Origin of the sequence: Deinococcus carri, assembly GCF_039545055.1 — a bacterium.
In the GTDB taxonomy this organism is placed as follows: Bacteria; Deinococcota; Deinococci; order Deinococcales; family Deinococcaceae; genus Deinococcus; species Deinococcus carri.
In genome coordinates, this window is the sequence record NZ_BAABRP010000006.1 from 55,713 (window position 1) to 108,519 (window position 52,807).

Annotated in this window: 62 protein-coding genes, 1 tRNA gene, 1 other RNA gene and 1 pseudogene (2 of these 65 only partly in view); 32 read left to right on the plus strand and 33 right to left on the minus strand. The window is 68.2% G+C overall.

Features of this window, described 5'->3' with window-relative positions:
* Positions 1-37 carry the 3' portion of a GNAT family N-acetyltransferase gene (locus tag ABEA67_RS09590; RefSeq protein WP_345464443.1) on the plus strand. The gene continues 434 nt to the left of window position 1, outside the view, so only the last 37 of its 471 coding nucleotides appear in the window; its start codon lies off the left edge, out of view; the stop codon is at positions 35-37.
* A gap of 85 nt (positions 38-122) precedes the next feature.
* A complete protein-coding gene (locus ABEA67_RS09595; protein ID WP_345464444.1) occupies positions 123-653 on the plus strand; it encodes an N-acetyltransferase in 531 nt (176 codons plus the stop codon).
* 158 nt (positions 654-811) lie between these two features.
* On the opposite strand, the pseudogene ABEA67_RS09600 reads toward ABEA67_RS09595, so the two are convergent.
* A pseudogene (locus ABEA67_RS09600) lies at positions 812-1,123 on the minus strand (four helix bundle protein); the annotation flags it as partial.
* 140 nt (positions 1,124-1,263) lie between these two features.
* Here ABEA67_RS09600 and carA point away from each other — a divergent pair.
* The 3 genes from carA (at position 1,264) to ABEA67_RS09615 (ending at position 4,414) form a co-directional block, all read left to right on the plus strand.
* Positions 1,264-2,448, plus strand: coding sequence for a glutamine-hydrolyzing carbamoyl-phosphate synthase small subunit (gene carA, locus ABEA67_RS09605; protein ID WP_345464445.1), 1,185 nt, complete (start codon positions 1,264-1,266; stop codon positions 2,446-2,448).
* Between the two features lie 176 nt (positions 2,449-2,624).
* Positions 2,625-3,362: a uracil-DNA glycosylase gene (locus tag ABEA67_RS09610; protein ID WP_345464447.1), complete on the plus strand. Its 738-nt coding sequence runs from the start codon at positions 2,625-2,627 to the stop codon at positions 3,360-3,362.
* Complete coding sequence (locus ABEA67_RS09615; RefSeq protein WP_345464450.1) at positions 3,362-4,414, plus strand: DNA topoisomerase IB; 1,053 nt, start codon at positions 3,362-3,364, stop codon at positions 4,412-4,414. The genes ABEA67_RS09610 and ABEA67_RS09615 overlap by 1 nt, the downstream gene beginning before the upstream one ends.
* Positions 4,415-4,436: 22 nt before the next feature.
* On the opposite strand, the gene ABEA67_RS09620 is transcribed toward ABEA67_RS09615, so the two are convergent.
* The 4 genes from ABEA67_RS09620 to ABEA67_RS09635 form a co-directional block, all read right to left on the minus strand.
* Complete coding sequence (locus ABEA67_RS09620) at positions 4,437-4,850, minus strand: VOC family protein (protein ID WP_345464453.1); 414 nt, start codon at positions 4,848-4,850, stop codon at positions 4,437-4,439.
* Positions 4,851-4,870: 20 nt separating this feature from the next.
* Positions 4,871-5,329 carry a MarR family winged helix-turn-helix transcriptional regulator gene (locus ABEA67_RS09625; protein WP_345464455.1) on the minus strand — a complete coding sequence of 153 codons (459 nt, stop codon included), beginning with the start codon at positions 5,327-5,329 and terminating at the stop codon, positions 4,871-4,873.
* Between the two features lie 78 nt (positions 5,330-5,407).
* On the minus strand, positions 5,408-6,520 hold the full coding sequence (locus ABEA67_RS09630) for an alpha-hydroxy acid oxidase (RefSeq protein ID WP_345464458.1): 1,113 nt from the start codon (positions 6,518-6,520) through the stop codon (positions 5,408-5,410).
* A gap of 68 nt (positions 6,521-6,588) precedes the next feature.
* Entirely contained in the window at positions 6,589-7,005 is a 417-nt protein-coding gene (locus ABEA67_RS09635) for a VOC family protein (RefSeq protein WP_345464461.1), read from the minus strand.
* A gap of 56 nt (positions 7,006-7,061) precedes the next feature.
* On the opposite strand from ABEA67_RS09635, the gene ABEA67_RS09640 reads away from it, so the two are divergent.
* From ABEA67_RS09640 to ABEA67_RS09715, 16 genes are all read left to right on the plus strand, one after another.
* Positions 7,062-7,658 carry a TetR/AcrR family transcriptional regulator gene (locus ABEA67_RS09640; protein ID WP_345464464.1) on the plus strand — a complete coding sequence of 199 codons (597 nt, stop codon included), beginning with the start codon at positions 7,062-7,064 and terminating at the stop codon, positions 7,656-7,658.
* Positions 7,659-7,723: 65 nt separating this feature from the next.
* Positions 7,724-8,134 carry a hypothetical protein gene (locus ABEA67_RS09645; RefSeq protein WP_345464467.1) on the plus strand — a complete coding sequence of 137 codons (411 nt, stop codon included), beginning with the start codon at positions 7,724-7,726 and terminating at the stop codon, positions 8,132-8,134.
* 1 nt (position 8,135) lies between these two features.
* On the plus strand, positions 8,136-8,819 hold the full coding sequence (pth, locus tag ABEA67_RS09650; RefSeq protein ID WP_345464470.1) for an aminoacyl-tRNA hydrolase: 684 nt from the start codon (positions 8,136-8,138) through the stop codon (positions 8,817-8,819).
* The gene (locus tag ABEA67_RS09655) at positions 8,806-9,864 is read left to right on the plus strand and encodes a M42 family metallopeptidase (protein ID WP_345464473.1); all 1,059 of its coding nucleotides are present in this window, start codon (positions 8,806-8,808) and stop codon (positions 9,862-9,864) included. The genes pth and ABEA67_RS09655 overlap by 14 nt, the downstream gene beginning before the upstream one ends.
* Before the next feature lie 46 nt (positions 9,865-9,910).
* On the plus strand, positions 9,911-10,468 hold the full coding sequence (locus tag ABEA67_RS09660) for a DUF4126 domain-containing protein (RefSeq protein ID WP_345464476.1): 558 nt from the start codon (positions 9,911-9,913) through the stop codon (positions 10,466-10,468).
* A 252-nt stretch (positions 10,469-10,720) separates the two neighbouring features.
* The gene (locus ABEA67_RS09665) at positions 10,721-11,113 is read left to right on the plus strand and encodes a P-II family nitrogen regulator (RefSeq protein WP_345464479.1); all 393 of its coding nucleotides are present in this window, start codon (positions 10,721-10,723) and stop codon (positions 11,111-11,113) included.
* Positions 11,110-12,405 (plus strand): ammonium transporter, encoded by a 1,296-nt coding sequence (locus tag ABEA67_RS09670; protein ID WP_345464482.1) that lies wholly within the window; start codon positions 11,110-11,112, stop codon positions 12,403-12,405. The genes ABEA67_RS09665 and ABEA67_RS09670 overlap by 4 nt, the downstream gene beginning before the upstream one ends.
* A 247-nt stretch (positions 12,406-12,652) precedes the next feature.
* A complete protein-coding gene (locus ABEA67_RS09675) occupies positions 12,653-12,949 on the plus strand; it encodes a V-type ATPase subunit subunit G family protein (RefSeq protein WP_345464485.1) in 297 nt (98 codons plus the stop codon).
* A complete protein-coding gene (locus tag ABEA67_RS09680; RefSeq protein ID WP_345464488.1) occupies positions 12,946-15,039 on the plus strand; it encodes a V-type ATP synthase subunit I in 2,094 nt (697 codons plus the stop codon). Before ABEA67_RS09675 ends, ABEA67_RS09680 begins: the two co-directional genes overlap by 4 nt.
* A gap of 20 nt (positions 15,040-15,059) precedes the next feature.
* Positions 15,060-15,365: a V-type ATP synthase subunit K gene (locus ABEA67_RS09685; RefSeq protein ID WP_345464491.1), complete on the plus strand. Its 306-nt coding sequence runs from the start codon at positions 15,060-15,062 to the stop codon at positions 15,363-15,365.
* Position 15,366: 1 nt separating this feature from the next.
* On the plus strand, positions 15,367-15,924 hold the full coding sequence (locus ABEA67_RS09690) for a V-type ATP synthase subunit E (protein WP_345464494.1): 558 nt from the start codon (positions 15,367-15,369) through the stop codon (positions 15,922-15,924).
* 24 nt (positions 15,925-15,948) lie between these two features.
* Positions 15,949-16,926 (plus strand): V0D/AC39 family V-type ATPase subunit, encoded by a 978-nt coding sequence (locus ABEA67_RS09695; protein ID WP_345464497.1) that lies wholly within the window; start codon positions 15,949-15,951, stop codon positions 16,924-16,926.
* Positions 16,923-17,282, plus strand: coding sequence for a V-type ATP synthase subunit F (locus ABEA67_RS09700; RefSeq protein ID WP_345464500.1), 360 nt, complete (start codon positions 16,923-16,925; stop codon positions 17,280-17,282). The genes ABEA67_RS09695 and ABEA67_RS09700 overlap by 4 nt, the downstream gene beginning before the upstream one ends.
* Before the next feature lie 115 nt (positions 17,283-17,397).
* Positions 17,398-19,158: a V-type ATP synthase subunit A gene (locus ABEA67_RS09705; RefSeq protein ID WP_345464503.1), complete on the plus strand. Its 1,761-nt coding sequence runs from the start codon at positions 17,398-17,400 to the stop codon at positions 19,156-19,158.
* Positions 19,155-20,564: a V-type ATP synthase subunit B gene (locus ABEA67_RS09710; protein ID WP_345464506.1), complete on the plus strand. Its 1,410-nt coding sequence runs from the start codon at positions 19,155-19,157 to the stop codon at positions 20,562-20,564. Before ABEA67_RS09705 ends, ABEA67_RS09710 begins: the two co-directional genes overlap by 4 nt.
* Positions 20,565-20,659: 95 nt before the next feature.
* Complete coding sequence (locus ABEA67_RS09715; protein ID WP_345464509.1) at positions 20,660-21,328, plus strand: V-type ATP synthase subunit D; 669 nt, start codon at positions 20,660-20,662, stop codon at positions 21,326-21,328.
* Between the two features lie 69 nt (positions 21,329-21,397).
* Here ABEA67_RS09715 and ABEA67_RS09720 read toward each other — a convergent pair whose 3' ends face one another.
* Genes ABEA67_RS09720 through ABEA67_RS09735 form a run of 4 tightly spaced genes read right to left on the minus strand, consistent with a single transcriptional unit; the run spans position 21,398 to position 24,020 of the window.
* Positions 21,398-21,985: an HD domain-containing protein gene (locus tag ABEA67_RS09720; RefSeq protein WP_345464512.1), complete on the minus strand. Its 588-nt coding sequence runs from the start codon at positions 21,983-21,985 to the stop codon at positions 21,398-21,400.
* Positions 21,986-22,008: 23 nt separating this feature from the next.
* A complete protein-coding gene (locus ABEA67_RS09725) occupies positions 22,009-22,227 on the minus strand; it encodes a hypothetical protein (protein WP_345464515.1) in 219 nt (72 codons plus the stop codon).
* A gap of 57 nt (positions 22,228-22,284) precedes the next feature.
* The gene (locus ABEA67_RS09730) at positions 22,285-23,274 is read right to left on the minus strand and encodes an NAD(P)H-dependent glycerol-3-phosphate dehydrogenase (protein WP_345464517.1); all 990 of its coding nucleotides are present in this window, start codon (positions 23,272-23,274) and stop codon (positions 22,285-22,287) included.
* Complete coding sequence (locus ABEA67_RS09735; RefSeq protein WP_345464520.1) at positions 23,265-24,020, minus strand: class I SAM-dependent DNA methyltransferase; 756 nt, start codon at positions 24,018-24,020, stop codon at positions 23,265-23,267. The genes ABEA67_RS09730 and ABEA67_RS09735 overlap by 10 nt, the downstream gene beginning before the upstream one ends.
* 179 nt (positions 24,021-24,199) lie before the next feature.
* On the opposite strand from ABEA67_RS09735, the gene ABEA67_RS09740 reads away from it, so the two are divergent.
* On the plus strand, positions 24,200-24,667 hold the full coding sequence (locus ABEA67_RS09740; RefSeq protein WP_345464522.1) for a hypothetical protein: 468 nt from the start codon (positions 24,200-24,202) through the stop codon (positions 24,665-24,667).
* 92 nt (positions 24,668-24,759) lie between these two features.
* Here the strand turns inward: ABEA67_RS09740 and ABEA67_RS09745 are convergent, their stop codons facing one another.
* Positions 24,760-25,329 carry a DUF1802 family protein gene (locus ABEA67_RS09745; RefSeq protein WP_345464525.1) on the minus strand — a complete coding sequence of 190 codons (570 nt, stop codon included), beginning with the start codon at positions 25,327-25,329 and terminating at the stop codon, positions 24,760-24,762.
* A gap of 60 nt (positions 25,330-25,389) precedes the next feature.
* Positions 25,390-25,746, minus strand: coding sequence for a prepilin-type N-terminal cleavage/methylation domain-containing protein (locus ABEA67_RS09750; RefSeq protein ID WP_345464528.1), 357 nt, complete (start codon positions 25,744-25,746; stop codon positions 25,390-25,392).
* Positions 25,747-26,101: 355 nt separating this feature from the next.
* On the opposite strand from ABEA67_RS09750, the gene dnaB reads away from it, so the two are divergent.
* From dnaB to nrdR, 4 genes are all read left to right on the plus strand, one after another.
* Positions 26,102-28,693, plus strand: a complete 2,592-nt coding sequence (gene dnaB, locus ABEA67_RS09755; RefSeq protein ID WP_345464531.1) for a replicative DNA helicase — start codon at positions 26,102-26,104, stop codon at positions 28,691-28,693.
* A complete protein-coding gene (locus ABEA67_RS09760) occupies positions 28,693-29,385 on the plus strand; it encodes an NUDIX domain-containing protein (RefSeq protein WP_345464533.1) in 693 nt (230 codons plus the stop codon). Before dnaB ends, ABEA67_RS09760 begins: the two co-directional genes overlap by 1 nt.
* 681 nt (positions 29,386-30,066) lie before the next feature.
* Positions 30,067-30,795, plus strand: a complete 729-nt coding sequence (locus ABEA67_RS09765) for an SDR family NAD(P)-dependent oxidoreductase (protein WP_345464536.1) — start codon at positions 30,067-30,069, stop codon at positions 30,793-30,795.
* Entirely contained in the window at positions 30,792-31,244 is a 453-nt protein-coding gene (gene nrdR / locus ABEA67_RS09770; protein ID WP_345464539.1) for a transcriptional regulator NrdR, read from the plus strand. The genes ABEA67_RS09765 and nrdR overlap by 4 nt, the downstream gene beginning before the upstream one ends.
* Positions 31,245-31,363: 119 nt before the next feature.
* Here the strand turns inward: nrdR and ABEA67_RS09775 are convergent, their stop codons facing one another.
* The 15 genes from ABEA67_RS09775 to ABEA67_RS09840 all read right to left on the minus strand — a co-directional run bounded on the left by ABEA67_RS09775 (position 31,364) and on the right by ABEA67_RS09840 (position 43,654).
* Complete coding sequence (locus tag ABEA67_RS09775) at positions 31,364-31,801, minus strand: GNAT family N-acetyltransferase (RefSeq protein WP_345464542.1); 438 nt, start codon at positions 31,799-31,801, stop codon at positions 31,364-31,366.
* A 338-nt stretch (positions 31,802-32,139) separates the two neighbouring features.
* Entirely contained in the window at positions 32,140-33,267 is a 1,128-nt protein-coding gene (zapE, locus tag ABEA67_RS09780) for a cell division protein ZapE (RefSeq protein WP_345464545.1), read from the minus strand.
* A gap of 140 nt (positions 33,268-33,407) precedes the next feature.
* Positions 33,408-34,169, minus strand: coding sequence for a 3-hydroxyacyl-CoA dehydrogenase (locus tag ABEA67_RS09785; RefSeq protein ID WP_345464548.1), 762 nt, complete (start codon positions 34,167-34,169; stop codon positions 33,408-33,410).
* A gap of 127 nt (positions 34,170-34,296) precedes the next feature.
* A complete protein-coding gene (locus tag ABEA67_RS09790; protein ID WP_345464551.1) occupies positions 34,297-35,253 on the minus strand; it encodes a branched-chain amino acid ABC transporter permease in 957 nt (318 codons plus the stop codon).
* Positions 35,250-36,140 (minus strand): branched-chain amino acid ABC transporter permease, encoded by an 891-nt coding sequence (locus ABEA67_RS09795; protein ID WP_345464554.1) that lies wholly within the window; start codon positions 36,138-36,140, stop codon positions 35,250-35,252. The genes ABEA67_RS09790 and ABEA67_RS09795 overlap by 4 nt, the downstream gene beginning before the upstream one ends.
* A gap of 90 nt (positions 36,141-36,230) precedes the next feature.
* On the minus strand, positions 36,231-37,454 hold the full coding sequence (locus ABEA67_RS09800) for an ABC transporter substrate-binding protein (protein ID WP_345464556.1): 1,224 nt from the start codon (positions 37,452-37,454) through the stop codon (positions 36,231-36,233).
* A 149-nt stretch (positions 37,455-37,603) separates the two neighbouring features.
* Positions 37,604-38,341, minus strand: coding sequence for an ABC transporter ATP-binding protein (locus tag ABEA67_RS09805; RefSeq protein ID WP_345464558.1), 738 nt, complete (start codon positions 38,339-38,341; stop codon positions 37,604-37,606).
* Complete coding sequence (locus ABEA67_RS09810) at positions 38,338-39,096, minus strand: ABC transporter ATP-binding protein (protein ID WP_345464561.1); 759 nt, start codon at positions 39,094-39,096, stop codon at positions 38,338-38,340. The genes ABEA67_RS09805 and ABEA67_RS09810 overlap by 4 nt, the downstream gene beginning before the upstream one ends.
* Positions 39,097-39,236: 140 nt before the next feature.
* Positions 39,237-39,704, minus strand: coding sequence for an endonuclease VII domain-containing protein (locus ABEA67_RS19455; protein ID WP_425557175.1), 468 nt, complete (start codon positions 39,702-39,704; stop codon positions 39,237-39,239).
* Positions 39,705-39,794: 90 nt separating this feature from the next.
* On the minus strand, positions 39,795-40,499 hold the full coding sequence (gene thyX / locus ABEA67_RS09815; RefSeq protein ID WP_345464564.1) for an FAD-dependent thymidylate synthase: 705 nt from the start codon (positions 40,497-40,499) through the stop codon (positions 39,795-39,797).
* Positions 40,500-40,871: 372 nt separating this feature from the next.
* Positions 40,872-41,378 (minus strand): GNAT family N-acetyltransferase, encoded by a 507-nt coding sequence (locus tag ABEA67_RS09820; RefSeq protein WP_345464567.1) that lies wholly within the window; start codon positions 41,376-41,378, stop codon positions 40,872-40,874.
* Positions 41,362-41,877 (minus strand): EVE domain-containing protein, encoded by a 516-nt coding sequence (locus ABEA67_RS09825; RefSeq protein ID WP_345464569.1) that lies wholly within the window; start codon positions 41,875-41,877, stop codon positions 41,362-41,364. The genes ABEA67_RS09820 and ABEA67_RS09825 overlap by 17 nt, the downstream gene beginning before the upstream one ends.
* 16 nt (positions 41,878-41,893) lie before the next feature.
* Positions 41,894-42,931 (minus strand): permease prefix domain 1-containing protein, encoded by a 1,038-nt coding sequence (locus tag ABEA67_RS09830; protein WP_345464572.1) that lies wholly within the window; start codon positions 42,929-42,931, stop codon positions 41,894-41,896.
* A gap of 1 nt (position 42,932) precedes the next feature.
* Positions 42,933-43,313 carry a hypothetical protein gene (locus tag ABEA67_RS09835; RefSeq protein WP_345464575.1) on the minus strand — a complete coding sequence of 127 codons (381 nt, stop codon included), beginning with the start codon at positions 43,311-43,313 and terminating at the stop codon, positions 42,933-42,935.
* Positions 43,310-43,654 (minus strand): PadR family transcriptional regulator, encoded by a 345-nt coding sequence (locus tag ABEA67_RS09840; RefSeq protein WP_345464578.1) that lies wholly within the window; start codon positions 43,652-43,654, stop codon positions 43,310-43,312. The genes ABEA67_RS09835 and ABEA67_RS09840 overlap by 4 nt, the downstream gene beginning before the upstream one ends.
* 187 nt (positions 43,655-43,841) lie before the next feature.
* On the opposite strand from ABEA67_RS09840, the gene ABEA67_RS09845 reads away from it, so the two are divergent.
* Positions 43,842-44,918, plus strand: coding sequence for a S1C family serine protease (locus ABEA67_RS09845; RefSeq protein WP_345464581.1), 1,077 nt, complete (start codon positions 43,842-43,844; stop codon positions 44,916-44,918).
* A 48-nt stretch (positions 44,919-44,966) separates the two neighbouring features.
* A complete protein-coding gene (locus ABEA67_RS09850) occupies positions 44,967-45,185 on the plus strand; it encodes a hypothetical protein (RefSeq protein ID WP_345464583.1) in 219 nt (72 codons plus the stop codon).
* Positions 45,186-45,269: 84 nt separating this feature from the next.
* On the opposite strand, the gene ABEA67_RS09855 is transcribed toward ABEA67_RS09850, so the two are convergent.
* The 4 genes from ABEA67_RS09855 to ABEA67_RS09870 all read right to left on the minus strand — a co-directional run bounded on the left by ABEA67_RS09855 (position 45,270) and on the right by ABEA67_RS09870 (position 48,604).
* Positions 45,270-46,181 carry an aldose 1-epimerase gene (locus ABEA67_RS09855; protein WP_345464585.1) on the minus strand — a complete coding sequence of 304 codons (912 nt, stop codon included), beginning with the start codon at positions 46,179-46,181 and terminating at the stop codon, positions 45,270-45,272.
* Positions 46,178-46,894, minus strand: coding sequence for a 23S rRNA (guanosine(2251)-2'-O)-methyltransferase RlmB (gene rlmB / locus ABEA67_RS09860; RefSeq protein WP_345464588.1), 717 nt, complete (start codon positions 46,892-46,894; stop codon positions 46,178-46,180). Before rlmB ends, ABEA67_RS09855 begins: the two co-directional genes overlap by 4 nt.
* Before the next feature lie 59 nt (positions 46,895-46,953).
* Entirely contained in the window at positions 46,954-47,979 is a 1,026-nt protein-coding gene (locus ABEA67_RS09865) for a PAS domain-containing protein (RefSeq protein WP_345464591.1), read from the minus strand.
* A gap of 166 nt (positions 47,980-48,145) precedes the next feature.
* Positions 48,146-48,604 carry a DUF3197 domain-containing protein gene (locus ABEA67_RS09870; protein ID WP_345464594.1) on the minus strand — a complete coding sequence of 153 codons (459 nt, stop codon included), beginning with the start codon at positions 48,602-48,604 and terminating at the stop codon, positions 48,146-48,148.
* Between the two features lie 112 nt (positions 48,605-48,716).
* Here ABEA67_RS09870 and ABEA67_RS09875 point away from each other — a divergent pair, with 112 nt between their 5' ends.
* The 3 genes from ABEA67_RS09875 (at position 48,717) to ABEA67_RS09885 (ending at position 50,848) form a co-directional block, all read left to right on the plus strand.
* Positions 48,717-49,415, plus strand: coding sequence for a S4 domain-containing protein (locus ABEA67_RS09875; protein WP_345464597.1), 699 nt, complete (start codon positions 48,717-48,719; stop codon positions 49,413-49,415).
* A gap of 110 nt (positions 49,416-49,525) precedes the next feature.
* Entirely contained in the window at positions 49,526-50,533 is a 1,008-nt protein-coding gene (zapE, locus tag ABEA67_RS09880; protein WP_345464600.1) for a cell division protein ZapE, read from the plus strand.
* Positions 50,534-50,611: 78 nt separating this feature from the next.
* Positions 50,612-50,848, plus strand: coding sequence for a hypothetical protein (locus tag ABEA67_RS09885; RefSeq protein ID WP_345464603.1), 237 nt, complete (start codon positions 50,612-50,614; stop codon positions 50,846-50,848).
* A gap of 34 nt (positions 50,849-50,882) precedes the next feature.
* Here ABEA67_RS09885 and ABEA67_RS09890 read toward each other — a convergent pair.
* A tRNA-Leu gene (locus ABEA67_RS09890) sits at positions 50,883-50,969 on the minus strand.
* 60 nt (positions 50,970-51,029) lie between these two features.
* Positions 51,030-51,387, minus strand: a transfer-messenger RNA (tmRNA) gene (gene ssrA, locus ABEA67_RS09895).
* Positions 51,388-51,503: 116 nt separating this feature from the next.
* Here ssrA and yqeK point away from each other — a divergent pair.
* On the plus strand, positions 51,504-52,112 hold the full coding sequence (yqeK, locus tag ABEA67_RS09900; RefSeq protein ID WP_345464606.1) for a bis(5'-nucleosyl)-tetraphosphatase (symmetrical) YqeK: 609 nt from the start codon (positions 51,504-51,506) through the stop codon (positions 52,110-52,112).
* A 5-nt stretch (positions 52,113-52,117) separates the two neighbouring features.
* Here yqeK and ABEA67_RS09905 read toward each other — a convergent pair whose 3' ends face one another.
* Positions 52,118-52,807 carry the 3' portion of a PHP domain-containing protein gene (locus ABEA67_RS09905; RefSeq protein WP_345464608.1) on the minus strand. It continues 42 nt past the right edge of the window, so 690 of the gene's 732 nt are visible here — the last part of the coding sequence; the start codon falls outside the window, past its right edge; its stop codon occupies positions 52,118-52,120.

Here is a 52,807-nt window from a genome sequence, read left to right on the forward strand (position 1 = left end):
GATGCGGCCGCTGGACCAGAACGTCAGCCGGGCGTAGGGGGGGAGGCGGGACGCGGTGCGCGGTGCGCGGTCGTTGAACTCCCCGCATCCCGCGTACCGCGCACCGCGCACGGGGGTCACCCATGACCCTCCTCGCCCTCGATTCCATCGCTGTTCCCGACCTGCATCCGCAGGCCCCGCTGCATACCCGTAAGGCGCGCCTCTCCGACATCGACGCCGTCCATGAGCTGATCGGCTATTGGGCGGCGCGGGGGCTGATGCTGGTGCGCTCCAAGGCGTTGCTGGCCGAAACCATCCGCGATTTTCACCTCGTGATTGCCCAGGCGCACGAGGGGAAACCGGGGGGGCTGGCGGGCGTCTGCGGCCTGCATATGCTCGCCCCCGACCTGGCGGAGGTGCGCGGCCTCGCCATTCACCCCAACATGCAGGGGCGCGGGCTGGGCAAGCAGCTCGTCGAGGCCTGCGAGCGCGAGGCGCGGGACATCGACCTCCCCGCCCTCTTCGCCTGGACCTACCAGCAGGGCTTCTTCGAGAAGTGCGGCTTCGTGCGCATCGACAAGACGAACCTTCACCCGAAGGTGTGGAGCGAGTGCCAGCGCTGCGCGTTCTTTGAGAACTGCAACGAGATTGCGATGTTGAAGGAGCTGGGGTGAGGGGCGGCCGGCAGCCAGCTTCCAGACGCCAGCTAGGGCGGGGCGCAGAAAGGTTGCCGTTTTTTGGCAACCTCTCCGAGCGAAGCGAGAAGCGCAAAAAGGGCGGCGCGCAGTGGAGTGGACGCCCAAGACGCGCGGCAACGCAACGGAGCGCCGCCCTAGGGCTTGAGTTTGCGACGAAAGCCGGACAGCAGGCGGCGAACCTCGCTCAGTTGGTCAGCAACGGCCTGATATTCCGGCTCCGGAATGTAGCCGAGGTCGCGCGCCAGCAGAAGCTGGTATTCCGCCTCGTTCGCGGAGCCACCTGCTATCTCCAGAAATCGGGCAAAGTCCGTATCACTGGCTCTTCCAGCACCTTCAGCGATGTTGGAGGGAACAGAAAGCGCGGCGCGCCGCAACTGGCTGCTCAGCCCAAACCGCTCCTCAGGTGGGAAGGCTCGTGTGAGGGCATAGACGTTGAGTGTCAGTGCGTGGGCCTTTTGCTACACCACAAACTGTCGGTAGTCACGCATGCCTCAGCCTAAGTCCCTTATGCTGGCTGCTGGTGGCTGGCTGCTGGCCGCCTCACGCCATAAAACGCGTCCCGTGAGGCGCGAATGGAGGTCCCCCTATGATCAGAAAAGAACGCGCGATTCTGGCGCTGGAAGACGGCACGGTGTATCGCGGCTACGCCTTCGGGCACCGCGGCGAGACGGTCGGGGAGGTCGTGTTCAACACGTCCATGACCGGCTACCAGGAGATCATGACCGACCCCAGCTACAACGGGCAGATCGTGACGATCACGTATCCGCACGTGGGCAACTACGGCGTGGCGATCTACGACATGGAGAGCAACAAGCCGTATGTGCGGGGCTTCATCAGCCGCGAATTCTCCGGCGACTACTCCAACCACCGCGCGCAGCAGTCGCTGGAAGCGTTCATGCAGCAGTACGGCGTGGTGAGCATCCAGGGCATCGACACGCGCGCGCTGGTGCGGCGGCTGCGGACGGGCGGCGTGGTCAAGGGCGTCATCGCCCACCGCTCCTACACCCACCCGGAAGACCCCTACGGCGAGTTCACGCCCGCCGAGGAACAGGTCTACGTGCAGCGTGCCCGCGACCACCAGGACATCGACGGGCACGACATGACCCGCGAGGTCACGACGCCGCTGCCCTACGCCTTCCCGACCCTGCGGCACGGCAAGCGCGTGGTGCTGATGGATTTCGGCATCAAGCACACCATCATCGAGCGGCTGTCGGAAGTGGGCATCGAACCCATCGTGGTTCCGGCGCACACCACCCCGGCGCAGATCATGGCCCTCCAGCCGCACGGCCTCTTTCTCAGCAATGGCCCAGGCGACCCCGCCCCCCTGGAGTACGCCCACAAGACCGCCTGGGAGCTGATGGGCCTGCTGCCCACCTTCGGCATCTGCCTGGGGCACCAGATTCTGGGCCTGGCGGCGGGCGGCCAGACCTTCAAGATGAAGTTCGGGCACCGCGGTGGCAACCAGCCGGTCAAGAACCTGCTGACCGGCAACGTGGAAATCACCTCGCAGAACCATGGCTACGCGGTGGACATCGACTCCATCCCCAACGGTGCCTTTGTCGCCACCCACGTCAACCTCAACGATCAGACGCTGGAAGGCATGGCCCACAGCCGCTACCCGGTCTTCTCGGTGCAGTACCACCCGGAGGCCAGCCCCGGCCCCCACGACAGCCGCTACCTCTTCGACCGCTTCATCGAGGAAATCGACGCTTTCGACGGCGCGAACGGGACGCCGGTAGAGAAGGCGTCGGCGGGGCGGCTGGGGGTGTAGACGGGGTCATGAGCCGTGAGCTTTGAGCTATGAAAAAGACTGCCCCCGCCAAAGCTGAGGCTTCCGGGTGCCGGTTCATAGCTCACCGCTCATAGCCCATAACCTCCTCCAGCTTGAGCGTTCCTTGAGCCGCCCATGCCCCGACCCGCCCGGCGCGGGAGACTGGGAGGCAGCCCATGAGCGACCCTGCCCCCCTGTTCAATCCGCCCCCCGGCACCGACACCGCGCCGCCCGTCCACCTCCCCGGCGGCTGGGACGAGGTGCTGAAGGGAGAGACGAGCCAGCCTTATTTCCGCGACCTGTGGGCCTTCGTGCAGCGTGAGCGGGAGGCGGGGCCGGTGTTTCCCGCGCCGGAGGACATGTTCAGTGCCCTGCGGCTGACGCCGTACGAGAACGTCAAGGTACTGATTCTGGGCCAGGACCCCTACCACGGGGCGGGGCAGGCGTACGGCCTCAGCTTCAGCGTGCGGCCCGGCGTGCGCCTGCCGCCCAGCCTCCAGAACATCTATAAGGAACTGCGCGAGGATGTGGGCTTCAGGCCGCCGAAGCATGGCTCCCTGGTGTCCTGGGCGCGGCAGGGCGTGCTGCTGCTCAATGCGGTGCTGACGGTCCGCCAGGGCGAGGCGAACAGCCACGCGGGCAAGGGTTGGGAACAGTTCACCGACGCCATCATCCGCGCCGTGAACGACAAGCCCGAGCGGGTGGTGTTCGTGCTGTGGGGCGCGTATGCCCGCAAGAAGGCCCGGCTGGTCACGAATCCGCAGCACGTCATCATCGAATCCGCCCATCCCAGTCCCCTCAGCGTGACGAAGTTCATGGGTACGCGGCCCTTCAGCCGGGTGAATGCGGCGCTGGAGGAGGCGGGCGAGACGCCCATCGACTGGCAGCTTCCCGCCGAGCCGGAGGTGGCGTGATGGCGGGCCGCACCGACCTCCTGCAAGACGAGTACCTGCACCGTGAGGGCAGCAAGCCCGAGGAGTTCCGCTACTTCTGGCCGGATGGCGAGGAGTACACCGATGAGGAGGGCCTCGCCCGCATCGCCTCGCTGGCCGTGCCGCCCGCCTATGAGGGCGTGTACGTCTCGCCCGACTCCGACGCCGAGTTGCAGGCGTTTGGCCGCGACGCCGCTGGCCGCCTCCAGTACCGCTACCACTCCGACTTCGTGCAGGCGGGGGCGCTGAAGAAGTGGCAGCGGCTGGCGCGTTTTGCCGACGCCCTGCCCACCCTGCGCGCCGTGACCGCCGCCGACCTGCGGCTGTCGGGGCTGCCCCGGCGCAAGGTGCTGGCGGTGATGACGCGGCTGCTGCACGTCGCGCACTTCCGGGTGGGCAGCGACACCTATGCGCGGGCGCACAAGACCTACGGCCTCTCCACCCTGCGCCAGCGACACGTGAAGGTGTCGGGGCAGGACATCACCTTCAAGTTCCGGGGCAAACACTCCATCCTTCAGGAAAAGACGGTGCGGAACCGCACGCTGGCGACCAACATCGAGCGGCTGCTCGAACTGCCCGGCCCCTGGCTGTTTCAGAGCGTGGATGACGGCGAGCGGACCCGTGTCCGCGCCGCCGACCTGAACGCCTACCTGCGCGAGGTGATCGGCCCCTTCACCGCCAAGGACTTCCGCACCTGGGGTGGCACGCTGGTCGCCGCCGAGTTCCTGGCCGAGGCGGGCGCGCCCGAGTCCGAGCGGGCCGCCCGCAAGACGCTGGTGGAATGCGTCAAGTTCGTCGCGGACGACCTGGGCAACACGCCCGCCGTCACGCGCGGCAGCTACATCTGCCCGGTCATCTTCGACCGGTATCAGGAAGGCAAGGTGCTCGACGACTATGAACCCCGCGCGGGCCGCACCGAACCCGAACTGGAGGGCCTGACCCGCGCCGAGGCCGCGCTGAAGCGGATGCTGGAAAGCGAAAAGGCGCTAAGGACGAGAAGGGGGAGGAAGAAGAAGGAGCCGGAGGCGGCCTGAACGGCCAATGACCCGGCGCAGTTCAGGGCTGTCTGGCCTCTTCCACGCCCTCCGGCACCGTGACCCACTGCACCAGTTGCACAATCACGCCGTTGGGGTCCGAGACCTGAAAGTACCGCTCGCCCCACGGCTCTGTCTCGATCGGGGTGACCACGCGCACGCCTTCTGCCTGCAAGCGCGCGTACTCGGTGTCGATGTCGTCCACCACAAACACCACCAATAGCCCCTGCCCGGCGCTGCCGGCGATGTGGGGCGGCTTGAAGGTGGACAGGCCCGTCTGGAGGAAAATCAGGTTGAAGCCCGCATCGCCCCGCTTCAGGGACGCCACGCCTTCATACTCCATCTCCTGCACGAAGCCGAAGTGCCGTTTCAGGAACTCGGCGGAGGCGTGAACGTCCGGCACGTTCAGCGAAATGGCCGACTGGGTGATGTGCATAGGTGTTTCTCCTGTAGGCATCAGGTCGCTGGCAGGGTGTCCTGTTCCAGACGTTCACTCAGCACCCGGAGCGTCTCCAGCGCCGCGCGGAGGGCTTCGGGGGGAGAGACCTGGCCGATGTGGTTGGCCCACTGCGCCTGGGCCGGAATGAGGCTCGCGGCGACCTCCCTTCCTTTCTCCGTGAGCTGTACCAACCGGGCGCGGCGGTGCCTGGGATTGTCCATATAGGTCAGAAAACCTTCCCGTTCCAGCGCGTCGGTCTGCTGCTGCACGCTCTGCCGGGCCAGTCCCATGACCCGGCCAATCTCGGACACGGTGACAGGACCATGTTCCACTACGCCCAGCACCTGCCAGCGGGCGCTGGTGAGGCCCAGCGGGGAGGTCAGGCGAGCGCCCGCTTCCAGCAGCAGACCATGCAGACGAAAGACCTCCAGCAGCAACTCCGTGAAGGCGGCTCCCTCCGCCGTGAGGTGGGTCATGGAAGGCAAGCTTATTGTCTTGACAGGTACCTGTCAAATAAGCTGAAAGACCTATGGCGGTGGTATGAATCCGTTCGTCTACACCCGCACCAGGTCCCGCCCCACATCCCCAATCTTCTGCTTCCCACACAGTGCCAGCGCCAGCCGCACCTCGTCGTGCAGGAGGTCCAGGGTGCGGCGCACGCCCGCCTCGCCTGCGGCCGCCAGGCCCCACAGCGCGGCCCGGCCCAGGAAGACGGCCTTTGCCCCCAATGCCACCGCCTTCAGCACGTCCGTCCCGCGCGTCACCCCGCCGTCGAGGTAGACCTCCACCTGGCCCTGCACGGCGTCCACCACCTCGGGCAGCGCCTCGATGCTGCTCACGGCGGTGTCGAGTTGCCGCCCGCCGTGGTTGCTGACCCAGACATGCGCGCCGTGGTGGGCAGCCAGCAGGGCGTCCTCGGCAGTCAGAATCCCCTTCAGCACGATGGGAAGGGACGTGACCGAGCGCAGCCAGGCGAGATCCTGCCAGCTCAGGGTCTTGTCCACCAGCCCCTGGAAGTAGTTCACGAGCTGCGAGCCGGCCTCCGATTCCATCCCGGCGAGCTGCTCGCGGCTCCCCGCGTTCGGCACGCCCAGATGCGGCGGCAGGGCGAAGCGGTGGCGTTCGTTCGGCTCGCGGCGGCCCAGGAAGGGCGCGTCCACCGTCAGCACCAGCGCCCGCGCGCCCGTCGCCTCCGCCCGGCGCACCACCTCGGCGCTCACCTCGCGGTCGGTGTAGAGGTAGAGCTGGAACCAGAAGCGGCCCGCGGCGGCCTGCGCCACATCCTTGATGGGCGTGTTGCTGAAGGTGCTGAGGGTCATGAGGCTGCCCGCCGAGGCCGCCGCCCGCGCCGTCCCTACCTCCGCCTGCGGGTGCGCCAGGCCGTGAAAGGCGCTGGGCGCGATGCCCACCGGGGAGCTGAGGGGCAGCCCCAGTACCTCCGTTCGCGCGTCCACGTTCGACACGTCCACCAGCATTCGGGGCCGCAGACGAATGGCGCGGAAGCCGGCGCGGTTGGCCGCCAGTGTCACCTCGTCGTTCGCGCCGCTCGCGTAGTACTCCAGGGCGTTGCGGTCGAGCCTGGAGCGGCCCAGCGCCTCGATGTCCGCGAGGTTCACGGTCCCGTCCAGTTCGGGCACGTTCGCTTCCGGCAGGTTGGGGGTGGTCATGGGTCAGGGTAACAGGGCGTGGATAGAGAGAGCCGAAAAAGCATGTGGCTCCCCACGCCAACCCAAGGTTAGCCCAGGCCGTTTTGCCGAAGCCAGTCCTGATTGGGTGGAATCTGTTGCAGCACTTCGACAATGACGCCATCCGGGGCCTGGATTTGGAGCCGCCGCTGTCCCCAGGGTTCGTCGGTAGGGTTCATGAGGAACGTCAGCCCGGCATCCCGGAGGCGTTTTGCTTCGGCGTCGAGGTCCACGACGACCAGCGCCAGCATGACCCCCGAGGTCCTCTTGCCCTGAAGATGGCGGCCCGCCGCTGCGTGGTCCTTGCTCAGGAGATCAAAAAACAGGCCGGAATGGTCTGGATGTTGCAGGCTGACGAACCATGGCAACTCCGCCGTGGGCTTGAATCCGAAGTGCTGGATGTAGAACTGGGCACTTTCGAGCGGAGTGTCGCTCAGGACCACCAGACTGATGGCTTGGGTTAGCATCGTCCTTCCTCCAATTCACTACGACTGTACCGGTACGCCTGGAGTAACGTCAAGCCATGCGCCAGAACGCTGCCCGCCGAACGCTCCTGCTCGATACCGCCATTCACCTCCTGGCCTGCGAAGGAGCGCGCGGTCTGAGCTACCGGGCCTTGGATAACGCCGCCGAGTTGCCCACCGGAACGGCGTCGAACTACTTCCGTCACCGTGCTGATCTGCTGCATCAAATCGCGCTTCACATTCACGAGCGCCTGATGCCTGATCTACAGTGGCTGGAAGAAATCTTGCAGAAAAGAACGGGGCAGGAACTCTACACGGCCCTGCTGGAAAATCTCGTGGAACGCGTCCTCCGGGAACAGCACACCTCCCTGGCCCTGCTGGAACTCCGGCTGGAGGCTACCCGGCGTCCTGAATTACGTGCTTCTCTTTTCAGCACGGTCAGGCACAACATTGGGTGGAACCAACGCTTCAGCGAGGAACACGGGCTGACCCTGCGTGCCGAAGACTTCGTGCTGATGTACCTGGCAATCAGCGGACTGCTGGTTGAAGAATTGACCGTGCCGGGCGTGCTGGCACCGTACACAAGAACGGAGCTGGTCCAGTCCCTGGTCGCGCGATTCCTGCCGAGCAAGACCGGGGAAGGCGGGCTTCGGTAGACCAGGCCCCGCGTGGAATGGCGGCAGGACCGGGCGGCCCCCGCCGCGCTTGCTACCCTCTTGCCATGACGACTTCCGATGCCCAGGTCCGGCAAAAGCTCACGGCCCTCGCCCAGAGCCTGCGCGCCTTTCACTCGGCGCTGCTGGACTTCGCCAAGGGCGAGTACGAGTTCCTGCACGGCCCGGTGAAGGGTCCCTTCGCGCTGTACTCGCTGGTGATGAACGACCCCTCGTTCCAGTGGCTGCGGCCCCTCTCGGGCCTGATGGCGACACTTGACGAGGTGCTGGACCAGAAGGACACCACGCTGACGGAGCGCAATGTGGCGGACGTGCGGCAGGCACTGGGCCTGCTATTTGCCGACACGGACACCCGCTTTGCCGACTTCCGCGCCGGGTATGCCCGCGCCGGGGGCGACGCCCGTGTGCGCGAGACTGAAGCCCGCTGGCGCGAGACGCTCAGCAGCCTGGAGGCCTGACTTGCGGCTGGTCGTGGGCCTGGGCAATCCGGGGGGCCAGTACGCCCAGACCCGCCACAACGTCGGGTGGCTGGTGGTGGACGAGGTGGCCCGCCGCTGGGGTGCGGTGTGGCGCAAGGAAAAGGACGCCGAGGTCGCGGAAGTGCGCGTCGGCCCCGCGCCCGGTGCGAAGGTCCTGCTCGTCAAGCCGCAGACCTTCATGAACACGTCGGGCAAGGCGGTGGGGCCGCTCTTCGCCTTCTACAAGTTGGACAGTGACGCGCTGCTGGTCGTGCAGGACGACCTCGACAGCCCCTTCGGTCTGCTGAAGTTCCGGCTGGGCGGGCGGCACGGCGGGCAGAACGGCGTGCGCGACATTATCCGCGTGCTGGGCACGGCCGACTTTCCGCGCCTCAAGGTGGGCATCTCGCGCCCCCCGTCAGGCTGGGACCCCGCCGACTGGGTGCTGAGCAAGTGGCGCGCGGAGGAGGCGACCACGCTCGCGGAACTGGTGCGTCTGGGGGCCGACGCGGTGGAGGTCTGGGCGCAGCACGGGCTGGCAGAGGGGCAGGGGCGCTTCAACGGCACAGACCTGCGCCCGAAACCCGCACCGGAACCCCAGGCCACGCCCCGGCCCGAGGGGTCGGACGCGGCGGCCTCCGCCCCGGCAGACGCGGCGTATGCTGACGCGCGTGACCACAACTGAACTGCGACTGGACCTCCTGCGCCAACTCTCGGACCTGAACGGTGTCCCCGGTCAGGAGGACGCGGTGCGCGACTTCGTGCTGCGCGAACTGGAGGGCCTGGCCGACGAGGTGCGGGTGGACCCGCTCGGCAACGTGATTGCCCTGAAAAAGGGGCAGGGCGAGGTCAGTGAGGGTGAGCGCCGCGAGCGCATCATGCTCAGCGCCCACATGGACGAGATCGGGTTCCTGGTGCGCTTCATCGACGACAAGGGCTTTCTGCGGGTGCAGGCGCTGGGCGGCTTCGACACCCGCAACCTCTTTGCCCGGAACGTAACGGTGCAGACGCGCGGCGGGGCGCTGCCCGGCATCCTCACGCCCGGCGGGCGGCCCGTCCACATCGCCACCCCGGAGGACCGCAAGAAGGTGCCGGAGGTCAAGGAGTTCTTCGTGGACCTGGGCCTGGACGCCGAGGAAGTCAAGCGCCGCGTGCGCGTGGGCGACATGGTCACGCTCGACCAGACGGCGCGGCAGGTCGGACACCTCGTGGTGGGCAAGGCGATGGACGACCGCGCCAGTGTGTTCCTGCAACTGGAGGTGCTGCGTGCCCTGCGCGACGCGCCGCCCCGGCACGACGTGGTGGCCGTCTTTTCCGTGCAGGAGGAGGTTGGTCTGCGCGGCGCGGTGGTCGCAGCCTATGGGGTCGAACCCACCCTGGGCATCGGCCTGGACGTGACCCTGGCGGTGGATACCCCCGGCGTCGGCCCCGACGAGGCGGTCACGCGGATGGGCGAGGGCATCGGCATCAAGGTCTTCGACTCCTCCATGATTTCCACCCGCTGGCTGGTAGATGAGCTGGTGGACCTGGCCGAGCGGGAGAACATCCCCTACCAGCTCGAAGTCCTGGCGCTGGGCGGCACCGACGGGGCGGCCATTCAGCGCAGCCGCGCGGGCGTGCCCTCCATCACGCTCAGCATTCCCACCCGCTACATCCACACCATCGTGGAGGCCGTCCACACGAACGACCTGCGCGCCGGGGTGGACCTGCTGACGGCCTACCTGCGCTGAAGCCCCGGCGGGAACTCCGGCTGCCCAGGCGCGTACTGGAGGAGAGATGGAACTGCTCTCGGGTCTGCTTTCCTCGCTGGGCCTGTCGGGTGCGGCGGGGCTGAACGCCTACATTCCGCTGCTGGTGGTGGGTCTGCTCGACCGCACCGGCGTGCTGCACCTCAGCGCCCCCTACGACCTGCTGGGTAGTCCCTGGGTGCTGCTGGGGGTGGCGGTGCTGGGCCTGCTGGACTTCGTGGGCGACAAGATTCCCGGCGTGGACCACGTGCTGCATCTGGTGGGCGGGGTCGTGAACGCGGCGGCGGGCGCGGTGCTGTTCGCGGCCCAGTCGGGCATCGCGGACGTGCCCCCGGCCCTCAGCCTCGCGCTGGGCCTGCTCGTCGCGGGCGGCGTCCATGCCACCCGCACCGCCGTGCGCCCGGTGGCGACCGCCACGACGGGGGGGCTAGCAAACCCAGTGCTCAGCACCGCCGAGGACGGGGCCAGCCTGGGCCTCAGCCTACTGGCCGTGTTCGCGCCGCTGCTGGCCGTGCTGGGGCTGGCGGGTCTGCTGGTGGGGGCGTACCGCCTGTGGGCACGGGTCCGGGGTCGCCGGGCCGTTTAGGACAGCGGGGGACGAGTGGGGGAGAGGCCAGACGGCTTTTCCCCCTTCTGCTTTGTGCAGGCTGTGCTGGATTTTCTGGACATTCCGCACAAGAAGTTGAACGACCTCAGCTCTCGCCTTCTGGGCCTTGCCTTTTGTAACATCAAATCTGTACATATGTCCCTATTCTCGTTGACATTCTGCAAAGTATGTCTCACGCTGAGGCCAGGTGGAGGCTCACCTCTGCACTTTGTCCACGAAAAAGGAGACGGCATGAAACTGATCACGGCGGTGGTGCGTCCCGAACGGGTGCAGCAGGTCAAGGAGGCGCTGTTTCAGGCGGGCATCAGCGGCCTCACGCTCAGCCGGGTGTCGGGGCACGGTGGCGAGCAGGAAATCGTGGAGCATTACCGGGGCACCCGCGTGATGCTCGAGTTCCGGGACAAGGTCGAGTTTCGTATGGCCGTCAGCGAGCCGTTCGTGGACGCGGCCATCCGCGCTATCTGCCAGGGCGCACAGACGGGCGAGGTCGGGGACGGCAAGATTTTCGTGCAGCCCCTGGAACGGGTGATTCGCATCCGCACCGGCGAGGAGGACCACGCCGCCCTCACGCCCGTCACCGAGACGCGGCTCACGCCCCAGTCCCCCCAGGGCGGTGCGCGGTGAAGGCGCTGCCGCTGCTGGTCCTGCTGGGGGGCGCGGCCCTCGCGCAGCCGGCCGCCCCCACCCTGAACACGGGCGACACGGCCTGGATGCTCGTCTCCGCCGCGCTCGTCCTGCTGATGACCCCCGGTTTGGCCTTCTTCTACGGCGGCCTGACCCGTGCCCCCAGCGTCCTGAACACCATGATGATGAGCGTGGCGTCCATCGGGCTGGTGGGCGTGCTGTGGACCCTGGCCGGGTACACCCTGGCCTTCGGGGAGGGCGGGAACGCGCTGGTGGGCGGCCTGGGGCACCTGGGGCTGGAGGGGGTGCAGGGCCAGCTGTGGGGCACCATTCCCACCTCCGTCTTTGCCGCATTCCAGGCGATGTTCGCCATCATCGCGCTGGCGCTGATCAGCGGGGCGGTGGTCGAGCGGATGCGCTTCGGGGCCTTCCTCTGCTTCGGGGGCCTGTGGAGCCTGCTGATCTACGCGCCGCTGGCCCACTGGGTCTGGAGCAGTGACGGCTGGCTGTTCCGGGCCGGGGCGCTGGACTTTGCGGGCGGCACGGTGATTCACATTGCGGCGGGGGTCAGTGCGCTGGTGGCCGCCGCCGTGCTGGGGCCGCGCCTGGGCTATCCCCGCGCGGCGCACGTGCCGCACAACGTGCCCTTCGTGCTGCTGGGTGCGGGCCTGCTGTGGTTCGGCTGGATGGGCTTCAACGCCGGCAGTGCCCTGGCCGCCAACCAGACCGCCGCGCTGGCGCTGCTCACCACGCTGGTCGCCCCGGCCGCCGCCCTGCTGACCTGGCTCGCGTGGGAAAGCCGTGGGGGCGGCAAGCCCACCGCCGTCGGGGCCGCGACCGGGCTGGTCGTGGGGCTGGTCGCCATCACGCCCGCCTGCGCCTTCGTGTCGCCCTGGGCGGCCCTGGTGATCGGGGTGCTGGGCGCGACCGCCAGTTTCTGGACCGTGCAGGCCAAGCGCCGCCTGGGGGCCGACGACGCCCTGGACGTGTTCGCGTGTCACGGCGTCGCGGGCATCGTGGGCGCGCTGCTTACCGGGGCGCTGGCCTGGACCACCGGCAGTGGCAAGCCGGTGGGCGAGCAATTGCTCACCCAGCTTCTGAGCGTGGCCGTCAGTGTGCTGTACACCGGGGCCGGCAGCTTCCTCCTACTGAAGCTTGTCGGCCTGTGGATGCCCCTGCGGGTCACGGTGCGGCAGGAGGTCGGCGGCATGGACCTCAGCGCCCACAGCGAGCAGGGCTACCGCGAGCCGGAGACGGGGCTGGGCGCGCCGGTCTTCGTGGGCGGCGACTGACCCTGCCCTTCTTCCCGGCCCGGCCTGGCAAGGGTCCAGGCCAGGCCGGGACGCTTGACCTCCGGGACCTCCATGAAGGCTGTGTTAGGATGCTTCCCGAGTCTGACGCATACCAAAACGGGTCGGGCCATCACAGCAGCTCACAGCACCCCCCGAGTACCTCGCCCTCACGGACGGGGTTTTTCAAGAGGGGTGTCTTGGGTCACGAAGGGAAAGGAGGAGGGATTTGGACGTCTCAAGTCGAGTCTTGAGTGAACTGGCCAGCCGCGAGGCGGCGCTGGACGCGCAGATCGAAGCGGCCCGCGAGGAAGCCAGGCGGGAAGTGGAGGCTGCCGAGGCCGAAGCCGCCCGCATCCTCGCCGAGGCGCAGGCGCGCACGCAGGCCATGCAGGCCGAACACGAGCGGCAGCTTCAGGCCGAAACCCAGCGCATCCGGGAAGAGGCCCGCGCTCAGGCGGAGGAAGGCACCCAGGCCACCCGCCAGCGTGCCCAGAGCCGGGTGCAGCAGGCCGCCGAGCACATCCTGAGGGCGGTGCTGCCGTGATCAACCCCATGCAGCAGGTCGTGATCGCTGTGCGCAAGCGCGACAGCGAGGCGGTGATCACGGCCCTGCAAGACGCCGGGGTGCTGCACCTGAGGCCCATCACGGGCGGCCCCCTCTCCACCGGCTCGCTCGCCGGGCAGGACGCGCAGTCCCGCCGCGACGACGAGCGCCTGCTGGCCCGCGCCGAGAGCACCATCGCGGAACTGGGGGCCTACCGCCCCGCTCCCGCCCCCCTGCCCGCGCAGGGCGAGTGGGAGGGCGTGGTGGAGGGCGCGGCGCAGCCGGTGTCCGCGCTGGCCCGCACCCGCCAGGAACTCCAGGCGGACCTCGACGCCGAGGCGGCCTACGGGGACGCGGTGCGTGCCCTGGCCCGCCTGTCGGGGGGCCTCGACCGCAGCCGCCGCCTGACGCTGGTGCCCTTCCTGCTTCAGCCCACCGACAACCTGGGCGAGCTGGAAGGCGCGCTGCGTGCGGCGCTGCCCGACCGCTACGCGCTGGCGACCGAGACGGTCGGGCAGAACCGGGTCGGCCTGGTCGCCGCCCTGCGCTCCGACCGCGACGCCGTGCGTGCAGCCCTCTCGCGCGTGCGGCTGGGCGAGCTGCGCCTGCCGGGCCGCTTCGACGGCCTCCCGCTGTCCGAGGCGGCGGCGGAACTGGACCGCATCCGCCAGAATGGGGCGGAGCGTCAGCGCCAGCTCGGCGAGCAGCGCGATCAGCTCGCCCGCACCCACGGCCCCGCCCTGTACGCGGTGCGCGACGCCCTCAAGGACCGTGTCGCTGTCCACGACGTGCGCGCGGTCTCGGCACGCGGCAAGTACAGCCTGGCGATGCAGGGGTATCTCCCGGCCGACCGGGTGCCCGCCCTCCAGGCGGCACTGGGACAGTTCGGGGACGCCGTGAGCTACGAGCTGCACGGCGTGGACGAGCATCACGATCAGGCCATCCCGGTGCAGCTCAAGAACAACAGTTACGTCCGGCCCTTCCAGGTCGTGATGGGGCTGATGAGCCTGCCCAAGTACGGCACCTTCGACCCCACCTGGGTGATCGCGCTGTTCTTCCCGCTGTTCTTCGGCATCATCATCGCGGATATCGGCTACGGGCTGCTGTTCCTGCTGTTCGGGCTGTGGCTGCTGGGCAAGGCGCGGCGGAACGAGGGCTGGGACCTCAGCTTCTTCGGGGCGTACGTGCCGCCCGCCACCCTGCGCGACCTGGGCTTCGTCACCAACGTGATGGCGGCCTGGAGCATCCTGTGGGGCTTCCTGACCGGTGAGTTCTTCGGCACGCTGGGCGAGCACCTCCACCTCTTCTACGTGAACCCCGATCTGGTCAACAGTCTGTGGGGCTGGACCGGCATCCACGCCGAGAGCCACGAGGCCGCGACCAATGTCCACACCGCCGCTGCCGCACACGGGGGCCTGATCCCGACCGTGTTCCCGCGCCTGGAAACGAGCTACTTCAGCAACGTGGCGCTGGTGTTCGCGCTGCTGTTCGGCATCCTGCAGGTGCTGTGGGGCTGGGGCATCCGCATCCAGCAGGGCCTCAAGCACCGGGACGCCACCCACACCTGGGAAGGGCTGGCCCTGTTCGGCGGCGTGTTCGCGCTGATCTGCATGGCCTTTGCCACCCGCGCGGGCCAGGACTTCGGGCAGTTCACCAACTTCACCAACCCGCTGATCCTGCTGATGTACGTGGGCTTTGCCCTGTTCCTGATCGGCTGGATTCGCGTTATCCGCCACTTCCCGCTGCTTCCCATCGAGCTGCTCTCGCAGGGCGGCGCGGTCGTCAGCTACGCCCGTATCTTCGCGGTCGGCCTGGTGTCCGCGATTCTCGCCAAGCTCTGCTCCGACCTGGGCTGGAGCCTGGCCGAGCGCATCGGCTTCCTGGGCATCCTCCTGGGCATCGTGGTCGGCGCGCTGCTGCACTTTTTCGTGCTGGCCCTGACCCTGATCGGCCACATCGTCCAGCCGCTGCGTCTGCACATGGTCGAGTTCCTGAACCCGACCGGCTTCAACGCCGAGACCAGCCCCGCCTACAACCCCCTTCGTCGCCTCAGCCCCGCCGCCAACGCGGTCAGCGGGCAGGGTAAATAACTTTCCTCAGGAGTGTTCAGATGACCAAGTACAACAAGATCGTCCTCGCGTCCCTCGTCCTCGCCCTCGCCACCGCCGGCTACGCCCAGACGACCGAGACGGTCGGCGGCCCCGACGACATGTACCGCGGTCTGCGCGCCATCGGCGCGGGCCTCGCGCTCGGCCTCGGCGCGCTGGGCACCGGTGTCGCCCAGGCCCGCATCGGCTCCAGCCTGGTGGGCGCGGTCGCCGAGGACCCCAGCAAGGCCGGCAGCCTGCTGCTGTACTTCCTGATCCCGGAAACCCTCGTGATCTTCGGCTTCCTCGCGCTGTTCATCCTGAACTGATATGGCGCTCGACAAGCTCCTCGAACACGAAGCGCAAGCGGAGATCGAGCGCATCCGCGCCGAGGCCCGTGACCGCGCCCAGATGATCCTCGCGGATGCCCGTGAACGTGCCCAGGCCCTGGTCGAGAGCCGCACCCGTCTGCTGGAAACCCAGCGGCAGGCGGGGCTGGTGCGCGCCCGCAGCGCCGCCGACCTCGAACTCAGCGCCGCGCGGCTCAACGCCGGCGAGCAGGGCATGACCCAGGTCTACGGTCTGGTCGAGCAGTACCTGGGGGACGTGACCCGCGCCCCCGAGTACCGCGACATCCTGGCCCGCCTGATCCAGCAGGCCCGCGAGGCCATCCCCGACGCCGAGGCGGTCGAGGTGAACCCCGCCGACGTCATGCTGGCCCGCGAACTCGTCACCGACCTACCCGTGCGCGAAAACCCCGCTGTTCAGGGGGGCGTGCGCGTGGTGGCGCGGGGCGGCAAGAGCGGCATCACCAACACGTTGGCAGGACGGCTCGACCGGCTGCGGGGCGAACTCGCGCCGCAGGTCAGCCGCCTGCTCGCGGAATAAGGCCGGACAAGGAGAATTGGCCCGATGCCCGACGACTACGCTTACATCAATACGCGCGTCCGTGTGATGCGGACCAAGCTGCTCGATGGGCGCGCCCTTGACTCGGCGCTCGCGGCGGGCAGCTACCAGGAGTTCCTGCGCGTCCTCGCCGAGACGGACCTCGCGCCCGACATGCGCGAGACCACCGCCGAGGGCGCGGGTCTCCCCGAACTCGACCGGGCGCTGTCGCACAACCTCTTTGCGACCATGCAGAAGGTGCTGGGCTTTGCCGACGGCGAGGCCCGGCGGGAAGTCCAGGCGCTGCTGCTGCGCTGGGATCTGGTGAACCTCAAGACCATCGCCCGCGGCATCGTCAGCGGGCGGGGGGCCGAGGCCATCACGCAGGGCCTGATTCCCGGCGGCACCATCAAGCCCGCCGCCCTCCAGACCGCCGCGCAGAGCACCGATCTGGCGAGCGCCGCCGCGGCCCTGGCCGTCAGCGGGCACCCGCTGACCGGGGCCATGCGCGACGCCGTGGCCGCCTACAACGCCAGCGGCCGCCTGCTCGATCTGGAAGTCGCCCTCGACCAGGGCTACTACCGCTACGCCCTGAGCGTGGCGCGCAACACCAGCCTGCGCCGCTACCTCAGCCGCGAGATCGACGTGACCAACGTGCTGCTGGCCCGCAGCTCGCGGGGGCAGCCGCTCGACCCCAACCTGTTCGTCGCCGGTGGGCGGCTCGACGCGGCGGGCTACGGCCGCCTCGCGGGCGGGGACGCGGGCGGCGTGCCCGAGGTGGCCGCGATTCTCGACGCGCCCACCCTCGAAGACGCCGAGGTGGCTGCCCGCACGGCCCTTGACCAGGCCGCGCGCAACGTCGCGGCGGGCGACCCCGAGGGCGTGGGCATCATCCTCGACTTCCTGCGCCGCAAGGAAATCGAGATCGCCAAGCTGAGGCTGATCGGGCGCGGGAAGTACTACGACCTGCCCACCGAGCAGATTCGCCGCGAGGTGCAGGCATGACCCAGGCCAACCGCGCCCAGACGGGCAACACCCAGCGCGTCGTCGTCCTCTCCGACGCCGAGACCGCCACCGGCTACCGCCTCGCGGGGGCCGAGGTGATCGAGGCCGCCCCCGAGAGCGCCGTGGCGGAACTCGAACGCGCCATCCAGTCGGACCAGTACGGCCTGATCGCCGTGGATACCGGCCTCATCCCCGACCCCATGACCGCCACCCAGCGCGTGATGCGGGGCCGCGACCTCCCCATCCTGCTGCCCATTCCCAGCCTGCGCGACGCCTTTGCGACCGACACGGTGGACGCCAAGGCCTACATGGGCAAGCTGGTGCGGGACACCATCGGGTTCGATATCAAGCTGTAAAAAGCTGTCAGCCCTCAGCAGTCAGCCGTCAGTACGCCATTCATGCGGCGGCCCGAGTAAAGGCTCATGCTGAGAGCTGATGGCTGAGAGCTGACCGCTCTCCCAAGGAGACACAATGACGCAGAACAAGCAGGGCGTCGTGCAGAACATCGCCGGTCCCGCCGTGATTGCGAACGGCATGTACGGCGCGAAGATGTACGACATCGTGCGCGTGGGCAACGAGCGCCTGGTGGGCGAGATCATTCGCCTCGACGGTGACACGGCCTTCGTGCAGGTGTACGAGGACACCAGCGGCCTGACCGTGGGTGAGCCGGTGGTCACCACCGGGCTGCCCCTCAGCGTGGAGCTGGGGCCGGGGATGCTCAACGGCATCTACGACGGCATTCAGCGCCCCCTCGACAAGATCCGCGAGGCTTCCGGCGACTTCATCGCGCGCGGCATCGAGGTGTCGAGCCTCGACCGCACCAAGCGCTGGGCCTTTACGCCCACCGTGCAGGCGGGCGACAGCGTGACCGGCAGCGCCGTTCTGGGCACCGTGCCGGAATTCAGCTTCACCCACAAGATCCTGACGCCGCCCGACAAGAGCGGCCGCCTGGCGTGGGTGGCCCCGGCGGGCGAGTACACCATCGACGACACCATCGCCCGGCTGGAAGACGGCACCGAACTGCGCCTCGCGCACTACTGGCCCGTCCGCGCGCCGCGCCCCGTCGCGCAGAAGCTCGACCCCAGCCTGCCCTTCCTCACCGGGATGCGCATCCTCGATGTGCTGTTCCCCCTGGTGATGGGCGGCGCGGCGGCGATTCCCGGCCCCTTCGGCTCGGGCAAGACCGTGACGCAGCAGTCGGTCGCCAAGTACGGCAACGCCGACATCGTGGTGTACGTGGGCTGCGGCGAGCGCGGCAACGAGATGACCGACGTGCTGGTCGAGTTCCCGGAACTGGAAGACCCCAAGACCGGCGGGCCGCTGATGCACCGCACCATCCTGATCGCCAACACCTCCAACATGCCGGTGGCGGCGCGCGAGGCGTCCGTGTACACGGGCATCACGCTGGCGGAGTACTTCCGCGACCAGGGCTACAGCGTCTCGCTGATGGCCGACTCCACCAGCCGCTGGGCTGAGGCTCTCCGTGAAATCTCCTCCCGCCTGGAAGAGATGCCCGCGGAAGAAGGCTACCCGCCTTACCTGGGCGCGAAGCTCGCCGCGTTCTACGAGCGCGCCGGTGCGGTGAAGACCCTCGCGGGTGAGGACGGTGCGGTCAGCGTGATCGGCGCAGTCAGCCCGGCGGGCGGCGACATGTCCGAACCCGTCACGCAGGCGACCCTGCGTATCACCGGGGCCTTCTGGCGTCTGGACGCGGGTCTGGCCCGCCGCCGCCACTTCCCGGCGATCAACTGGAACGGCTCCTACAGCCTGTTCACGCCGATCCTGGACTCCTGGTACCGCGAGAACGTCGGCCAGGACTTCCCCGAACTGCGCCAGCGCATCGGCAACATCCTCCAGCAGGAAGCGTCCCTCCAGGAAGTCGTGCAGCTCGTCGGCCCCGACGCGCTTCAGGACCAGGAGCGCCTGGTGATCGAGGCCGGACGCATGCTGCGCCAGGACTTCCTCCAGCAGAACGGCTTCGACCCGGTGGACGCCAGCGCCTCGATGCCCAAGAACTACGGCCTGATGAAGATGATGCTGAAGTTCTACGACGAGGCGGAAGCGGCGCTGCGCGGCGGGGCCACCATCGACGAGATCATCCAGAACCCCGTGATCGAGAAGCTCTCCCGCGCGCGCTACGTGCCGGAAGCCGACTTCATGGCCTACGGTGAAAGCGTGATGGACGAACTCGACACCACCTTCAAGACCACCGCCAAAGGAGTGAGTGCGTGACCCTCCTGAAAAAGGAATACAACGACGTCTCGTACATCTCCGGGCCGCTGCTGTTCGTGAACGCGGCCTCGGACCTCGCCTACGGGGCCATCGTGGACATCCGCGACGGCAGCGGCAAGGTGCGCGGCGGGCAGGTGATCAGCGTGTCCGACGAGAACGCCGTGATTCAGGTGTTCGAGGAAACACGCGGCCTGGACCTCGCCACCGCCTCCGTCAGCCTCGTCGAGGACGTGGCCCGACTGGGCGTCAGCAAGGAAATGATCGGCCGCCGCTTCGACGGCCTGGGCCGCCCCATCGACGGGCTGCCCCCGGTGGTGGCCGAGCAGCGCCTCAGCATCAACGGCCAGCCCATGAACCCTGCCGCGCGTGCCAAGCCGGAGGAGTTCATTCAGACCGGCATCAGCACCATCGACGTGCAGACCAGCCTGATCCGCGGGCAGAAGCTCCCGGTGTTCTCCGGCTCGGGCCTGCCGCACAACGAACTCGCCGCGCAGATCGCCCGGCAGGCGAAGGTGCCCGGCCACGAGGGCGACTTCGCGGTGGTGTTCGCCGCGATGGGCCTGACCCAGCGTGAAGTCTCGTTCTTCACCCAGGAGTTCGAGCGCACCGGCGCGCTGGCCCGCTCGGTGCTGTTCCTCAACCGCGCGGACGACCCCGCCGTCGAGCGTCTGCTGACGCCCCGCATGGCGCTGACGACCGCCGAGTACCTCGCGTTCGAGCACGGCTACCACGTGCTGGTGATCCTGACCGACCTGACGAACTACTGCGAGGCGCTGCGTGAAATCGGCGGTGCGCGCGAGGAGATCCCTGGTCGCCGTGGCTTCCCCGGCTACATGTACACCGACCTCGCCAGCCTCTACGAGCGCGCGGGTGTGGTGCAGGGCAAGCCCGGCTCGGTCACGCAGATCCCGATTCTCTCGATGCCCGACGACGACATCACCCACCCCATCCCCGACCTGACCGGCTACATCACGGAAGGGCAGATCGTGGTGGACCGTGGCCTGAACGCCAAGGGTGTGTTCCCGCCGATCAACCCCCTCCCCAGCCTGAGCCGCCTTCAGGGCAACGGCATCGGCAAGGGCAAGACCCGTGCGGACCACAAGAACGTGTCCGACCAGCTGTTCGCCGCCTACGCCAACGGCCTCGACCTGCGCAAGCTCGTCGCCATTACCGGTGAGGACGCGCTGACCGAGACCGACAAGCTGTACCTGCGCTTTGCCGACGACTTCGAGAACTACTTCATCGGCCAGGGCAACCAGGACCGCTCCATCGACGACAGCCTGACCGTCGCCTGGGGCATCCTCTCCAAGCTGCCCCAGAGCCAGCTCACCCGTCTTTCGAAGGACAGCATCGACAAGTACTACGGTGCCAAGATCGACGAGATGTGGCGGGGCAACAGGATCTAAGGTTGTAGGGGGGAGGTTGTGGGTTGTGGGACAGGCTGTTTCCCCACAACCCACCGCCCACAACCCACAACCCCACCGACGAAGGAGGTGGAACCATGGCAGGACAGATCAGTCCCACCCGCAGCGCTCTGCTCGCCAGCAAGGCCAGCCTCAAGACCGCCAACAACGGCGCGGACCTGCTCAAGCGCAAGCGTGATGCCCTGATCGGGGAGTTCTTCGCGCTGGTCAAGGACGCGCTGGCAGCGCGCGAGCAGCTGGCCGGGGTCAGCAAGGGTGCGTACACCAGCCTGTTCGGCGCGAAGGCGTGGGACAGCCCCGAAGCGGTGGAGAGCCTCAGTCTGGCGGGCACCGGCGACTACGCCGTGGACATGCAGATCGAGAACCTCTACGGCGTGAAGGTGCCCCGCATCAGCATTCCGGAACGGCAGGCCGCGGCGGCCTTCAGCCCGATCAACGTGGGCGCGCGGACCATCCAGGCCGCGACCGACTTCGGCAGCGTGCTGGAAGCCATCGTGCGGGTCGCCGCGACCGAGACGAAGCTGCGCCGCATCGGTGAGGAGATCAAGAAGACCTCCCGCCGCGTGAACGCCCTGGAGCAGATCGTGATTCCCAGCATTCAGGACGACATCCGCTTTATTCGCGGTGTGCTCGACCAGCGCGAGCGCGAGGCCAGCTTCACCCTGAAGAAGATCAAGGCCAAGCTCGAAGCCGACGCCGAGAAGGAAAACGTCCAGGCGGGCAACCACGGCACCGCCGCCGACTGAAGCCCGAACCTTACCGACCGCCTCCTGCCGGGGGCGGTTTTTCTATGCTTTTTGTAGGCTGGGCTTTTTCTAGGCTGGCCCTTCCAGTCGCCCGAGTGCCGCCGTGAGGTTCGCCCGCGCCCGCTCCTCCAGGGCCGCGAACTCCGACGTGGTATAAATCCGCTCCCGTTCCAGGAAGCCCCGCAGCACCCTTGCCCGTCCCCGGCGATACTCCACATCCGGCACGAAGGCGTATTCCTGTCGGATGGCCCGGTCGTATACGGCAAAGGCCGGGGCCTCCGCTCCCAGAATCCCCAGGTCGGCGTCGGCCAGCAGGGCTTCCGCCCGCGTTTCCGGTGGGGAGGTGTGCCGGGTGGCGAGAATCAGGGCCGTGACTTCCCGCACCAGGGCCGCGTCCGCGCCCTGTGCCTCCAGCCACCCGCCGAAGACCTCGGCGCTGCGGGCCTCGTTGTCAGGGGCGCGTGGGTCATAGATCAGGTCGTGGCCCCAGGCAGCCAGGGCCAGAGCCGGGGTCAACACCTCGCGTGAGGCGAGGGCTTGCAGGACGGCGCGGACATGCTCCGCATTGTGGTAGGCACGCCAGGGCTGGGTGTACCTGGGGAGGGCGAAGGCTTCTGCGGCGGCCAGGAGGGCGGCCGTTCCCGGTTCACCTGTCATCGCTGTGTCCGCTGGGACGGGTTTTACCCCTCGGCATCGTCCGCCGCCTGTGCCCCCTTGCGCTTGCCCGACCCCTTGCGGGCAGGCCGGTCGTCCGGGTCGTGGCCGCACAGGATGTTGAAGGTGCGCCGGATATCGGCGGCGCGTGCCTCCACGTAACCCTGGCCCACCTTGCCCTCGTAGGTGTTGTGCTGGGTCAGGTCCACGGCAAGCTGCAACGCCCGGGTTTCGAAGGTGTCCATATCACTCCCGGTATACCAGCGGACCTTCAGGCCACCATCAGGCCTGTCCAGCCCCCTCTACCCCTCCAGTTCGGCCTTCAGGTCCCGGCCCATCAGGCTGGCGATACCCTCGGCGGGAGTCCACGCGCCGCCTGCGACCAGGGAGACGGCCCGCACGATGGGCAGGTCCTGCCCGTGGGCGCTGGCCCAGGCCTCCAGCAGACCCGCCGTGCGCAGGCCCTCCACGACCTTGCCGCCCTGCTGGGGCCGGGAAATGGGATGGTCTCCTCTGGCAATCGCCTCGCCCGCCGCGCGGTTGCGGCTGTGGCGGCTGGTCGCGGTCGCCACCAGGTCACCCAGGCCGCTCAGGCCGTACACCGTTTCCTCGTGGGCACCCTGGGACACCAGGTAGCGCCCCATCTCGCGCAGCCCCCGCGTGATGATGGCGGCCTTGGCGTTGTCCCCCAGGCCCAGGCCGTCCACCAGACCCGCCGCCAGCGCGATCACGTTCTTCAGCACGCCGCCGAGTTCCACACCGACCACGTCGGTGCTGGTGTAGATCCGCAGGGTGGGGGAGACCAGGGCCGCCTGCACCGCGCCGGCCAGTGCCATGTCCGCACTCGCCACGACCGTCGCGGCGGGCAGCCCGCGCCCGATCTCCTCGGCATGGTTGGGGCCGCTCAGCACGGCCACCCGTGGGAAGCCCAGGTCGCGGGCCAGGTCGCTGAGCCGGCCGCCATCCGGCGCGAGGCCCTTGGCACACAGCACCACGCCCAGGTCGCGGGGGAGCGCGGCCAGCAGGTCCGGCACACCCACGCTGGGCACGACCACCAGGGCAAAGTCGGCCCCGGCCACCGCCTGCTCCAGGTCGGAGGTGACCGTCACCCCCTGCGGCAGCGTCACGCCCGGCAGGTACTCGCGGTTCTCGCGGACCTCGGCCAGCCGGGCGGCGAAGTCGGGGCGGCGTGCCCACAGGGTCGCCGGCTGGCCGGTGCGGGTCGCGGCGCTGGCCAGCGCCGTGCCCCAGCCCCCCGCCCCCAGAACGGGAACGGGCACGTTCAGGCCCATGCGAACACCCAGACCCGCGGCGTATCCGGCTCTGGGGGGGCGTAATCCGGGTACTCCACGATTTCCCAGCGGGAAAACCCGGCCTCCCGCAGCAGCGGCCCCAGGTCGGCGGGGTCGTAGCCGCGCTCGCGGTGTTCCTCCACGAATTCCTGCATGCCGCCCTGCCCGTCCTCCACCCGGCAAAAGGCCTGCACCACGCCCACGTCGGCATCAGGGTCGTAATGGTGCGACCAGTGGTAATGCACCTCGCGGCCCTCCGGTGTCTGGGCCAGGCCCTCGATGGCGTTCCCCTCCCACAGCTCCCGGACCCCCAGGCGGGTGTTCAGGTCACAGGCGAGCAACCCGCCGGGCCGCAGATGCGCCCGCGCCCGCGTGAGCGCCGCGCCCAGGTCGGTGGGGGTCAGCAGGTTGTTCAGGCTGTCGAAGACGCAGGTGACGAGGTCGAACTGCTCCTCCAGCGCAAAGGTCCGCAGGTCCCCCACGCTGAGCGTGACCCCGGTGGGAAGGCGGGCGCGGGCTACCTCCAGCATCTCCGGGCTGCCGTCCACCCCATGCACCCGGAAGCCTGCCTGCCACAGCTCCCGCGTGAAGCCCCCGGTGCCGCAGGCGAGATCCAGTGCCGAGCGGACCTCCAGCCCCCCATCACGCGCATAGGTCAGCACGAAGTCGGCCCAGTGGTCGTACTCCACATCCGCCATGATCGCGTCGTAAACCGCGGCGAGTGCGGTAAAGGGGCGTTGCTGCATCCCGGTCACTATAGCCGGCTGTCCCCTCAGGCGAGCGCGGCAGCTAAAGGCCGGGTCAGGTTTCCCCCGCCTCATCTCCCCTCCATGAGTGGCAGGTGAGGCCAGCGGGAAAGGTTGCCCCATAGCCGCTGGGCTGCCCCGCCGGGTACGGTGAGCCTGCGACTCAAGGAGGTTTTCCCATGAAGAAGATGCTTACCCTGGTGGCCCTCGGGACCCTCGCCCTCAGCTCGTGCAGCGTGCTTGGTACCCGCAGCGCCGCCGTCTCCGGTCAGCTCAAGGGCTTCAGCCCCAACCAGAACCTCGGCCTGGCGGTCGTCGGCTACAACAATGGCCGCTACACTGCCGACGGCACGCAGCCGCAGGTGATCGACAAGTTCCTGACCGGGGGCTATACCCTCACCCTCCCCCGCAACGTTCCTTACGGGACCTACCGGGTGGTCGTCTTCCGCGATGCCAACAGCGACGGCCGCTTCAATACCGGCGACGTGGTGCTCAGCCGCGACAACGGCAAACTGCTGGTCTACGCCGGGAGCGACAACCAGTTCTTCAACGGCACCAAGTACGGCTGGAACATCTACAACGGCACCGCCGACATCCAGACCACGCTGCTGAACAACTACGACCTCGAAGCTATCAACCCGCAGTAAGCGGCGGGTTAAGAAAGAGGGGAGGCTTGCGGGCCTCCCTTTTCTGTCGTGGGTTGTGGACTGTGACAACGGGCAGGGAAGCTCAGGCTGCTTCAAAACTCACGGCTGAGGGCAGCTTCTACCTCCAAGCGCCGCCGCTCCATCTCCTCTTCTGTCAGCACTGGCGGCCCCGCCTCCACCGTCATGTCTGGCAGCGGCACCCAGCTCACGCATCCCAGCATCTCGGGCGTTTCCGGCAGCACCAGGGGCTCGCGCAACGGGCGCACCCGCAGCAACAGCGCGTGGACCCAGGGCCGGTTGCGGTAGTGAAACCGCCGCTCGATGGCTCCCGCCGTCAGCGCCTGGTATGGCTCCAGGGCAAGGGCCTGATCCAACGATTCGACTTTATGGACGGCCACCACCTCGGCCAGCGCCGGAAGGACGATGCGTCCCGGCTGGGGGTCTTCGCGCAGGAGCGGGGTGAACTCCGGCCTCAGCTCGGCGGGATTCTGGTGCAGGAAGGTGGGGTAGAGCAGAAACGCGCGGTGCTCGACCTCGAAGCCTGCGTGCGTCTCCATGACGCCCCCCTTGCGGATGAGGAGGGCAGAGGAGCCGGAGGTGAGGGCCTGGCACTGGGTGTCCCATTCTTTGAGGGCAGTGGTGGAGGGTGCAGTGGGGGTCATGGGGAGAGGGTAGCGCACCAAAAAAAGTTGCCCTAGAGGGCAACTTTATGTAGATACAATTTAGTTGAGGTTGAGGGGTACCGTCTGAGCGGCGGAGTCAGTGCCGTTGAGGGTATAAATGTACGTGATGGCGTTGCTGGTGGCGTTAACGGCGGCAGACTTAACATAGGCTGGCAAGGCACCTGCATTGAGGTCAGTACCCTCACAAGCTTTACTGGCGATAGAAACGTTAGGATTCTCAAGAGAGTATTTAGTGGCTGCAGTAGCACAATTGCGTGCGTAAGCCTGAGCACCAGTTTGGACAGCCTTCCCACGTGCACCCAACAGGTTGGGAATTAGCACCGCCGCCAGAATCCCGATGATCGCGATCACGATCAGCAGCTCGATGAGGGTAAAGCCCTGGGTTCCGTTCTTCATAGTGTCTCCTGGTTTGGCCGTCGGGTTAAGGAATCGGGAGAAGGTCCCTCGGGCCGGGGATGGCTTTTGCAGGTGCGGGAATCTCCCGTCCTTGCTGACATCACGGTATTCAGCCAGTCCTAACAGGACTCTTACGCTGGCGGGCATGTTTGGGGGGTTGGGGGTGTCTGCCTCACGGGGGCTGCGGTGGTATGATGCGCGGCAGTTCGGCCCGGCCCACCCCAGTGGTGTGGTTCAGGCGAATGGGCGACCGGCCCTCACACCGGCCCCAACCCTCATTTCACCCCTGCACGCGCGGCGCGCCCCGGTTCCGTCCGGGCGGCGCGTTTCCCTGCCGCGTGCGCGAAAGGCCCGCATGGAACTGACACCGCGCGTTCCCCCTCACAGCAATGAAGCCGAGATCAGCGTGCTGGGCAGCGTGCTGCTCGACAACGACACGCTGAGCGCCCTGGGCGACACCGTGGCCCCGGAGATGTTCTACCGCGAGGGCCACCGCAAGATTTTTGCCGCCATGCGCACCCTTCAGGAACGCGGCGAGCCGGTGGACCTGGTGACCCTCAGCGAGGATCTGCGCGTCAAGGGCCAGCTCGACGAGGTGGGCGGTCTGACGTACCTGATCGGCCTCTCGGACCAGGTGCCGACCGCCGCCTATGCCGAACACTACGCGCGCATCGTGCAGGAAAAGCACACGCTGAGGCAGCTTATCGGGGCGTCGGGCAAGGCGATGCAGCTCGCATACGAGGCGCAGCTCCCGCTGGAAGACCTGCTCGACCGCGCCGAGAAGATGATCTTCGAGGTGGCCGAGCAGAAGAAGAAGGGCGAGGCCTTCCAGGCGATGGGCGAGGTAGTCCACGACACCTTCGAGTACATCACCCTGCTGCACCAGAACAAGGGCATTCCCGACGGCGTGAGCAGCGGCTTCCGCGACCTCGACGAGCAGATTTCGGGGTTGCAGAAGGGGAGCCTGAACGTGCTGGCGGCGCGGCCCTCGATGGGCAAATGCGTGACGGCCGACACCCTGATCGACGTGCCGGGGAGCGGGGAGCGCCTCACGGTGGAAGCCTTTGTGCGGCGGCAACTGCCCACGGTCCTGAGCGTGACGCCAAGCGGCGAGGTGCGCGAGTCCCACGTGGGGGCCTGGATTGACAGTGGCGTGAAGGCCGTTCGCCGGGTCACGACCCGCACGGGCCGCGTGGTGGAGACGACGCCGCACCATCCCTTTCTGGGTGTGGATGGCTGGACGCCCCTGTACGACCTGAAGATCGGGGACCGGATTGCCGTCCCCCGTGCCGTTCCGGTGTTTGGACAGCAGGACACCCTCAGCCCCGAACGCGTGCGCCTGCTGGCCTACCTGCTGGCCGAAGGCGGCCTGACGCAGAGCAGCCCGAGGTGGACGAACGCGGACCCCGCGCTGGTGGAAGACTTCCGTGCCTGCCTCGCCGCCGAGTTTCCGGAAGTGGAGATGGTGGCCGATGCCCGGACAGGGATTGACTACCGCCTCAGTCGCCGCTGGCAGCCGGGCGAGCGCAAGGACAGGCCGAACCCCCTGACGGACTGGCTGCGTGAACTCGGGGTGTGGGGCCAGCACGCTGAGGCGAAGCACTTCCCGGCGGTGGTCTGGACCCTGACCCGCCCCTCCCTTGCCGCCTTCCTGCGCGTGCTGCTGAGCTGCGACGGAACGCTATACGCCCTGGCCGGCAAGGCCCGCATCGAGTTCACGGTGGCGAGTGAGGCGTTGGCGCGTGACGTGCAGCATGCGCTGGTCCGTTTCGGCATCTTGGGCAAGCTGTGGCGCAAGGGCGAGCGTGCCTGGCGGGTGGAGGTGACCGACCCGCGCAGCGTGGCCGACTATCAGATGCAGATCGGGTGGCTGGGGGAAAAGGCGGGGCGGCAGATTCCTGTCAGTGCCGGAACCCGCAGCAATGTCGGGCACCCGCCTGCCGGAGCCTGGGTGCATGTGCGCCGGGCGGCGGGGGCACGTGGCCTGAGCTTGGCGGCCCTTGCCCGCGCGGCTGGGGAGAAGACGGACTCCGGGTTCAATGCCCACACCGGGCGCGGCCTTCCTCAGTCCCGCGCGGCCCGGTACGCGGCGGTGCTGGACGACCCGCACCTCACCCTGCTGGGCAGCGACGCGCTGTACTGGGATGACATCGTCAGTATCGAGGACGTGGGCGAGCGGCAGGTGTACGACCTGACGGTGCCGGGCGACGCCAACTTCATCGCGGCCGACATCTGCCTGCACAATACGGCCTTCGCCCTCTCCATCGCCCAGAACGTGGCCCTGCGCGGCGAGAAGACGGTGGCGGTGTTCAGCCTGGAGATGCCCAGTGTGCAGCTTGCCCTGCGGATGCTGTGCAGCGAGGCGCGGGTGGACATGAACCGCATCCGCTCGGGGCAGCTCAACGAGCGCGACTTCGAGCGCCTGGCCCACGCCGCGGGTCGCCTGGCCGACGCCCCGATGGTGATCGACGACGAGCCGGACCTGACGCTGAACGCCCTGCGCAGCAAGCTCCGGCGCATCGCCGCGCAGCACGGGCAACTAGGGCTGGTGGTGATCGACTACCTGCAACTGATGTCGGGCGGCAAGAGCAGCGGCGGCAGTGACAACCGTCAGCAGGAAATCAGCACCATTTCACGTGGTCTCAAGGGGCTGGCGCGTGAAATGGAAGTGCCGGTTATCGTCCTCAGCCAGCTCAGCCGTGCTGTGGAACAGCGGCCGAATCATAGACCGATGCTGTCGGATTTGAGAGAATCTGGCGCAATCGAACAGGACGCAGATATCGTGATGTTTATTTACCGCGACGAGTATTACAACAAGGAAACCGACCAGCAGGGTATCGCCGAGATTATCATCGGCAAGCAGCGTAACGGCCCGGTGGGCACCGTCAAGTTGCAGTTTCACAGCGCCCATGTCCGCTTCAACGACCTCGCGCCGGAGGGGGTCTGATGCCCGAGGACGTGAAGGCAGCCCCCGGCAGCGCGGGCGCGCAGCGGCGCAGGCGTCGGCGGCGGGGGGGCCGTCCGGCGAGCCAGAACAGCACGCCCGCTCCCGGCCAGGTGCTGAGCGCGACGAGCGTGCCGGTTCCCGCCGCGCCCAGCAAGCGCGGGCAGAAGCACAAGCGCCCGCTGGCCGACCCCCGCATCGGCGTGGGCTGCATCATCCTGCGCGGCGACGAGATTCTGCTGGTGCGCGAGCGCGGCCGCTGGTCCCTGCCCAAGGGCGGCCTGGAGTCCGGTGAACTGGTGCAGGAGGGCGCGCGCCGCGAAACCTACGAGGAAACCGGGCTGGTGGTGGAACTGCGCGACCTCGCCTTTATCGTGGAGTTCCAGGCCCAGACCTGGGGGCACCACCTCCAGTTCTTCTACACCGGGCGCGAGGTGGGCGGCACGCTGCAACCCCGCGACCCCGACCGCGACGTGCAGGAGGCCCGCTTCGTGCCCATCCGGCAACTGCGCGAGTTCATCCGCTTCCGGCCCCGCCTGGTCGCGCTGGAAACCTGGCTGCGCGAGCGGCGGCCCCGGCATTTCGTGTTCAATCTCGACAAGGAACCCGCCATGCTCCGCAAGCGCCGGCGGGTGGGGGTGGGGGCCGTGCAACCTGACCTGGCGGACGAACCCACCGACGAGGCCGACCTCTAGTCCCGGTCGCTCTGTCCTGCCGCCCCTCATACGGTTTCCGTCCAATCCGTTATCGAAGCGAGAAAGCGCCGTTTCGATAACTCCTTTCCCGGCAACCGTTTCCTTCCTCCTCGCTCCGCTCGGGTTGAACAGTTACAAAAACTGTTCAACCGGAATCCGTATCAAACAATGGTGCGGACAGTTTTGCATCCTCTTGCGAGAGGTGTATTCGAAAGTAGCGTGCAGGATGTAAAAAGCCCCTCTCTCCTTGCGGGGGAGGGGTTGGGGAGGGGGGGTGGACGGCAACGCCGTCCCAGCGTGGGAAAGGTCCAGGAAGTTATGAATCTGTCCACACCATTGATCAAAAGGCGCGTGCTGGACGGTGGAGCGGCGACATGCCCCGGCTTCTTCTGCTATCATCAGAATATGAAGCGGGCGTTACGTAACAGGTCCTTCCGTCCGGGGGACACTTTCTATCCCGTCAGCGGACGCGGGTACGCCCACGTCTGCCCCTCCTGTGGTCAACCGCTGGCCCTGTACGACCTGCGCGACGGCGATCAGGCCTACTGGTGCGATCCCTGTGGCAGGGGCCACCGTGCGGGCGATCCACCGGCCGAGGCCTTGCGGCCCCTGCCCAATGCGGGTTGACCCCGAATGTTCCTGCGCCCCTGCCTCCTGCGGCGGGGGCGCTATGCTGGGGCCATGACGCCCGCCCTTTCCCCCTCCTCTCCCGGCTCCGGTACCCAGGGTCCGGGGGTGCTGGCTGGACAGATCGTCGCGGTGACGGGTGCCGATCAGGGGTATGGCCGGGCCATCAGCGCCGGGCTGGCGCGGGCAGGGGCCAGCGTGGTCCTGATCGGCAGCAACAGTGAGACGCTGGCCGTGGCCGCCAGCAGCCTGGAACTCGCGGGCGGCACCGCCATCCCCATCAAGGCCGACGTGGGCGTGCCGCTCGACTGGCTCAGCGCCCAGAACCGCATTCTGGAAATCTTCGGGGCGCTGCACGGCATCGTCCACCTCGCCGACAAGCGCGCGCACACCAACTTCACCATGCTCAGCGAGAACGAGTGGATGGACCTGTTCAACTGCAATGTGAAGAGCAGCGTCGCCATCGCGCAGATCGTGGGCCGCCGCCTGCCGGGCACCTGGCTGACCATCGTCGGCCCCCACCTCGACGAGGCCGGGCTTCAGGCCTACCCCCAGCGCGGTGCCCTGCGCGGCCTGGTCGAACAGGCCCACGCCGAGGACCTGCGCCTGAATCTGGTGCTGCCCTCGCGCGCCAGCAGCGGTGAGGAAGCCCTCGACCGCCCGCTGGCCGACGCGGTGCTGGCCCTCGCCACGCCCGCCCTCGCGCACCTGCGGGGCACGGTGCTGGAAGTGCCGCTGCCCCCGGTGCCCAAAATGCGCGTTACGGAAGTGAATGCCCGTTGAAGTGCCCCTACTGCTCCGCGCCCGACTCCAAGGTCGTGAACTCGCGCCCCAGTGACGACGGGGCCAGCATCCGCCGCCGCCGCGAGTGCCTGGGCTGCGCCCGGCGCTTTACCACCTACGAACGCGCGCAGCTCGAACCGCTGATGGTGGTCAAGCGCGGCGGCCAGCGCGAGGCCTTTAACCCCGACAAGCTGCTGCGCGGCCTGACCCTCGCCACCGAGAAACGCCCGGTGGACCCCGAGGCGCTGCGGGCCTTTGCCTATGGCTTCGAGGACGAGGTGGGGGCCTCCGAACTTCCCAGCGAGGAAATCGGCCGCCGCGCCATGACCTTTCTGCGCCCACTGGACGACGTGGCCTATATCCGCTTCGCCAGCGTCTACCGCGATTTCGACAGCCTGGAGCGCTTCATCGAGGAGATTCGCGGGCTGAAGGCGGAGGACGACGGCTAGGGCGGCGCTCCGTTCCGTTGCCGCGTGTTCTGGGCAGCAACTCCACTTCACGCCGCCCTTATCACGGTTTCTCACTTCGTTCGGCCCAGAAAGGTTCGGCAACCTTTCTGGGCACCGCCCTAGGCCAGCTCGACGCGGCTGTCCCGGTAGAAGGCATTCGTCGGCACCCTGACCAGCTCCCGCGTGTTGTGGAAACCCAGCGAGCGGTAGAAGGCGAGCTGCCCCGGCCCGTCATCGGTCAGCAGCACCATCTGCATGACGTGGGCGTACCGCTCCAGCACGGCTTCCATGAGTGCCCGGCCCACGCCCCGGCGCTGGCTGTCCGGATGGACCAGGATGTCCTGCACGTACAGGATGCTCACGTCGTCGGTCACGCCGCGCACCAGGCCGAGGAGCGTGCCCGCCTCATCCCGCGCGGTCCACACGAAGCCCGACTGCCTCAGGGCGCGGGCCAGGGCCTGCGGGTCGCGGGTGTAGCTTGTCCAGCCTACCGAGGCGTACAGGGCCAGCAGCTCGGAAAGGTCGGGGGGAGGGCCGGAAAGGACGGTCAGGGTCACGCCGCCATCCTGCCTGACGCCCCGCCGCGCCCCATCCGCCGAAGGGCCTACCTGGTCCCAACTGACGATGGTGGCCGTCGCCATGCCCTCCCTTGACCGGCGCACATAGCCTGAAGGTTAGACCTACGAGATTTTGGATTAGTGCTTGATGCTCAGTGCTTGATACGGACTCTGAAAGGTTGACTTGTCCCCCTGACATCCGGCTGGACCCGTGGAGCTGCGCAGCAGAGGGAGAAGGAGGAGAGACAGGTTCCGCGGTATGAACTTGTAAAGCTGCACAACAAGCGGCGCTTTCCACTTGTTGCGGCTGGGGTGCGGACTCCGTATGACCTGGCTTCTCAAGTGTGCAGGCTCTGCCTCGTCTCGCTCGTCATCTCAGCGAGGCGAGAGAGGCAGCGGGCGTATTTCTTGGCGTATCCGCGCTCCCGGTAACTTTCGTGAAACAGGTCGTCCAGCGAGACGCCTGTCAGGCCAACCCGGAGGCCCAGCTCGTAGACCCGGTCGATGAAGTGGACGAACCGGATGGCGGTGTTCTCACGTAGCGCCTTCTTCGGGTGCGTCATAGGAGTCAGGTTCACCACGCCCAGCGCTTCGACCCCCTCTAGTAGAGAGGACAAGGCAGCAGGATGTACAGCCAGCAGCAGGTGTTGCAGCTCTTCGCTGCCCAGTTGGGCCAGAGTGTTTGGGTCTTGCCGGGTCACCCAGGGCTGGTACTCCCGGGGAGAGAGCAGGTCTCTGGACAGGTAACCCTGCTGCCGGAAGTCCGTTCCGTCGATGCGCAGGGCATCGAAGTGCGTGGTCAGGGCGCGAATCTGTTCCTGAAATCGCGCGGCGTTGAAGCGTCCTTCTCCCAGGGCACCGGGCGGTGTGTTGGAGGTAGCGAGAACGTGTGTACCGCGGGTCATGATCTCGCCGAGGAACGTGTTCGCCAGGTGGGTGTTGCCGGGGTCGTCCAGTTCAAATTCGTCGATGCACAGGAGCTTCACCTCTGCAAACGCCTGAATGGCCCGTGGCATTCCCAGCACGCCGATGATGGACATCAACTCCTGAAAGCCCGCCAGTTTGACCGGCTGCGGCAGTTCAGGGTGTGCGGGTTCCCCGTCCCCGAGGACAGCGAAGTAGGCGCTCACCAGCAAGTGTGTCTTACCCACACCAAAGCCGCCGTCGAGGTACAGGCCGCGGCTCTCGGGCTTGGCGCGGCGAAACAGGCGGGAGAGAAGCGAGGGGACTTCGGGCCTGTTCAGGTGCTGGATGAACTGCTCCAGGCGTTGCCGGCCCTGTGCCTGGGAGGGAAAGGCCGGATTGGGCATGTAGTTCGAGAAGCGGACCTGCTCGAAGCGGCGGCCCGGTCGCAAGGAGGTCAGGAGGCGATGGGGTTCCAGGTTCGGCTGGCGGATCAGCAGGTCAATTCCAGGCGGCGAGACGGTCACGATGCCACTTCCTTTCGGGTGGACGGCAGGGGCCATTCACACTCTGATGGAGATGCCCTTGCCTCTCCTCCGGCTTGTCCCAGTGGCTGACCAGCAGAGCCGGTGCGGCGAACGGTGCAGCGCATCCACGATGGTGTCGCGGGCCGCCCGTCTGGCCTCTGATCCCACCGCGCCGCTCACCGGGGGGCCATCCTGATCGCGCCGTCCAGTCGAATCGTCTCGCCGTTCAGCATCGGATTCTCGAAAATCTGCCGCACCAGCCGGGCGTATTCCTCGGGGTGGCCCAGGCGCGAGGGGAAGGGCACCTGTGCGCCCAGCGACGCCTGCACCTCCTGCGGGAGTCCGGCCAGCATGGGCGTCTCGAAGAGGCCCGGCGCAATTGTCATCACGCGGATGCCGCCCCGCGAGAGGTCGCGGGCAAGGGGCAGAGTCATCCCCGCGACGCCCGCCTTGCTGGCCGCGTAAGCCGCCTGCCCCACCTGACCGTCGAAGGCGGCGACGGAAGCCGTATTGACGATGACGCCGCGCTCGCCGTCCCCCTCCGGCGGGTTGTCCAGCATCGCCTGCGCGGCCAGGCGCACCACGTTGAAGGTGCCGATCAGGTTCACGCGGATCACGCGCTCGAACAGCTCCAGCGGGTGCGGCCCGCGTTTGCCTGCCGTGACGGCGGCGGGAGCGACACCCGCGCAGTTCACCGCGCCGTGCAGGCCGCCGAACGCTTCCCGCGCCGCCACGATGGCCGCTGCCACGTCGTCCTCGCTGGTCACGTCCGTCCGCCGGAACAGGCCCCCCAGCTCACGGGCGAGGGCCTCCCCGGCCTCCGCGTTCAGGTCGAGCAGGACGGGATGCCCGCCCGCTTCCGCCACCATCCGCGCGGTGCCCGCCCCCAGCCCGGACGCGCCGCCCGTGATCAGGACTGTCTTGCCGCTCAGGTTCATGCGTCCTCCTGTTTTCCGTTGGTCTGCCCAGGTTCTAGCACCTCCCGGCAACACAAACCCCCGCACGTTGGCGGGGGCTTCTGCTTCTCTGGCTGGCCGCTGGCGGCTGGAAGCTGACCGCTGTCCCCTACCTGCGCCTCAGCCAGTGCTGCACCGTGCCCACCACGCCCCGGCGGAAGAACAGCACCACCAGCACGAACACCAGCCCCGTCACGATGCCGACGGGCAGGTTGGCGGTGGTCAGGGTGTCGCGCAGCAGCAGCACCAGGCCCGCGCCGATCACCGGGCCGAACAGGGTGCCGGTGCCGCCCAGCAGCGTCATCATCACGACCTCGCCGGAGGTGCGCCAGTTCAGCACGTCGAGGCTGACCACGCCGTGCCCGAAGGTGAACATGCTCCCGGCCAGCCCCGCGAGGGCCGCGCTGATCAGGAACGCCGTGAACTTGAAGCGGCCGGGGTCAAAGCCGATGCTCTGCGCCCGCTGCTCGTTGTCGCGCACCGCCTGGAGGGCCTGCCCGAAGGGGCTACGGACCGTGCGGTAGGCGACGGAGAAGCCCAGGGCGAACAGCACCAGGCAGAAGTAGTAGCGGGTGATGGAGTCGCTGAAGTCCAGCCCCAGGAAGCTGGGCCGCGCGAAGCCCTGGAGGCCGTTCTCGCCACCGGTCACGTCCGTCCATTGCAGCGCCACGAACGAGATCATCTGCGCGAAGGCCAGCGTGATCATGCTGAAGTAGATGCCGATGGAGCGCACGCTCAGGAAGCCGATGGGCACCGCGAGCAGCAGCGCCGAGGCCGTCCCCCCCAGCAGGGCGACCGGCACGCTCTGCCCGTGCGACAGCAGGAAGGCCGTCACGTAGGCACTCGTGCCCCAGAAGGCCGCGTGCCCGAAACTCAGCAGGCCGGAAAAGCCGAACAGCAGGTCGAAGGCCACCGCGAAGAGGCCCCAGGCCAGGATGTCCAGCGCCAGCACCGGGTAGATCAGCCGGGGCAGAATCAGCAGCACCACCCCGAGGCCAATCAGCCAGGCGGCGCGGCTCATGCGCTGGCGATCCGTGCGGGCGGCGGTGCGGGGCAGCACCGTCATTTCGCCCCCTCCGGCAGCCCGAAGAGGCCGCTGGGGCGCACCAGCAGCACCAGCGCCATCAGGATGAACACCAGCGTGTTGGCGATGGGCGGGTACAGCGCCGCGCCGACGGCCGCCAGCACGCCCACCGCGAAGCCGGTGACCACGCTGCCCAGGATGCTGCCTAGCCCGCCGATCACCACCACCGCGAAGGTCGTGATGATCAGCTCTGCACCCATGTACGGCTCGACCGAGTAGATCGGCGCGGCCAGCACCCCGGCCAGCCCCGCCAGGCCCACACCCACGCCGAATACGCCCGTCACCCATTTGCCCACGTCGATGCCAAAGGCGCGCGTGACGCCGGGATTCTCCGTGCTGGCGCGGATGATCGCCCCCACCCGCGTCTTTTCGATCACGAACCAGGTCAACAGGCAGATTACCAGGCTCAGCCCGATCACGAACAGGCGGTATTTCGGGAACACCACGAAGCCCAGGTTCACCACCCCGGCGAGCGCGGCGGGCGGCGTGTAGGGCGCGCTCGACACCGCGTAGTGCGAGAGCATGAACTGCTTGACGAGGTCCTGCGTCAGCAGCGTCAGCCCGAAGGTGAGCAGCAGGTTGTAACTGGGGTCCAGCCCGTACAGCCGCGAGAGCAGCGTTCGCTCCAGCACCATGCCCAGCAGCGCCACGATGATCGGCGCGAGAATCAGGCTGGGCCAGAACCCCAGCCCGAACGCCTGCCCCAGCGCAAACGCCGCAAACGCCCCCAGCATGTACAGCGCCCCGTGCATGAAGTTCACGATCCGCAGCATCCCGAAGATGACCGCCAGGCCCAGGCTCAGCAGCGCATAGAAGGCCCCGTTTACCAGGCCGTTGAACACCTGAATCAGTAGAAGTTGTGTATTCATGGTGGGTCTCAAGGTCGAAGGTCGAACCGTCCAACGGCACCGGGCGAACCGGTGGTTAGACCCTTAGACGGTTTGACGGTCAGACCTTCCTCACATCTTGCACTTGCTCTCGGACAGCGGCTGGAAGGCGCGCGCGGCGGGAATGGTGGCGACCCGGTTGAAGTAGTCGCCGTTTTCCTTGGCCTGGGCTTTCGGCTTGACCTGCACGGTGTACACGTCGAGCAGCACGCGGTGGTCCTGGGGCCTGACGTAGGCGTTGCGGGCGAAGAAGTCGCTGAAGCGGTGGCCTTCGAGCGCCTTCACGACCGCGTCGCCGCTGTCGGTCTTGGCGCGGGCGACCGCCTGGAGGTAGGTCATGGTGGCGGAGTACACGCCCGCCTGCGCCCAGGTGGGCTTCTTGCCGAAGGCTTTCTCGAAGCGGGCGGCCCAGTCGCGCGCGCGCTGGTCCAGATTCCAGTACCACGGCACCGTCGCCAGCGCGCCCGAGAAGGCGTCCTGGCCCAGCGCGGCCACGTCCGTCTCGAACAGCAGGCCGATCCCGAGGCCGATGCCCTGCTGGCGCAGGCCGAACTCGTTGTACTGCTTGACCACGTTCACCAGGTCCGCGCCCGCCTGCATGGTGCCGAACACCTTGGGCTTGAGGCCCTGGGCCTTGAGCAGGTAGCTGGAGAAGTCGGTGTTGGGGAAGGGCGTGGCGTCGCTGGGTGCGACCAGCTTGCCCCCGTTTTCCTGAACGGCCGCCGTCATCTGGCGGTTGAGGTCCTGGCCGAAGGCGTAGTTGGGGTAGATGATGTACCAGGAGTTGCCGCCGCGCTTGGTGACGGCGGTGCCGGTGCCGTTGGCGAGCATGTAGTTGTCGTAGGCGTAGTGGAAGGTGTACTTGTTGCACTTCTCGTTGGTCAGGGCGGTGGTGCCGCCGGTCACGACCATGACGGGAATCTTCTTCTGGCGGGCCACCTCGCTGGCGGCGAGCGCGGCGCTGCTGGTGGGCAGGTCCATCAGCACGTCCACGTTCTGGCGGTCGATCATCTCGGCGGCCTTGTTGCTCGCCACGTCCGCCTTGTTCTGGTGGTCCACGCCCACGACCTGCACCTTGCCGCGGAAGCTGGAGTTCATCGCCATGAAGTCGGCGGCGGCCATCTGCGCGGCCTTCACGCTGCCCTGCCCCGAGAGTTCCGAATACACACCGGAGAGGTCGGTCAGCACGCCCACCCGCACCACGTTGTCCGAGAGTCTCAGGTTCTGCGCGAGCGCGACCGTCATGGCGGCGAGGGCGGCGGTGGAGACGAGGGCGGTCAGGGTCTTTTTCTGCATGTTCTTCCTCCGGGAGGGAGTGGGGATGAGGGCGGCGCTCCGTTCCGTTGCCGCGTGTCCTGGGCAGCAACTCCACTTCACGCCGCCCTCATCACGGTTGGTCACTTCGTTCGGCCCAGAAAGGTTCGACAACCTTTCTGGGCACCGCCCTAGACGCTCAGATACCGCAGCAGGTCGGCGCGGCGGGCCTCCACCTCGTCGGCGCGCACCTCGTCCACCACGTGCCCGTCCACGAACACGTAATGGCGGTCGGCCAGGCGGGTGGCGAATTTGAGGTTCTGCTCTACCAGGATGACGCTCAGGCCCTCGCGCCGCAGCTCCTGGAGCATGTCCCCGATGCGCTGCACGATGACCGGGGCGAGGCCCTCGCTGGGTTCGTCGAGCAGCAGGAGTTTCGGCCCCGACCGCAGCACGCGCACGATGGCGAGCATCTGCTGCTCGCCGCCCGAGAGCTTGCTGCCGGGGTGGTGGCCGCGCTCGCGCAGCACCGGAAAGGCTTCCAGCGCCCGCTCGGTGCTCCAGCCGCCGGGCCGGGCCGGGGGCAGTTCCAGGTTCTCGCGCACGGTCAGGCTGCTCATGATCGCGCGTTCCTCCGGCACCCAGGCCAGGCCTCGCGCGGCGACGCGGTTGCTGGGCAGGCGGGTGATGTCCTGCCCGCCAAAGGTGACGCTGCCGGTGCGGCTTCTCAGCACGCCCATGATGCTCCGGAGAGTGGTCGTCTTGCCCGCGCCGTTGCGGCCGATCAGGCTGACCACCTCGCCGGGCATCACGTGCAGGTTCACGCCGTGCAGCACGTGGCTCTGCCCGTAATAGGCGTTCAGATCGCGGACTTCGAGCAGTGGGGCCGCCGGCGCGGCGGGGGCAGGGGAGACGGCGGGCGCGGTCATGCGTGCGCCTCCTCGCCCAGGTAGGCCTCGATGACGCGCGGGTCACGGCGCACCTCGTCGTAGCGGCCACTCGCCAGCACCTGCCCGTACTGGAGGACCGTGATGCGGTCGGCCAGCTCGGACACCACGCTCATGTTGTGCTCGACCAGCACCACGGTCCGGCCCCGCGCGACCTGCCGCACCAGCGCGATCACGCGGGCGATGCCTTCGGACCCCATGCCGCTGGTCGGCTCGTCGAGCAGCAGCACGCGCGGGTCCTGGGTCAGCGAGATGCCGATTTCCAGTTGCCGTTTCTCGCCGTGGCTGAGGTCCGCCGCCAGCCGCTCCTGCGCGCCGTCCAGGCCCACGTCGGCCAGAATCTGGTCGGCGCGTGGCCCCAGCGTTTCCAGCCGGGAGAGCGGCGTCCAGAACTGTCCCGGCAGGCTCGTCGGCGATTCCAGGGCGACCAGCACGTTGTCGCGCACGGTCAGGCTGGGAAAGACGCTGCTGATCTGAAAGGACCGGCTCAGGCCCCGCCGCACGATGGTATGGGGCGGCAGGGTGTCGATGCGCTCCCCGAACAGGGCCACCTCACCGCTGGTGGGGCGCAGAAAGCCCGACAGCAGGTTGAAGAGGGTGGTTTTCCCGGCCCCGTTCGGGCCGATGATCGCGTGAATCTCGCCCTCGCGGACCTGGAGGTTCACGTCGTTGGTGGCGCGAAACCCCCGGAAGTCCTTGACGAGGTGGCGGGCCTCCAGGGCCGTGGGGACCGTCACGGCGATGCGCCGCGCTCCCGGTCCGGCGTGCAGATGGACAACTCTCTGGGCATCCTCCCCCCTTTCCCGATTCTCAGTTGTGGTGCAGGAAGGAGTCTAGCAAGGGCCGATCACAGCCGTGTTACAGCGGTAGAGGGGGTCTACCCCCGGTGCAGCGCCTGCCACTCGCGGATATAGCTAGCCAGCGCCATCAGGATGTCAGGACTTTCTTGTGCCATACCTAAAGCTACGTTGCATTGCGTACACAAAATCCCCCGAACTTTGCCGGTGGAGTGGCAATGGTCTATTGCGTGCCCCGCTCTCTCTCTGGTGATGACTCTGTTGCAGGTCAAACAACGACCGCCTTGTATGTCCCACAATCCATCGAACTGTTCGGGAGTAAGACCATACTTTCTACGCCTGGCGCGATCTCGCTCTGCGGTATTTCCAAATCTAGCTCGATACTCTTTGTTGTAATTCACCTTGCAAGGTTTGCAGTAGGAGTAAAGACCGTCTTTAGAGTATGGACCGCGATCCATCGGAAACTCTGCCGCCGTTTTGATGACCTTGCATCTGCGACACAATTTATGGCCTTCCGGCACATGAACGGGGGTGCTATGCTCTGACATGCAATGCCTCCTTTTTAGGCGTTGCCACCGCCCCGGCAGGTAACGACTGCGCGGGGCTTCGACTATTTGAGAATAGTACTCTTCATCGCACTAACGCATATTTTTCAGGAGTCTCCACTCCCGGAAGGTCACCGGGAACAGCGGCCCGGCCAGCTCCGCCATCGCCCGCGCATAGAGGCGTGTCTCATACTGCGCCCCCTCGTGGTCCCGCAGTTCGAGGAAGTGCAGCAGCGAGCGCACATTAAAGGTGTAATAGCTCTCGGTATACAGGCTGAGCGGCAGCACCCCCCGCGCCTGCTCGCGCGTCACGCCGAGCGCCAGCAGCTCCTGATACGCCCCGAAGGCCTGTCGCCAGGCTTCCTCCCACACGCGGGCCGCCGCCGCCTGGTCCAGCGTGCCGTCGTCCTCCACGCTCGCCTGCCGGTTGCTGGGGGCCTGCTTGCGAAACGAGGGCGGGGTGAAGTTGCGCTCCTGCATCTCGACGTAACGACCCGAGATTTCATTTTTTGAGACCCCAACTCTATGACGCACCAGCTGTCTATCTACAAAAATAGGGCAAACAATCTTAAAGGTAATCAGGTTGTGTTCAAAAGGACTGCCGTGCTGATGCCGCAGCAGGTAGCGAATCAATTTCTCGTCGCGTTCATTAAGCGGCGCATTCGAGTCACCACCGAAGCTGACCCTTGCAGCATTGGTAATCATCTTGTCGTCGCCCACGCTCTGCACCAGGCTGACGCTGCCCAGGCCGTCGCCCAGGGGGAAGAGGGTGGGGGGGGAGACATCGGTCGCAGTCATCGGCCACAGCTTAACGCCCACCCCCGGTCGGCGGGACGGGCGGGAGACTCGGGAAAGCAGAACTTCAGCGGCGGCCAGAGCGGACGCGTACCGGGACACGCTGCGGCCGGGGCCGTTCCTGGCGGGCGGCCAGCAGCAGCGACAGGGCGATCACCAGTCCCGCGAACAGAAGGGTCATGCGGCAGTCTGGCAGGGGGCCTCTGACAGAAGCGTGACAGCCTTGCCCGCAGCCCGGCTCATACGGATTCCGTCCAATTCCTGAACAGTCGGGAGGGCACTGCCTGTTCATCCATTTCCCGAAATTCGCCCTTGTTCCTTCTCCCTCTGGTCGGATTTCCGGGTGTTTTCAATACCCTTCAATCGGAATCAGTATCAGTGGGCGGGCAGGTCCAGCCGCAGCAGGTGGACCTCGCCGTCCCCGGTGCTCAGCCGGGTCAGGGGCGTGAACCCGGCCTTCTCGTAGGCACGGACAGCGCGGGTGTTCGCGGGGCTGGGGTCAATCAGCACCCGCCGCAGCTCCGGCCGCTCTGCCCGCAGGTGCGCGAGAAAGGCCGTCACCACCGTCGCCCCCAGCCCCCGCCCAGTCAGGTCCGGTTCGCCTATCAGCAGGTCCACGCCCCACGTCTCGCCCGAGGGGGCAGCCCAGGGCGCGAATTCGTGGCCGGGCGTCACGCGCTCGCGCTGGATGAAGCCCGCCGCGCGCCCGTCCACCCGGAACACGAAGCCGGGCACGTCCCGCCCGGCGCGGAAGTAATGCGCCTGCACCGCCCCCAGCGTCCGCTCGCCGTCGTCCCAGAAGGCGCGGACGTGGGGGGCCTGGAGCCAGCCGTGCAGCAGCGGCAGGTGCGCGGGCGTGAGCGGTTCAAACGTGACTGGCATGGAGGTCCACCCCCGCCGCTGCCAGCGCCGCCCGGAACTGCGCTTCTGTCACGGGCAGCACGCTCAGGCGGGTGCCCTTGCGGGTGAGGGGCGAGTCCTGCCACTCGGGCAGCGTTCGCAGCGTGTCCAGCGGCAGCACGGCCGGGAAGGCAAAGGCCGGAGCCACATCCACCATGCTCCAGCGCGGGCTGTCGGGGGTGCTTTTGGGGTCGTGGTAGGCGCTGGCCGGGTCGAATTGCAGGTTGTCGGGGTACGCCTCCCGCACCACCCGCGCGACGCCTGCCACGCCGGTCTGCCCCTTGCCAGAGCGCTGGGCGTTGGAGTGGTAGAAGAGGCAGAGGTCGCCTGCCCGCATCTCGCGCAGGAAGTTCCGCGCCTGGTAGTTCCGCACGCCGTTCCACGGCTCGCACCCCACCCGCACGAGGTCGGGGTAGCCGAAGACGTTGGGTTCGGATTTGAGGAGCCAGCAGCGCTGGTCTGGGGGCGGGGCGGGGGGCATGGGGAAGAGGGTAGCGTCAGGGCGCGACTTCCCGCACGGTCCAGCGGTCGCCCGCCTCGTTGTACCTGAACTCCGGCAGGGGCACGGGCTGGTCGGTGTCGCTGGGCCGGATGACGAAGATGGCCTCCCCTGTGGCCTTCACGTCGCGGCCCGTCTTATAGGTGGCCTCCGCGGCCTGCCGTTGCAGGGCCAGCAGCGTCCAGTGGTTGAGCCGCAGGCGGCCCAGGTCGGTCTGGCCGTCCAGTTGGTGCAGCTCGACCACTCCGCCGGAGACGCGGCTGCCGTGGCTGGTGCCGCTGCCCCCGCTGTAGGCCGTCGCCCCCTTCTGGCTGGGCGGAATGGGCAGCCCACTGCACCACAGCACGCCGTTGAGGTTGGAGTTCGGCACACGCAGGCCCTGCCGCTCCCTGGGTCCCGACTGCACCGTGAGCTGCACATGCACCGGCTCCTGCTCGCGGCAGGTGCTGGCCCAGGGTTCGTCGGCGTAGGGGAGGGGGGTGCGGGTTTTCCACCACTCGCGCCAGGTGGGGGAGCTGTAGAACACCTGGCCGGACGTGCCGGGCAGGGCGGGGAGCCTGGCCCGCTGGCGGCCCAGTGTGCCCAGCCAGGCCACCTCCACGAAACGTGTTCCGGGCGGCGTCTTGAAGTCGTACCCCGCGTAGAGGGTGGGCAGGGACCCACCGTTGCTGAAGCTGTTGACGTCTACCGGCCCACTCCAGCGCACTCTGGTCTGCCCCGCCGTCCCCCACACCTGCCACCCCACCCAGCCCGCCACCAGTGCCGCCACCACCACCCACCCCAGCGGTGTCGTCAGGAAGTGCCCCAGGAGGTCCCGGTTCGTCGTGCCGGGGTCGCCCATCGCCCTGACCGCCAGGTACTCGGCCTCCTCGCGGGAAAAGCCCTGGTGCTGGAACTCGGCCGCGCGCTCCAGCAGGTGCGTGCGCAGTTCGGCGGCGGCATCCAGCCGTTCCTGGTGCGGCAGGCCCAGCGTGGCGCGGTGGATGTAGGCATCCACGCTCGGGGCACGGCCCGCACGGAACAGGCGGCGCGTCACGCTACTCCACCACCTGCACGGTCAGCGTCTGCTGGACGTTCCGCCCCTGGCGGTCAGAGACCAGGACGGTGATGCTCTGCCGTCCCAGCTCGGCATTGCGCGCCGCCGTGACCTGAAAGAGCGCCGTGTCGGTGGCCCTGAGGTCCTGTTGGAGGGTCACGGTCCGCAGGCCCCGTGTTCTCAGGTCCAGCACGTTGAGGCGGTAGCCCTCCTGCTGCTCGCCCTCGAAGACGTACTTGTTGAACCAGACGGTCACGCTGGTCGTCTGTCCCCGGTGCAGCTGGAGGGCAGTGGGCGAGAGCCGGAGCGTGGCGTCGGTCAGGGCCGGGGCGCAAGCACTCAGGCTCAGGGCGAGGGCCGTCAGGGCAGCAATTCTTTTCATGTGACCACCTTTTCTAGAAGCCTTTCCAGCAGCAGGGCGTCCAGTGCCCCGCGCAGGGTGCGCCATTCCTCGCGCTTGTCCCGCAGGGCCGCTTGCCCGCTATCCGTCAGGCGGTAGACCTTGCGCGGCGCGCCGCCCTTGTCGCTGGGCTGCCACTCGCTCTCCACCCACCCGGCCCGGACCAGCCGGTGCAGCGCTGGGTAGAGGCTGCCTTCACGCAGGTCGAACAGACCGCCGCTGCGGGCGTTCACGTGCTTCAGGATGTCCAGCCCGTAGCGCGGCTGGTCTTGCAGCGCGGCCAGCAGGGCCAGGTCGAGCGTGCCGGACTTCAGCGGATTCATGCGGGGCCTCCCGCTCCTAGATTCTTATATTGCAAGACTCTTGTCAAGCAAGACAACACGGATTCTGTCACTCGCTCTGCTCGGATGGAATCACTTCGTCAACGATTCCATCGGAGTCGGTATAAGCAACCTGGCCTCCGTACCTTCCGGCACCCTGTTTCATCCGGAGCCGCTCTACCATGTCACCGTGCGTCCCCTGCCCTGGCTTCCCGTGCTGCTGCTGCTCGCGCTGACGGCCTACCTGCTGCCCGAGTGGCGGTCCGCGCCGCCCAGGACAGACATGTCCAGCCCCCCCGTGGTCACGCGGACCCTTCCCAACGCGCTTCCCGAGAACACGCGGGAACTGTTTACGCGGTCGCGCCCGGCGGTGGTGAGGGTGGAGAGCCTGAACCCCAGCCGGGGCGAGGAGGGCATCGGCACCGGCTTTTTCATCTCCCAGACGGGGCAGGTGCTGACGGCGTACCACGTGGTCGCCAGCGGGCAGCTCTTTCAGGTGCAGACGCTCGCGGGCCGCCGCCTGCCTGCCCGCGTGGCCGCCTACGACGCGCAGGCCGATGTGGCGCTGCTTCAGGTGCAGGGCCGCGGCCCCTTTCCTGTGCTCAATCTCGCCACCCGCCCGCCGCGTGTGGGCGAGACGGTGCTGGCGATCGGCAACAGCGGCGGCGACTTCCTGCAACCGCGGCGGGGGCAACTGCTGCGGCTGGGGGCCGAGGCGGGCCGCGCCGACTTCCCCCAGGGTACGCTGGAGATGACGGCCCCCCTCGCGCCCGGCGACAGCGGCGGCCCCATCATCGACGGCAACGGGCAGGCCATTGGCGTGGTCAGCTATATCCGGGTGGACGACAGCGGCCAGACCCGCGCCAGCTACGCGGTACCTGTCACCGAGGGCAACGACCTCATCACCGCGCTGCGGGCCGGGAAACAGCGCGACGTGCCGGTGGTCGGTCTGGTGCTGGACGTGAACCACAGCGGCCTGACCGACCCCCCCGGCGGCGTCGTCTCCCGCGTGGCGAAGGGCAGCCCCGCCGCCCGCGCGGGCCTGCGGGGTGCGGCGCTCGACGAGAACGGCAACCTCGCCCGGCTGGGCGACGTGATCCTCAGCGTGAACGGCCAGCGCACCCGCAACGCGAACGAGGTCATCAGCGCCATTCGCCGGGCACAGGTGGGCGACACCGTGACCCTGGGCTATCTCCGTGGCGGGCAGCCGCGCGAGGCCCATGTCACCCTGGTCGGGGAGCGCACCGTGCCGGACCTGAACGAATAATCACCGGCCTCCCCACCGGGCCTCACCAGCCTGGGAAAAACTGGAGTCATGTCCCGTGCCTTCGTGAAGGAAGACGGTGGCGAACGCTGGACGCCGCCTGCCCTCCCCCGCAGCTACCGCCTGGTCTGGTCCGGACCGGGCGGCCCCGAAACAGTCCACCAGACCGACGACCTGCTCGAAGCCCTGCGCTGGCTCGCCGCCCGTGACCGGCCGGGCTTCGAGTTGCGCGACCAGGACGGTGCCCTGCTCGCCACACTCGCGGCCTAGGGGCCTGGCGGCCTGTAGAGGAAGGTGGGAGACAGCGTCTGTGTCTCCCACCTTCCCACAAACACACCATGCGCTACAGGTCCGCTACCACGTCCCCTCCAGCGTGATTCTGGCCGTGCCCGCTAGGCTCTGCCCCGGCGCGAGGGTGCGCATGTCGGTGCCGCCCACCCCGCGCGCGGCGAGGTTGAAGGCGTCGGTGGCGTGGGTGACCGGTTCCAGGGCGAGGCTGCCGTCGGGGGCGGTAAAGACCACCAGATGCGAGTACACGCTGTCAGCGGTGAGCGTGAGTGCCCGGTGGTGTTCGCCACCTGTGGCCCAGTCCAGCTGAGCCACGCCGTCCCAGGCCGTGTAGGTGCGGTCAATCTGCCGCTCCCCGACCTCGGCGGGCGTCCGGTAGTCCTCGTCCGGGTGCAGCGGGCGCGCGCCGCTGGTCGGCAGGTGCTGCTCGTCGGTGTCGTAGGCCAGGGCCGCGTCGAAGGAAAGCCGGGGGTCCACGCCGTCCTGAAGGCGGGTGAAGTAGGGGTGCAGGCCCATTCCGGCGGGCATCTCGGTGGTGTCCGCGTTGGTCAGGGTCACGCTGAGGTCGAGGTGGGGGCCGTGCAGGAGGTACTCCACGCGGGCGGTGAAGGCCCAGGGCCAGTTCATGTCGCTGAAGCTCCGGCTGTCGAAGTCGCACCGGAGATGCCGTTCCGTGACGCGGGTGACCTGCCAGGGCCGGTTGCGCACGTCGCCGTGCTGGGTCAGGCCGTCTTTCGTGGTGGGCCGCAACTCCACCTCACGGCCCGCGAAGGTGAAGTGCGCGTCGCGGATGCGGTTGGAAAAGGGCAGCAGCGTGAAGCAGGCGCACTGGCTGCTGGTCTGCACGTCGGCTGGGTTCACCTGCCGCAGCACGGGCCGCCCCGACGCCGCCCTCAGGTTCAGCACGCTGGCCCCCAGGTCCGGCAGAATCTCCAGCGTCAGGTGTTCGCTGGCGAGACGCTCCACGCGGAACGTCACTTCTTGCCCCGGTTGCGGGTCGCCTCATACAGCAGGATGCCCGCCGCGACCGAGGCGTTGAGGCTCTGCACCTGCCCGCGGGTGGGGATGCGGACCAGAACGTCACACTTCTCGCGCACCAGGCGGCGCAGGCCCTCGCCCTCCGCGCCGATCACCAGGGCGAGTTTGCCACCCAGGTCGGTGCGGGCCAGGTCCTGGGCGGCCTCACCCGCCGCGCCGTAGACCCACACGCCGTCTTCCTTGAGCTGGTCGATCAGGCGCGGCAGGTTCTTGGTCTGCGCGACGGGCAGGTGGCTGGTGGCCCCCGCCGCCGTCTTGGCGACTACCGGCGAGAGGGGCGCGCTGCGGCGTTCCTCCACCACCACGCCGTGCGCGCCCAGCACCTCCGCCGAGCGGATGATCGCGCCGAAGTTGCGCGGGTCGGTGATGCCGTCGAGCAGCACGATCAGCAGTTCCTCGCCGCGCGACTCGGCCCGGTCGAGAATCTCGTCCACGCTGGCCCAGGCGAGGTCCTCCACCTCCGCAATCACGCCCTGATGCTGGGTGGTGCCCGCGATCTGATCGAGTTCGATGCGCGGGGCGAACCTCAGGCGCACGTCATGGCTCTTGAGGTCCCGCACGAATGCCTCCTCGACGCCGCGCGCGACCAGCACCTCTGTCACGCGCCCGTCCCTGAGGGCTTCCAGCACCGGATTCCGTCCGTACAGCAACATGGATGCAGTCTAAGTCCAACACCTGCCGGGGCAGTGGGGGCCGGGGCGGGGTGGTGTCCTCAGCCGCCGGCCTCGGCCCAGGCCTCGGGGCCTGGCCGGGCTTCCAGGACCAGCAGTTCCTCGGCCGCCCCGGCCCCCGCCGCCACCCGCCGCAGCCCCAGCGTGAGCGCGCCGCCCCGCTCCAGCGGCACGTCGGCCCCGGCGAGGCCGTCGCGGACGGCGCGGCGCACCAGGTGCTGCACGGCCTCCGAGGGCGCGCCTGCGAACCCCGGCCAGGCCCACAGCACCTGCCCGGCCAGCGGGGTCCAGCCGGGGGCCAGCTCGGTCAGGCCGCTGCTGGCGTGCAGCACCGTGCCGTCGAGCTGAAGCAGGGCGGTCGGCGTGCCGGTGCCCTGAAGCAGGGCCGCCAGGTGGGCCGCCTCGGCGTGTTCGGCCGTCACGTCCTGAAGGGTCCACAGCACGCCCGCCGCCTCGCCCCCGAAATAGGGCCGGGCCTCACCGCGCAGCCAGGCCCGCCCGCCCCCGGCCACGCTGAGGCGCAGGTCGGGCAGCCGCAGCGCCCGCCCCGCCGCCGCCTGCATCAGTCCTGCCCGGCAGGCCTCGCACTGGGGCAGCACCTCCGCCAGGGTGCGCCCCATCACCGCGTCCCCGGTCTGGCCGAACAGTTCCAGCCAGGGGCGGCTCACCTGCCGGAAGGTCAGGTCGGCACTCAGCCAGGCGGCGGGCACCGGCAGTTGCGTGATCAGAACTTCCGCCTCGCGCTGCGCCCGGCCTTCCTGCGCCGCCGAGAGCAGCAGCGTCAGCACCTCCACCGCGCCCGGCTGAAGGGGCGCGTCCGCTGACCACAGCAGGCCCAGCAGCGCCCCGCCGCGGGTCAGCCACGCCAGCTCGCCCCGGTCCAGCCACTCGTCGGGGGGGACCAGCTCGCCCCCCACCCGGGTGCCGCCGCCTGGTTCCAGCCGCAGCACCTGCCCCCCCTGGCCCACCGCCAGCAGCGACGCCCCCGGTGCATGCACCCGCAGCAGCGCTCGCAACGCCGTATGCAGGGGTTCGGGGAGGCCGGGAGCGGCAGTCAGGTCGGTCATGGCGGGCAGCATTTCCGGGGGACAGAACGGCTCCCCTTGCCCGGCATGCTGGCACAGCAACTCTTACGCGCCTCATACGGCCCGCATGCGGCGGGGCGGTCCCCTGGCTGTCAGAAGGCCGGAAGTTCAGGGCTTTGCTGCGTGGGGGTGAGGGGGTCTTTTTATGTCAAAGGTCCTCACTCCCCTCAGCGGCCCAGCCCTCCTCCTCGCCGTTCCGGGGGCCGCTGGGCCGCGTGGTGTAGATGGCGGGATCACTGGGATTGCTCGCCGCGACGAGGCGCGCGACCTCGTCCGCGTCCGGTTCGGCCAGCACGCGCACGAAGTCGGAGGCGCTCAGCACCGTCTCGCGCACGGGCCAGCCCTGCGCCTGCGCCCGCCGGGTCAGCTCCGCGAGGGCCTGGGCACCCGCCCGGCCAAACGCCGGACCGAAGGCGGCGGCGGTCACGAGGGCCTCGCCCCCCGCGGTCAGCAGCGCGGCGTAACGTGCCCGGTCCCGGTCCCCCTGCCGGTCGGTAACCAGAATCAGCCGTCCCTGCGCGCCGCTGGCCCCCTCCAGATATGGCAAAACGGCGTGCAGCGTCTCCAGCGGTGCTCCCGGCACCCCGAGCGGGTCAGCGATGTGCATGGTGGGCAGTGTAAGTGGTCCGCGGGAGGCGGGGCGCGGTACGCAGGGTTTTTCTGCCTGCCTCCCGCCTCCCGCGCCCCGCCTCCTGCCTTCCGGACGCTATCCTGCCCCCATGAAGCAGAAGCTCCCCACCCTGGTCGCGCAGGCGCGCGGCGGGCGCGTGGTCCGCACGCCCTTTTTGGAGGGCGACGACATCGACCGCCGCCAACTGCAAGACGACGAGGTGCGCCACAAGCTGGCGGGCGGCTTCCCGGATGCCCGCCGGGTGGTGCTGACTCTGCACCCCGCCCACATTCCCGAGGTGGACAGCGGCGTGACCGTGCTGCGCCTGACCCCCGAGCCGGGCGGCCCGGGCTGGGACGTGCAGGACTTCATGGTGCAGCTGCGCCGCCTGAACCTCCCCGAGGAGCAACTGGGCGACGTGCGCGAGGAACGCGGCAGCTTCCTGGTGGCCGCGACCGGCAAGGCCGTTCAGACCCTGGAGGCCCTGACCGAACTGGGGGGCCGCCCGGTCGAGGTGGAGGAGGTCGGGGAGACGGCGGGCCGGGGCAGCAAGACCCGCGAGGTCGTGGTGCCGTCCATGCGGGTGGACGTGGTGGGCGCGAAGGGCTTCGGGGTCAGCCGCGCCTACTTCCAGCAGGGCATCGACGGCGGCAAGGTCCGCCTCAACGGCCAGCCCGCCCGCGCCAGCAGTGACATCCGCGAGGGCGACAGCCTCAGCGCCGACGGCCTGGGCCGCATCGACTTCAAGCGCGTGGTGAACGAGACGCGGCGCGGGAACTTCAAGGTGGAGCTGGAGGTTCACCGTTGAGGGGCCGTGAAGCTCTGAGCTTTGAGCTATGAACCAGCACCAGAACGCTTCCGCTTGCGCCCCGGCTCTCTTTTTCATAGCTCATAGCTCACCGCTCAGAGCCCCCTCCCATGATTGACCTCCTCTCCCGCCAGCCCAGCCTCACCCCCGACGAACTGACGGCGGGCCTCTCGCCCAGTGCCCGCTTTCAGGACGTGCGCTTCGAGAATTACCGCCCGAATCCCGACTTTCCCAGCCAGGAGGAGGCGCGGGCCAGCCTGCAAGCGTTTCTCAAGGGGGCGCAAGTGCGGCCGGGCGGCTTCCGCCTGTTTCGCCGCGCCAAGCCCGAGGGCCGCGGCCTGTATCTCGACGGCGGCTTCGGCGTGGGCAAGACGCACCTGCTGGCGAGCGCGTACCACGCGGCACAGGGGCGGCGCGCCCTGATGAGCTTTCAGGACCTGATGTACGTCATCGGCGCGCTGGGCATGACCCGCGCGGTCGAGGCCTTTCAGGGACACGACCTGCTGCTGATCGACGAGTTCGAGCTGGACGACCCCGGCAACACCCACATGGCGAACACGTTCCTGGGGCAACTGCTGCCGGGCGGCACCAGCGTGATCGCCACCAGCAACACCGAACCCGGCGCGCTGGGGCAGGGCCGCTTCAACGCGGCGGACTTTCAGCGCCAGATTCAGGGCATCGCCAGCCGCTTCGAGACACACCGGGTGGACGGCCCAGACTACCGCCAGCGCGGCATCACCCCGGCCCAGCCCCTCACGCCGGACGAGTTCGGGGCGTGGCGGGCGCGGCAGCCGGAGGCGACCCTGGCGATCCTGACCCACCGCGATCTGGGCCGCCTGTTGCTGGAGGTGCATCCCAGCCGATTTGCGCGGCTGCTGGAGGGTGTCCAGGCCCTCGCCGTCACCGACCTGGTGCCCATGCCCGACCAGAACGTCGCGCTGCGCTTCGTGCATTTCATCGACAAGCTGTACGACCTGGGGCTGCGCGCAGCCTTTACGGGCGCGCCGCTGGGCAGCCTGTTCAGCGACACCTACCGCCACGGGGCCTACGCCAAGAAGTACAGCCGCTGCCTCAGCCGCCTGTCCGAGCTGCTGCACGAGGCCCGGGCGTCGCTGTAACCACCCGCCGCGCACCATGAAGAACCTGCGGCCGCCGCACTCATGCCCCCCCGCGTGCCCGCCCGCTACGGTCGGTGGATGGACAGAGACTTCGTGATGGTGCTGCCCGGTGGCCGCGTCCCCGCCCGGTTCGTGACCCTGGAGGACGGCACGCCGGGCGTGGAGGTGGAGGGCGTGTCTTTCCCATACGTCACGGGCGAGGTGCCCCACGGCATCAAGGGCAACAGCGACGAGCAACGCCGCGTGATCGACAGCCTGCGCCAGCGCTTTCGCATCACGTCCGAGCCTGCGGTGTTCGCGTTCGACGTGGAATAATCAAAAAAGAACCGCGCCTAGACGCGGTTTTTTGTGGTGCCGGGAACGGGACTTGAACCCGCATATCCTTTCGGATGTTCGATTTTAAGTCGAATGCGTCTACCGATTCCGCCATCCCGGCCCCCTGGGGAGGCACGGCCCGCAGTATAGAAAAAACCCCGCCGTTTGGGGGCGGGGCAGGTGGTGGAGGTGGGCGGAGTCGAACCGCCGTCCAAAGGTCCTTCCAGCGTGCGTCTACGTGTGTAGCCTGCTGTTTGGTTGTCGGGTCAGGGGCCACCAGCCGGCGGGTTTCTCCTGACCTTAGTTCCATTTGTTTTCGCCACTCGGCTATGGAACCTCGCCGGGGCTAGCCTTCTTTTGGTTCAGTTCGCGCCGCGCCAAAGGCCGGGCTAGACGGTCACTGTGCTGTCAATTAAGCAGCAAGGGCGAACGAGTCGCTGTTGTTGCCAGTTAATGGCTTTGCCGTTTGTTTACGAGGCCAACGGCACCTCGACACGCAACATCACCTTCAGTTCCCCTGTCGAAACCGGGTCACCCCCAGCGAATACCGGACTTCTCCGGTAAAAAGCAGTGTAACAGAAGGTTATCGGGGAGATATTGACCGTTTGCACGATGTTTTCTCAGCCGTCGGGCAGGGTGCCGCTACGCTGGGGGCATGTTGCCCGACCTGCTCTCCCGCTTCCCGCCGACCGGTCACCTCGCCCGCGACGTGGACACGCTGCTGGCCGCCCACGGGCGCGAGCGCATCCGGGAACACGTTCCGCGGGTGGCGGGCGAGGCGCGGAGGCTGGCGACCCGCTTCGGCGTGGACCCTAACCGGGCCGAAGTGGCGGCCCTGCTGCATGACGTAGGCGGCATCTTCGAGCGGGGGGAGATGGTGGACCTGTGCCTGGGCCTCGGCCTGGGCGTGCTGCCCGAGGAACGGCAGGTGCCGCTGCTGCTGCACGCCCGGCTCAGTGAGGTGCTGGCCCGCGAGCTGTACGGCGTGACCGATGCGGGCGTGTTGCAGGCCATCCGCTTTCACACCACGCTGCACGGCGCACCCACGCCCCTCGACGAGGTGGTCTTTCTGGCCGACAAGCTGGAGTGGGACGGAGGAGGCACGCCGCCCTACCACGCGGCCCTGTCGCGGGCGCTGGAGGGGGGCCTGGAGGCAGGAACCCGCTGGATGCTGGGCTGGATGGCGACGCCGGAAGCGCGGCTGCTGTTGCCCCACCCGGACCTGAAGGCGGCGTGGGCACAGTACGGCATCGCCCACCCCTGAGAGCTTCAGCCCTCCCGCCGGAAGCGCCCGTTCAGATTCCGCCACTGCTTGCGCCCGTAGGCATAGACGGGGTGCGTCCAGTGCCCGCCGACCACGCCCTCCCGCAGGGCGGCGAGCAGGTGTTCGGGCGTCTGGACGGTGCGGAAGGGCGTTTCCACCCACGCCTCCCCGATGTCGCGCAGGGTGTGGGCGTCGCTCCCGGCACAGACGGGCAGACCACGCTCCTGCGCCCACTGCGCGGCCACCCGGTTCCAGTGATGCCGCGACAGCCGGGAATTGAAGGTTTCGACGATGTCGATCTGGTCCGCGATACGGAGGGTGGCCTCCGGGCGCAGGCGGTAACGCTTCAGGGGGTCGAAGCCGTGCTGAAGCATCACCAGGCCGCCCTGCGCCTTGATCTCGCGCACCGTTTCCTCGGGCGTGAGCCGGGGTGGGATGCGCTCCCTCAGAAAGAGGCCGATCAGCTCGCCCTCGCTGGTCGTGACCTCCTCGCCGGGGATGATGCTGAGGCGGTCGCCCAGGCCCAAATCCGCCACGATGCGGGCGAGTTCAGGGCCGCCGCGCTGCTGGTCGTGGTCGGTCACGGCGATCACGCGGGTGTTGGTCCGCAGCAGCCAGGCGGGGATGTCGCGCAGCGGGGTGCGGCAGTCGTGGCTGACCTCGGTGTGGGTGTGCAGGTCCATCCGCATCACCTG

Excerpts from the sequence above, each read along its gene's own strand:
- dnaB (WP_345464531.1), top strand. The coding sequence starts at position 26,102 with ATGGAACTGACACCGCGCGTTCCCCCTCACAGCAATGAAGCCGAGATC.
- zapE (WP_345464600.1), top strand. The coding sequence starts at position 49,526 with ATGATTGACCTCCTCTCCCGCCAGCCCAGCCTCACCCCCGACGAACTG.
- ABEA67_RS09640 (WP_345464464.1), top strand. The coding sequence starts at position 7,062 with ATGCGCCAGAACGCTGCCCGCCGAACGCTCCTGCTCGATACCGCCATT.
- ABEA67_RS09720 (WP_345464512.1), bottom strand. The coding sequence starts at position 21,985 with ATGACAGGTGAACCGGGAACGGCCGCCCTCCTGGCCGCCGCAGAAGCC.
- ABEA67_RS09745 (WP_345464525.1), bottom strand. The coding sequence starts at position 25,329 with ATGACCCCCACTGCACCCTCCACCACTGCCCTCAAAGAATGGGACACC.
- ABEA67_RS09840 (WP_345464578.1), bottom strand. The coding sequence starts at position 43,654 with ATGAATCCGCTGAAGTCCGGCACGCTCGACCTGGCCCTGCTGGCCGCG.
- ABEA67_RS09715 (WP_345464509.1), top strand. The coding sequence starts at position 20,660 with ATGGCAGGACAGATCAGTCCCACCCGCAGCGCTCTGCTCGCCAGCAAG.
- yqeK (WP_345464606.1), top strand. The coding sequence starts at position 51,504 with ATGTTGCCCGACCTGCTCTCCCGCTTCCCGCCGACCGGTCACCTCGCC.
- thyX (WP_345464564.1), bottom strand. The coding sequence starts at position 40,499 with ATGACTGCGACCGATGTCTCCCCCCCCACCCTCTTCCCCCTGGGCGAC.
- carA (WP_345464445.1), top strand. The coding sequence starts at position 1,264 with ATGATCAGAAAAGAACGCGCGATTCTGGCGCTGGAAGACGGCACGGTG.
- ABEA67_RS09765 (WP_345464536.1), top strand. The coding sequence starts at position 30,067 with ATGACGCCCGCCCTTTCCCCCTCCTCTCCCGGCTCCGGTACCCAGGGT.
- ABEA67_RS09835 (WP_345464575.1), bottom strand. The coding sequence starts at position 43,313 with ATGAAAAGAATTGCTGCCCTGACGGCCCTCGCCCTGAGCCTGAGTGCT.
- ABEA67_RS09620 (WP_345464453.1), bottom strand. The coding sequence starts at position 4,850 with ATGCACATCACCCAGTCGGCCATTTCGCTGAACGTGCCGGACGTTCAC.
- ABEA67_RS09695 (WP_345464497.1), top strand. The coding sequence starts at position 15,949 with ATGCCCGACGACTACGCTTACATCAATACGCGCGTCCGTGTGATGCGG.
- ABEA67_RS09760 (WP_345464533.1), top strand. The coding sequence starts at position 28,693 with ATGCCCGAGGACGTGAAGGCAGCCCCCGGCAGCGCGGGCGCGCAGCGG.
- ABEA67_RS09615 (WP_345464450.1), top strand. The coding sequence starts at position 3,362 with ATGGCGGGCCGCACCGACCTCCTGCAAGACGAGTACCTGCACCGTGAG.
- ABEA67_RS09610 (WP_345464447.1), top strand. The coding sequence starts at position 2,625 with ATGAGCGACCCTGCCCCCCTGTTCAATCCGCCCCCCGGCACCGACACC.
- ABEA67_RS09870 (WP_345464594.1), bottom strand. The coding sequence starts at position 48,604 with ATGCACATCGCTGACCCGCTCGGGGTGCCGGGAGCACCGCTGGAGACG.
- ABEA67_RS09730 (WP_345464517.1), bottom strand. The coding sequence starts at position 23,274 with ATGGGCCTGAACGTGCCCGTTCCCGTTCTGGGGGCGGGGGGCTGGGGC.
- ABEA67_RS09825 (WP_345464569.1), bottom strand. The coding sequence starts at position 41,877 with ATGCCCCCCGCCCCGCCCCCAGACCAGCGCTGCTGGCTCCTCAAATCC.
- ABEA67_RS09660 (WP_345464476.1), top strand. The coding sequence starts at position 9,911 with ATGGAACTGCTCTCGGGTCTGCTTTCCTCGCTGGGCCTGTCGGGTGCG.
- ABEA67_RS09750 (WP_345464528.1), bottom strand. The coding sequence starts at position 25,746 with ATGAAGAACGGAACCCAGGGCTTTACCCTCATCGAGCTGCTGATCGTG.
- ABEA67_RS09875 (WP_345464597.1), top strand. The coding sequence starts at position 48,717 with ATGAAGCAGAAGCTCCCCACCCTGGTCGCGCAGGCGCGCGGCGGGCGC.
- ABEA67_RS09740 (WP_345464522.1), top strand. The coding sequence starts at position 24,200 with ATGAAGAAGATGCTTACCCTGGTGGCCCTCGGGACCCTCGCCCTCAGC.
- ABEA67_RS09800 (WP_345464556.1), bottom strand. The coding sequence starts at position 37,454 with ATGCAGAAAAAGACCCTGACCGCCCTCGTCTCCACCGCCGCCCTCGCC.
- rlmB (WP_345464588.1), bottom strand. The coding sequence starts at position 46,894 with ATGTTGCTGTACGGACGGAATCCGGTGCTGGAAGCCCTCAGGGACGGG.
- ABEA67_RS09850 (WP_345464583.1), top strand. The coding sequence starts at position 44,967 with ATGTCCCGTGCCTTCGTGAAGGAAGACGGTGGCGAACGCTGGACGCCG.
- ABEA67_RS09705 (WP_345464503.1), top strand. The coding sequence starts at position 17,398 with ATGACGCAGAACAAGCAGGGCGTCGTGCAGAACATCGCCGGTCCCGCC.
- ABEA67_RS19455 (WP_425557175.1), bottom strand. The coding sequence starts at position 39,704 with ATGTCAGAGCATAGCACCCCCGTTCATGTGCCGGAAGGCCATAAATTG.
- ABEA67_RS09690 (WP_345464494.1), top strand. The coding sequence starts at position 15,367 with ATGGCGCTCGACAAGCTCCTCGAACACGAAGCGCAAGCGGAGATCGAG.
- ABEA67_RS09795 (WP_345464554.1), bottom strand. The coding sequence starts at position 36,140 with ATGAATACACAACTTCTACTGATTCAGGTGTTCAACGGCCTGGTAAAC.
- ABEA67_RS09735 (WP_345464520.1), bottom strand. The coding sequence starts at position 24,020 with ATGCAGCAACGCCCCTTTACCGCACTCGCCGCGGTTTACGACGCGATC.
- ABEA67_RS09595 (WP_345464444.1), top strand. The coding sequence starts at position 123 with ATGACCCTCCTCGCCCTCGATTCCATCGCTGTTCCCGACCTGCATCCG.
- ABEA67_RS09635 (WP_345464461.1), bottom strand. The coding sequence starts at position 7,005 with ATGCTAACCCAAGCCATCAGTCTGGTGGTCCTGAGCGACACTCCGCTC.
- ABEA67_RS09865 (WP_345464591.1), bottom strand. The coding sequence starts at position 47,979 with ATGACCGACCTGACTGCCGCTCCCGGCCTCCCCGAACCCCTGCATACG.
- ABEA67_RS09700 (WP_345464500.1), top strand. The coding sequence starts at position 16,923 with ATGACCCAGGCCAACCGCGCCCAGACGGGCAACACCCAGCGCGTCGTC.
- ABEA67_RS09820 (WP_345464567.1), bottom strand. The coding sequence starts at position 41,378 with ATGCCAGTCACGTTTGAACCGCTCACGCCCGCGCACCTGCCGCTGCTG.
- ABEA67_RS09805 (WP_345464558.1), bottom strand. The coding sequence starts at position 38,341 with ATGACCGCGCCCGCCGTCTCCCCTGCCCCCGCCGCGCCGGCGGCCCCA.
- ABEA67_RS09685 (WP_345464491.1), top strand. The coding sequence starts at position 15,060 with ATGACCAAGTACAACAAGATCGTCCTCGCGTCCCTCGTCCTCGCCCTC.
- ABEA67_RS09625 (WP_345464455.1), bottom strand. The coding sequence starts at position 5,329 with ATGACCCACCTCACGGCGGAGGGAGCCGCCTTCACGGAGTTGCTGCTG.
- ABEA67_RS09885 (WP_345464603.1), top strand. The coding sequence starts at position 50,612 with ATGGACAGAGACTTCGTGATGGTGCTGCCCGGTGGCCGCGTCCCCGCC.
- ABEA67_RS09790 (WP_345464551.1), bottom strand. The coding sequence starts at position 35,253 with ATGACGGTGCTGCCCCGCACCGCCGCCCGCACGGATCGCCAGCGCATG.
- ABEA67_RS09645 (WP_345464467.1), top strand. The coding sequence starts at position 7,724 with ATGACGACTTCCGATGCCCAGGTCCGGCAAAAGCTCACGGCCCTCGCC.
- ABEA67_RS09725 (WP_345464515.1), bottom strand. The coding sequence starts at position 22,227 with ATGGACACCTTCGAAACCCGGGCGTTGCAGCTTGCCGTGGACCTGACC.
- ABEA67_RS09785 (WP_345464548.1), bottom strand. The coding sequence starts at position 34,169 with ATGAACCTGAGCGGCAAGACAGTCCTGATCACGGGCGGCGCGTCCGGG.
- zapE (WP_345464545.1), bottom strand. The coding sequence starts at position 33,267 with ATGGCCCCTGCCGTCCACCCGAAAGGAAGTGGCATCGTGACCGTCTCG.
- ABEA67_RS09630 (WP_345464458.1), bottom strand. The coding sequence starts at position 6,520 with ATGACCACCCCCAACCTGCCGGAAGCGAACGTGCCCGAACTGGACGGG.
- ABEA67_RS09665 (WP_345464479.1), top strand. The coding sequence starts at position 10,721 with ATGAAACTGATCACGGCGGTGGTGCGTCCCGAACGGGTGCAGCAGGTC.